Below are 57671 nucleotides of genomic sequence, written 5' to 3' on the forward strand. Positions count from 1 at the left end.
CGGGCAGGTAACGGCCTCCTGTACGCAGGCTCCAGGCTTCGGGGTCTATCCCCTGGCCATTAAAGCCGATGTAGAAAAGGTTATCTGCCTGAAAACGTACACGGGCATCGGCCACCTTTATCTTTTTAATCCACTGCTTTGGCAACGTATAGGTTAATGCCAGGTTACGCGCTTTGATGTACGAAGCACTCACTACGTTCTGGTCACCATAACGGTAATAAGCGCTGCGGAAGCTGGCTTTCCGCGGATCATATTCCCACGAAATACGTGGTACATTGGTGTACAATTCGTCCCCTGGCTGTTTCCATACCTTATCAGCCACACCACTGATAACATCAGCATTGTTAGGCAAATTTCCAATAACAGTAGCATCGCCGCGCATCACATTGCCCAGGTGGTAAACGAACATAAAGGAGAACTGAAAGTTGCGCCAGCTGATATTATTAATCAAAGCGCCGCTGAAAACCGGCACCAGCGAACCACTGTACTGCGCGATGTCAGGATTGGTCACAGCTGCGTTAACAGCCACCCCATCAAGGCCGTAAATCATCGGCTCCCCATAATTATTCAGACCTGCATAAGGGTAGCTGTACAGGCTTTTATAAGGTTTGCCCTGCAGGAAATTGGTACCTGCATCGCCGTCGGAGATAAGTGCGGAAGCAGTGCCCGGTTTCAGGTCTACCCGGGTGACTTTGTTTTTGTTGAAAGCGCCGTTGATGGTCACATCCCAGCCAAACTTACGTTGACGAATGATCTGTCCTTTCAGCATCAGTTCCACACCGTTGTTCTGCATAGCGCCATTGTTGAGTATGGCCGAAGCAAAGCCCAGCGCAGGATCGATCGTTACAGTAGTCAGCAGGTCGTCGCTTTTCTTTTGATACACATCGATAGCGCCGCTCAGACGGTCTTTCAGCATGGCAAAGTCAACGCCGAAGTTGGTGGTGGTAGTTCGCTCCCAGCGCAGATTAGGATTCGGCGGGGATTTAATGGAACCGGTCTGGTTGTTGGTCAGCGTATTAAGTCCGTAAGTCACGGTCATAAAAGGACCGGATTCCTTGGACACGTTACCGTTGATACCATAGGACGCACGCAGTTTCAGGAGATTGATCCAGGAGATATGCTCCATGAATTTTTCTTTGCTCATGATCCAGCTGCCGCCGGCAGACCACAACGGGCGGTACTGATAAGCCGGATTGGTGCCAAAGAGATTGGAGAGATCATACCGGATACTGCCGCTCACCATGTATTTATCATCGTAGGTATAGCTGGCATTTCCATAAAAGGAGAAATAACGGTTGATCACCTCTCCTTTTGTCAACAGGTCTTTATAACTGTACAATCGTCCCTGGTGCCTGTTAAGGCCTGTCATACCGGTCATCAGCTCGGTGACATTATTGACCGGTACATACTGTAATGTCAGCGGGTCATAGCCCCACATGGCCATGAAATCGCGGTTGTTTTTCACTTCCCGGGTTTCAGAACCGGCTATGGCCACAATTTCATGTCTGTCGAATGACTTGTTAAAGTTGACCTGGTTACGCAACGTATAGGCGCGCAGGTAGTTGTTGAAAGTACGGAAACCATTGCCCTGCGGGAATTTATTAGCCACATTACCTTTTGTATCGAGGTAGGTGAAGCTGTTCATTTTATCCCGCATATAGTAAGATTCGGCGTTCAGCAACTGTTCGGATTTGCCGTTGTTTTTTTCGTACTGGAACATGCCCTCATAGGTCAGCCAGGGACGGATGCGGGCGTTCAGCTTACCGTAAGCGCGTGTTTTGATATCGAGCTGGCGTACCTGGTTATAATTTTGTTCGTCCTGTAATATTCTATCGGGAGAATAGAGATTGTATTTTTTATAATCGGCTGCTTCGTCCGGCAGCAGGCTGTTACGCAGTGGCAACGGGTTACCGTTTGCGTCAAAGATGGGCTCAAACGGCAGCTGCCCGTTGATCATACTGGTGAGGGATATCGCATCCGAACCCGGACCTTTGGAATCGCCATAGTTGAGGAATATGCCCGCTTCGGCAGTCAGCCATTTGTTGACCGACAGTATATTACGGAGATTCAGGCCGAGTGATTTATTGTTGTCATTCCGTTGATAACCCTGGTCATTCCGGAAGGTGGCCGAAAAGTTGAAAGTATGGCCGGCAGTGGCTTTGGAAAGAGACAGGTTATATTGCTGATTGGCGGCAGGGCGTAATAACTTCAACAGTTGATTGTTATAGAGGTCCATACCGCGCAACTTGTCCATGCCGGCATCCGCCTGTTCACGGGTAATTTTTCCTTCCGCCAGTTGCAGCATGATATCTACTGCCGGGGTGATGGCGCCGGCATAGTTGCGCAGACGGTTGGCTTCCTGCAGGGGGTTTGCCTTATAGGCGGGGTCATTATCGAAGTAATTGTAGGTAAGGTCTATCAATTCGCTGGCACTGGCTTTACGCAAATAGGAAAGATCGTATTTAGGCTTTACTGCAAAATCACCGGAGAAGTGAAGGCGGGTGGTACCTGCTTTGGCTTTTTTAGTAGTCACCACGATAACACCATTGGCAGCACGGGCGCCATAGATAGAGGCTGCCGCCGCGTCTTTCAGCACTGTGATGTTTTCAATATCTTCCGGGTTGATGTTAGGAACAGATTCACGCAGCGCCCCGGTACTGATATCATAGTAGGTGTTTTCCACCGGGAACCCATCGATCACATACAGCGGTGCGCTGTTGGCCATAAAGGTACTGGTACCGCGGACGCTGATGCTGCCGTTATAACTCACCAGGCCGGGCAGGTTACCTTCCAGCACCTGCGACAGGCTGGAGATACGGCGTTTTTCGAGATCGGCAGCCTTCACTGTGGAAAATGCGCCGGTAGCCCTTTCTTTGGAAAGTGTCTGGTAGCCGGTCACCACTACTTCGTCCAGTGTTTTGCTCTCGAGATAGATGTTCATCGAGGCCGCCGGGCCCAGGGGCACCCGCTTGCGTTCCATGCCTGCGTAAGTAAAGATCAGGGCCTGGGCGTTCATAGGTACTGCGATGATGTAGTAGCCGCTGTTGTCCGTTACCGCCCACTTTCTGCCGCCTTCCAGCTGGATCGTTACACCGGGAAGGGGTGTTTCGGATTTATCTTTGACCAGACCGCTGATGGTGCGCAGATCTTCATCAGCAGCAATCGCTCCGGGGGCAAGGGTTTCCACCTTTTTCCCTTTTTGCTGCCGGGCCACGATGGTGTAATGGTTTTTATCTACATACAAAAACAACAACTCTGCCGGGTACAGAATTCGCTTCAATACTTCTTCCACCGGGCGGTCTTTCAGCGCTTCCACCACAACATTGGTAGTTCTGTTTTTCAGCAGGTCGCCTTCATACATGAAGGTGGTGCCGTAGATGGCTGTTACCCTGTCCAACGCATATTTTACCGGTATTGCCGCCGCTGTGCGGACAACCCGTCCTTCCTGTGCAAACGCACAGACGCTGGTGAGTAACAGTACGCATAGGTACAGGGAGCCCCGAAGGCTTTGTCTGGTACAAATCCTCATTGATCTTGGTTTTTTAATGTCTGTTTAATAGCCGCGCTGCCCACTATCTTTCAGGTACAGCGTATCATTGTTCTTTTCAATTTTTACATTCAGTATTGCAGACAATTCAAACAATACATTATTTACATTATCCAGGGATAATGTTCCCTCCAGGGTGCGGTTGGCAATGGATGTATCCTGCAGTATGATGGTAAAGCCATAGGTATCCTGCAGCGTATGAATGATATCCCTGACAGATGTCTGTTTCAGTAACATTTTGTGTTCACGCCATGCCAGTGCGGTTTTGGCGTCGGTGATATTTTTTGCCAGTTGTTGTTTCTGAGGGTAGTAAGTGGCTTTTTCATCCGGCTTTAATAACAATACCTGTCCGTTTTCCGGGGACGATACTTTTACTTTCCCTTGCCGGAGATATACTTCCGTGACTTCCCTTCGTTGTTTTACGTTGAAGACAGTGCCCAACACTTCCACGTTCACTTTGCCGGCATGTACCGTGAAATGCTGTGCCGCAGGCACTTCCGTATGTTTCACCTCAAAGAGGGCTTCCCCTTCCAGCCACACTTCCCGCTTTCCATCTTTCCAGTGATGATAGGTGAGCACGGAATGTGAGTTGAGGATCACCACGGAAGCATCCGGTAGTTTGACGCGGACCTGTTGCCCGTAGCCGCTTTCCACCCTGTGCATGCCGGAAGGCCGCATAAAGTACCAGGCGGCGAAGATCATCAGCGGCAGCAGTGCAGCTGCCGCCATCCAGCGTTTCCAGCGGGGTTTTGCAATGGGCACCACTGGTGTTTCCGTCGCCAGATGCATTTGTATCTGTGACCATACCTGTGCTTTATCTGCGGCTGCAGGCCTTATCCGCTCCAGGCTCAGGATAGCGGTCAGAGTTTTCCTGGCTTCTTCCATTGCTGCCAGGTTAGCAGGCGCGCTATCCCGGTAGGCCGTCCAGAAAGCCGTTGCTTCCGGCGTGCCATGCTTCACCCATTCCAGGAAGAAGGCATCTTCCAGAAAGTCTGCTTTGGTAAATAAATGGTAGTTCTGCTCCAATATCAGTTCTTCGTTAGCACCACAGTAATCATCACAGGAGAGTAAGTAACAACTAGCCCCGTGCATCTACAGAACACAAGGACGGCGCAAAACACCCCACTTTTTTTCAATTTTTTTATAATTTTTTTATTAAAACTTATAGAAGTGCTGATTTCATTGATATTATATCGATATATAATTTTCATATTTTTTTATGATTATATGAATAGGAAGCAACCGGGTACGGCTATACATTTTTTTGTACTTTTAGCCGATCAACCAGGAGATGGACCTTTTAACAGTATCTGACACTACACTCTGGACAGCCATACAACAAGGCGATGAACAGGCATTTGCACATTTGTATGACCGTTATTTTGAGCGGTTATATGAATATGGGATGCGCCTGCATCCTAATGATGATGTGGTGAAGGATGTGATACAGGAGCTGTTCATCAAACTATGGACGAACAAAGATAATCTCAGCACTTCCGTAGATGCCCGCCCCTACCTGCTTGTAGCGTTACGCGGCACATTATACAACCGGCTGCGTCCCCGGCGGAACGCAATAATGGTAGCCTTCAATCAGCAGGAGCACGACTTCCTGGCGCACTTCTCTACCGAGCATGCCTATATTAAAAAAGAACAGTTACAGGCACAACAACAGCAATTGTTACAAGCCCTTAACCAGCTCAATGCACGCCAGAAAGAGATATTGTATCTCCGCTACTTCGAGGAACTGGATTATGAACAGATTGCCGTGATCATGGGCATCTCTGTAAAAGGCGCGTACAAGCTGGTGGCCCGCGCACTTAAAAATATGCGTGAGCTGCTGGGCATATCCACCGCCATCCTGCTGGCGCAGCTCGCAGCCCTGAAAACAGCCATCCATCCCTAGCCACTTGACATAAAGCAGCGCGATTGATATTTTTACCGGCTAAACAGATATAGTATGAGAAACATATGGCTGACAGGCTTGTTATGCCTGCTCGTGGGCGCAGCGATGGCACAGGCACCGCTGCAGGTAATGACCTTCAACATCAGGCTGAACACCAACAGCGACAGCCTCAATGCGTGGCCTTACCGGAAAGAAAAAGTAGCATCGGAAATATTATTTCATCAGGCCAATACGCTGGGCGTACAGGAAGCGCTGTTTGACCAGATGGAAGACCTGCGCCGGCTGCTGCCCGGCTACAAATCCATTGGTGGCGGCCGTGAGGATGGGAAAAACAAAGGTGAATTCTCCGCCATTTTTTACGATACCAGCCGGTTGCAGCTACTGAAAACCGCCACGTTCTGGTTATCAGAAACACCGGAAGTCCCCGGCAGCAAAGGGTGGGACGCTGCCATTACCCGTATTGTAACATGGGGCCTGTTCAGGGACAAACAAACAAAAAAAGTATTCTATCATTTTAATACCCACTTTGACCACATGGGCAAAACAGCCCGCCGGGAAAGCGCACGTTTCCTGTTGAAGCAGGTACATACAATCGCCGGTACTACACCAGCCATTATTACTGGTGACTTCAACGCCACGCCCGATGACGAGCCGATACAGGTAGTCATGGACACCAGCAACCCGCTGCATTTCACCGACAGCAAAAGCATCAGCACCACGCCCCATTACGGCCCTACCGGCACGTTCAACGGATGGCATGCTGCTGAAGTGGACGATCAGCCTATTGATTATATTTTCCTGAAAGGGAAATTCAAGGTGCTGCAACACGCCTCCATATCCCAGACATGGGGCGGCCGCTTTGCTTCCGACCATTTTGCAGTACTGTCACGTTTAATCCTGCAATAAATACCAAACAAAGAAGGCAGGGAGGCTGCAAGCATTCACCTCCCTGCTTCTTTGCAAGTTTTTTACCGCATCAGTTACATTGACAATCAATCGTGGGTATGATCAACGCTCATGCTGTTTTCCAGCGCGTCCACCACTTTGTTGTGCAGATTACCATTGACGTCTACACTGATTTTAAGTTTTCCGTTGGCAAAAGAGCCAGTGAAGTCACCCACCTGCAGCTTGGTCAGGATCAGGTCCATAGAGATTTTGAGAGAGCCTTTCCAGTCGATGTTTTTGTCTGTTACCACCACATCTTTTCCGTGGGCCTGTAATTCAATCACGCCGGACAACAGGATTTCCATCGGGATTTTCTTTCCGTCCCAGGTCAGGAATCCTATTAATCTTACAGCAGGGTCCTTTTTGTCTCCTTCCACCCTGGCGTATACTTTCACCTGTTGATAAGTGCCCAGCGGAATTCTGATGGCGCCCAGCTGAGCAGGGATCTGCTTGAGATCAATCTGACGGTCTGTCTTTAATCTGAATTCCAGTTCATCTTTCCCGCGTTTGGCATCGAAGCGGATTTCCCGCAGGCGGGCAGTGGCGGTGTCCCACGTAATATCAAATCCACCGGAGCTCTTGGCCATAGAAGCGTCGCCGGTAATGGCAGACAAACGGCCCGCAGCATCGGGTGTTAAGGTGTACGTTGGGTTAACCGCAGCGATTTCGTAGTTGATAGAGGTAGAGTCCTTCACATCAGGCGTTGGCTGCTGATCAGGCCCCGACATGTCTTTTGAACATGATGCGAGCATCATGGTTGCAATGCCAAGCGCACCGCAGAATTGTAGGATTCCGGTTTTCATATTGATATGGTTTTAAATGACTACTTGGGGAAATATTGGCCATAAAAATAAACAAGAAATTCGAAAAAAAAACTGATTAAGTATTAATTAAACATAAAAATCCGGTTGAGCTCACTCAACCGGATAAATATATGATGGCCGTCCCTATTGGAAAGCAGGCATTATGCGTGTATGCGTTAACGTTCTACAGGCATATGCAAGAGGCCGTCTCTATCGTTCAACAGGCGCTATACGTGTAGGCGTTGACGTACCATTCACGATAGTCCCTGAACTAACAGCGATTGCTTTAATAATGTCTGTAATATTTTTAATATCAAGGGTTGATACTTCATCTTTCACAGTATGATAAAACTGGTCTTTATCAATCTGCGTGGTAGAGATCGTATGTGCAGGCACTCCTACCTTGGCCAGGTTGGCGTTGTCTGAACGATAGAACAGGTTCTGCTCCGGATAAGGATCGGGATAAAAACGGAATTCAGATCCTGCCAGGTTCTTTTGCAGAATAGTACCAAAATCTGATTTTTCAAATCCGGTAATAAACGCGCTGTTCTTACCAAATTTGGACTCCTTACCGATCATTTCAATATTAAACATCGCCACCACTTTGGCCGGGTCCATATGCCCGGAGAAATATGAAGAACCGTAACCTCCCATCTCCTCTGCGGTGAAAGCCACAAAAATCAGGGAACGCGCCGGATGTTTCTTCTTAAAGTAATTGGCGAGCATGATCACTGCGGTTGTACCGGACGCATCATCATCCGCTCCGTTGGCGATGCTGTCGCCTGCTTCAGCAGGCAGTATCCCCAGATGGTCATAGTGACCGGAATAGATCACATATTCATCCGGTTTGCTTTCACCTTTGATCATACCGGCCACGTTGGTGAACTCCTGCGCCCTTACGCTGCGGGTTTGTTCCACGGACCAGTTGTCCTGCGCTGTCAACGGTTCTTTCTCCAGCACCAGCACCATCTGCCATTTAGCGGTATCTGCAGGCACTGCCTGTTCACTGGCATACATCCTGCTGGAGATACTGCCCTCCAGATTGGCGATATAACCGCTCAGCGAAGGGGCCAGCCATACGATCATATTCTTTTGCAGCGATTTGCGTTTGCCCAGTGCGGCGCGCAATTCATCAGGGTTACCGGCACGCATCTCCGTGCAGGTAGCTGTATCCCGCTGAAGCTGTATATGCCGTGAAGGCCCTACTGCCACCACAGGCCAATCTTTGGCCGTACCGTTAACGGTCATCGCGGTGCTTGTGGTGTGAAGTCCGTAGTAGCTAAAGCGTTGCAGATAAGATTGCTCTCCGGGCAACGGCAGCAGGCCTGCTTTTTTAAATTCATCGCTGATAAATGCAGCGGCCTTGTCAGACCCGGGTGTTCCTGACTGGCGGCCCTGCATATCGTCAGCAGCCAGTGTGTTGATGATACGGGCAACTTCTTTTTGCGGTATCTGTTGACTGTAGCCGGTGGTGAGCATACACCCCGCAGCCAATGATAAGATCAGTTTTTTCATGAGCGGTTTTGTCTGTTGTATTTCGTTCTGGTTGTTGTTTGGACAGTTGGATAGCTGTTGCCTTACAAACCTGTAAGATAACATCATCTCGTTTAATTGCCTGCAATGCTACCATTTTTCCGGCGGGATGCATTAACACCTTTGTAGGATAGTGATATAATAGAGCATGATGATGCCAGGGACTTTTCAGGATACGCTGCCGCAGCAACGCCGTATCTGTTGACGGCAGGGTTGTGTCTATAGGCAATAAATGAGCGTTGACGATATGTGTACTGTACGTGGCTGTCTTCCGGTGCTGGTCCACTACTACAATTCCATCGATTTTTCCTAACCATTCATGATCTGTCACGTTCAGTATTACCGGCTGATTCAGCAAAGCCATCGTCTCCATGACATCTGAATCCCATGCCGTCCAGGTAGCAGGATTGGAACTTACAAAATGGTACCTGCCCCAGAGGTTTTCTGTACTGTCATCGGCATACAACAGCGTACAGGAAAGCAATGCATGGTGTTTATCAGCCGCTAATACGGTAATATCATAAATCCTGTCGGTGTAGTTATAGGCAGGCGGATGGAAACTGGTTGCGACGCGGTAGCGCCAGTGGTCATATTTATGAAAAGTATTTTGTCCATGCAGGGGCAGGCAACAAAACAACAACAGGCCTATACAGGCCACCAGAATGGTAAGAGGGGATTGTTGGCACATAGTATAAACGGGATTGGTTGAAAATGAGGGTAGCACAATGGGGCTCACCATCTTCAATATACAGTAATCGGGTTAATATAATTTGGTATTTTTGATGAGTATTATGTCCAATCCGAACTTAAGACCAGAAGAAAATAAGCTCAGTGCCGCTGAGAAAGAGTTTGAGAATAGTATCAGACCCCGGGAAATCGTTGATTTTTCGGGACAGGACCAGATCATCGAAAACCTGAAGATATTCATCAAAGCTGCCAAAATGCGCGGGGAAGCGCTGGACCATGTGCTGTTCCACGGTCCTCCGGGCCTGGGTAAAACCACGCTGTCACGCATTGTTGCCAATGAGCTGGGGGTTAATATCCGCGAAACTTCCGGGCCGGTAATTGAAAAGCCCGGCGACCTGGCCGGTTTGCTGACCAACCTGGAGGACAAAGACGTGCTGTTCATCGATGAGATACACCGGCTAAGCACCGTGGTGGAAGAATACCTGTATTCCGCCATGGAAGATTATCGTATAGACATTATGATAGATACCGGGCCTAATGCCCGCTCCATACAGCTCAACCTGCACCCTTTCACGTTGATTGGCGCCACTACCCGCTCGGGGCTGCTCACTGCTCCCCTGTTGTCCCGTTTTGGCATCAAGTCGAGGATGGAATACTACAATGCTGCTACGTTGCAGAAAATCATCTGGCGCGCGGCAGGGTTACTGGGCTCCAAAATCACATCTGATGCTGCCGCGGAGATTGCCCGTCGTTCCCGCGGCACGCCCCGTATTGCCAACGGACTGTTGCGCCGGGTGCGTGACTTTGCCATGGTGATCGGTAATGGCGTCATCGACCTGGAAATTGCGCAGCTCAGCCTCAAAGCCCTCAACGTAGATGAATACGGCCTTGATGAAATGGACAATCGCATTTTGCAGGTGATCATCGAAAACTTTAAAGGCGGTCCGGTAGGCATCACCACCATTGCCACCGCAGTGGGCGAAGAAGCCGGTACGTTGGAAGAGGTATACGAACCGTTCCTGATCCAGGAAGGTTTTATCAAACGTACTCCCCGTGGCCGTGAGGTAACGGAAAAGGCATATGTGCACCTGGGGAAAACGCCGTTCCGGGGAGGCAGCAACCTGCTCTTCTAACCCTAATTGTCTGAATGGTGGCCGATGTCCATGATTATATACGTCATTATATTTAAAAGAAATGCCCCCATTGCATGTCAATGGGGGCATTTCTTTATTGATTAAATTGTTATCGGTCAAATCATGGCCATCACGGGTTCTCTTTCACTACCAGCCTGAATCCGTTCCCGTGAATGTTCACGATTTCGATGTTCGGGTCGTCTTTCAGGTATTTGCGGAGTTTGGCGATATATACGTCCATACTGCGGCCGTTGAAGTAGGTGTCGCTGCCCCATATCTTTTTCAGCGCCAGTTCCCTGGGCAGCAGGTCGTTTTTATGCTCGCAGAGCATGTGCAGCAGCTCGTTCTCTTTAGGGGAGAGCGTGTGGCTGTCGCCGTTATGTGCGAGGGTACGTAAACGGGAGTTGAAGGCGTATGAGCCTACCTGGAATTCGTGCTGCTCTTCTTCTTTGCTGTTCAGTTCCTGGTTGCGTTTCAGGATAGCTTTGATTTTGAGCAGCAGCAGTTCGCTGTCGAAAGGTTTGGAGATATAATCATCGGCTCCCAGCTTATAACCCTGGATGATGTCTTCCTTCATGGTTTTGGCAGAGAGGAAAAACAGGGGGATATCGGGGTCTACGTCCCGGATTTCTTCCGCCAGTTTAAAGCCGTCCATATTGGGCATCATAATGTCCAGCAGGCAGATGTCGAATTTTTCGCGGCGGAAGGCAGCCAGTGCCAGGATACCGTCGCGGCATAATTCCACATCATAGTCATTCAGTTCGAGGTAGTTTTTAAGTACCATGCCCAGGTTGGTGTCATCTTCCGCCAGTAATATTTTCGGTTTACGTTCTTCCATAATCATAAAGGGTTGATTATAACAAATATAAAGTTTTTCTACGGCACGAAAGGTCGTTAAAATTTGGACGGTGGCGCCCCAAAGAATTGTTAAATCTATTCATTTTCAGGGCGGTAAATATTTTATCGTTGTTTTATCAACGAGGTGAAGGGATGCCGGAGGTTGCTGTAGTTGACCATGTCCACGATAATATTCCCTACGGAGATGGGGCTTTCCACCCGCAGTGGCACCTTATTGGCGTCGTCGCTTACCCATACCGTCATTTTCTCTCCACCTTCAAAGATGGTGCCTTTGATCAGCAGCGGTTTGAATTTGATAGCCCTGAATTTGCCGAAGCGGGTGTTGATTTCTTCCTTTCCGAGGTATCGGATATAGATATTATACACCTGGTCATCGAGGAACATGGCGAAGGGGATTTTATCTCCCTCCTGGTACCGGGAGAAGTCGATATTACGGGCGTAGTAGATGGAGCTGATCACATCCTGTACGCAGGGAGGCACGGTAAAGGTTCCGTTGGTGCTGACAGCCTGGTGAGCGGCCTGATTAAACACCACGTTGTTGTAGATTTTGTACCCGCCTTCGTTCACATTGCGGAGAAACTTCAGTGGCTGCATGGTAGCGGTATCCAGCCAGGTTTCGTATTTATCGCGCACTTTGAAGATCCAGTCATAGGCACGGAAGGTGCGGCCATCACCGGTAATGTGGTATACGTCGCGGTTGGCAAAACGTTCCAGGGCTACGGTAAAGACGGCCTCGCCGGCGCCTACGTACATTTTGCCGAGGTTATACATCACTTTGAGGGTGATACTTTCGCCAACATTGAAACTGGAGTTACGGATAGAACAGAAGTCATTTTGCGCGTGAGCGGGGGTTACACAGGCGAAGCATAAGAGAATTAGCAGAAGGTACCTCATTGCGGGAAGCTATTTGTCCTTAAATATTTTTACACCGAGGAGCAGCACACTTCCAATCACTGCCGGCAGACAAAGGTTGATTAACCAGATACCTCCCGTGGCTGCTATAATAACGGCTGTATTGGTACTGAGCAGTCCGAGGAAGTAAATACTGACTTTCCCACGGATTCCAAGTTCTGCGATAGCGATGGTAGGCACCATGGCCATTACAAGGTAGATGACGCTATTCAACAGGAAAGCCTGCCACCACAAAAACTCCAGTCCCAGCGCGTCCAACAAAATCAAATACTGTGCCGAGAAGACCACGTAGCGGGCGGCTGAAAGCAGCAACAGATAACGTAAATCCCCTGCAGAATAGCGCACAATAATTTGTACAAAGACCTTTGCTTTTCGCAGGAACCTGACTTTTTCGAATACAGCCAGAATAATCTGTAGCCGAAAATATAACAATATCGTCAGCACACAAATTACTACCAGTATACCAAACACAATTTTCTCCCAGAAGTTCGGGGGGAAATAGCTGTTTTCCTTTACCAGCGTAAAGTTATTGAGATAATAGAGCATGCCTATTAACCCAAAAATAACAGTCACAATGAGCTGGCTAAAGCTTCCTACAATAGTGGCGGCAATGGCTTTGAGCTTATTGTGGTTCTTCAGGTACAGGATGCGCCCACCGTATTCGCCTATACGATTAGGGGTGTTGATCGAGAACGATACCCCCGAAAGGATGGCGCTGAAAGCCCTCATAAAAGAGATAGGTTCCAGGGGGCGGACCAGCTTCTGCCACTTTTTGGCTTCCAGTCCCCAGTTAAAAAACATCAGCACCAGCACCAACAGCAATCCTATCCAGCCCTTCTCCTGCAGCGTTCTGCTCATATGCGCCAGCGACTGTTCCAGGTTCTCGCGATGGGCCAACTGATGATAGATAGAGTAACCCAGCCAGCCAAAAAGCACTGCTCCTAATAAGTAATTGAGAATTATTTTGGTACTTTTGTTCAGATATCAAGATTTTTGCAAAAATATACTGTGGTTGGCAAACAAGGCAAAAATAATTCTAGGCATTGACCCCGGCACCCTGGTTATGGGGTATGGACTGATCCACGTGGAAGGCAAAAAAGCCAGTCTGATAGAAATGGATGTCCTGAAATTATCCCGGATGAAGGACCATTACGAACGCTTACAACTGATTCACGCCCGCGTAAATGAATTGATCCGGCAGTTCCAACCAACCAGCTTCGCCATTGAAGCGCCTTTCTTTGGGAAGAACGTACAAAGTATGTTAAAGCTTGGAAGAGCACAGGGTGTGGCCATCGCCACTGCTATGCATGCCGGTTTACCGGTAACAGAGTACTCCCCCAAAAAAGTGAAACAGTCGGTCACCGGCAATGGCAACGCTGACAAGGAACAGGTGTGGCTGATGCTGCAACGCATTCTCAGTATCGGTGAACGGCCAGATTACTTCGATGCAACTGATGCCCTGGCCGTGGCAGTCTGCCACTTCTACCAGGAAAGCAGCCCGCTCGCCGCTGTAAGCAAGGCTAAAGGATGGGAACAGTTTTTGCAAAAACACCCTGAAAGGATTTCGAAATAGCCAAAAAGGTTATTTCATAAATTCGTAAAATGTAGTTACTTTGTTTGAAATTGTTCATCCTGAATAAACGGCTAACCCGGCAAAGGCCGGAAAATTAGCATCACTATGAAAAATGACCATCATTTGTTAAGCATGAATTGCGCAACAAGCTTTTTATTAATCAGCATCAGGCAAATATGAAAGCAAGAATCCTATTGGTGGAAGATGATGAATATATTGGTGCAGTTACAAAGAAGCGGTTGGAAGAAGCGGGCTACGATGTTGTGCACAGTATAGACGGCCAGGCCGCGTGGGAGCAGTTCCAGTTACGCACTTTCGATATTTGTTTGCTCGACGTGGTAATGCCTAAAAAAGACGGCCTCACGCTGGCGCAACAGATCCGCACAGTCAATGACCACATTCCTATTCTCTTCCTGACTTCCAAAAACGAAAAAGAAGACCGTATCGCCGGCCTCCGGACCGGGGCTGATGACTATATCAGCAAACCTTTCAGCATGCAGGAACTGATCCTGCGCATAGAAGTGTTCCTGAAAAGGACCAGAAGCCAGATAGCCAAAAGAAGCACCACGTTCGCTATCGGCAAACTGATGTTTGACTATGAAGACCTCCGCCTCTACAACGAAACCGGAGAAATCTCCATTTCCCTTACCCAGAAAGAAGCCGAATTGCTCAGATACCTGTGCGAAAACCCTAATAAAACACTGAAAAGGGAAGATATACTATCCCATGTGTGGGGTAAAGACGACTACTTCCTGGGCCGGAGCATGGATGTTTTTGTGACCAAACTAAGAAAACACTTCAAGTCTGATCCACATGTAAAACTGGAAACACTGCACGGTGTCGGATTCCGGTTCAATATCCCTGTGAAGTCATAAATACTACAGCTGCGCTACTATCTGTTCCTGGATTGCTTTAAACTCCTCCTCTGACAGTTTCAGCTTGCCGCGCGAAAAATTCATGTCTTGTACAGAATTAATCGGAATCAGATGCATGTGCGCATGAGGCACTTCCAGCCCCACCACACTCACACCCACCCGGTTACAAGGCACCACCCGCTCAATCGCCTGCGCAATAGGCTTGGCAAATACCAGCCACTCCCTCAACAAATCATCCGATACGTCGAAGAACTTGTCCGTTTCTACTTTGGGAATCACCAGCGTATGCCCCTTCATCAACGGAAAAATGTCCAAAAATGCATAAAAATGCTCATTCTCCGCAATTTTATAACTGGGTATCTCGCCTTTAATAATCTTAGTGAAGATTGTCATATTGTGTTATTTTATTATTTATCTGTTTGGTTATTTAATGAGCGGCCTTATTGCATCCTTAAAATAAGGAAATCTTACTTCCCTCAAATATCAAAATAATAAAATAACAAAATGAAAAAGGGGCTGCATCGCTGCAACCCCTTCCATATGGTGATTCAGCAGGACCCGGGGATCATACTGAAATACTGTCAATCTTGAATTTAATAACACCATTAGGCGCCTGCACCTCTGCAATGTCACCTACCTGCTTGCCCAGCAGCCCCTTGCCAATCGGGGAGGTAACAGAGATCTTGCCCGCCTTCAAATCAGCCTCTGTCTCAGAAACGAGTTGATAGGTAACCGTCTTCTTGTTGGCTGTATTGGTAATGGTAACCTTACATAAAATAGATACTTTGGATGTATCGATAGCATCTGCACTTACAATACGGGAAGTGGCGATAGCCGATTCCAGCGTTGCAATTTTAGCCTCGTGTATACCCTGCGCTTCTTTGGCGGCATCATATTCGGCATTTTCCTTCAAGTCCCCCTTTTCACGTGCCTCAGAAATAGCACGGGCAATCTCTGCACGGCCCTTCGTTTTAAGAAGTGTGAGCTCGTTCATCATTTGGTCCAGGGTCTCTTTCGTAACGTAGTTTATGCCAGACATAACCTGCTTGTTTTTTATGGTTATAAGAAAAAAAAATCAACGCCTCCATTTGCACAGAAGCGTTGTTTACGGGTGTTATTGCAAATATAATAAATTCCGGATAAAGAAAAAAAAGCACCCTACCGAATCAAATTGATTGAAAATCAACAATTTAATTCAGGACTCAGAAACTCAGGACGAGCTCCTACAGGATATTTAGCTTCTCCAGCACGATACGCGCCATTTTAATGCTCGCTTCGTGGGAATAACCGGCTATATGTGGCGTCACCACTACATTCCGGGCCTTCAGCAACCAGTTCAGCTGCTCTTTTTCCTCCGGTGTATAGGTGCTCAGTTTTTCATTTTCCAACACGTCAAGACAGGCACCGCCAATAATGCCCTGCTCCAGGGCAGCAATCAGATCGGTGTTGTTCACCAGCTTGCCCCTGGCAGTGTTCATAAACCAAACAGGCTTGTTGAACGACTGAAAAAAGGCCATATTGGCGATATGCAGCGTTTCCTCCGTCAGCGGCAAATGCAGGCTTACCACATCGGCATTGGTAAAGATATCGGTCAGGCTGGCTTCTTTCACATCGGCCGTACCAAAACCTTTCTTGTATTTATCATATGCCAGGATGTTCACATCAAAACCTTTGAGCTTGCGTGCGAAGCTACTGCCGGTATGGCCGTAACCGATAATGCCCACGGTCCTGCCATTCAGCTCATACCCACGGTTGCCGTCACGCTCCCAGATACCTTCGCGCAACTCTATATTACTACGCAGGATATTATTGATCAGGCAAAGCAACATCCCCACAGCCTGTTCGCCCACAGCGTCCATATTGCCTTCCGGGCTGCTCACGCAGTGAATGCCTTTGCTTTCTGCATAAGGCACGTCTATCAGCTCCATACCGGAGCCCAGCCGGCCTATCCATTGCAGCTGCCGGCCATGGTCAATTATTTGCTTATCTACCCGTATCCGGGTGGTCACAATCAAACCCACACAATCCTGAATGGCACTGTACACGCCATCGTAAGAGATAGAAGGCTCATAAACAACTTCAAAGCCCTTGTTTTGTAACTGGTCCGTTAAATATGGATGTACTTTAGCGGTAATTAATACTTTTCTGCTCATATCATCTTATGGGATAATGCTGCAAATTCAGCAACAGTCAATTCTTCAGCCCTTTTGGTAAAAATCGGGTCCTGCAAAGTTTCCTTGTCAAACAGGGGTTTCAACGGATTACGGAGCTGCTTCCGGCGCTGATTGAAGGCTGTTTTCACCAGCACAGTGAATTTCCGCTCAGAGGCAATATCTGCCGGCTGCTCCAGCCGCGTAAGCCGGATAACGGCTGATTTCACTTTCGGCGGCGGATTAAAACAGTTCTCATGCACTTCAAAGAGATACTCCACTTTATAAAAAGCCTGCAACAGCACGCTCAGAATGCCATACTCCTTGCTCTTATGCGCTGAAGCAATACGAACAGCCACTTCCTTCTGGAACATCCCCACGGCCACGTCCACATGCTCCCGCCATTCCAGCAAACGGAACATGATCTGTGTGGATATATTGTACGGGAAATTACCGATGATGCGGAACTGGCCTTCAAAAGGCAAGGCTGTTTCGAGAATGCTCTCGTTGATCAGCTTGCCCTGAATAGCAGGATAGGTCTTCTCCAGGTATTGTACTTTCTCTGTGTCCAGCTCCACGGCCTTAAAATGAATGCCTGGCAGCTGCAACAGGTACTTGGTGATGGCCCCGCCACCAGGCCCAACTTCCAGCACTTGCTGGCCTTCAATTACAGGTAGGGACTCCACAATCTTCCTGCACATGTTCTCATCTGTGAGGAAATGCTGTCCCAGCGATTTTTTTAATGTATACATGCGTGGCTGCAAAGATAAGCCTGTTTCTGCCAAAGGCGTAATATTTTCTCCCGCAAACTGGCTATATTTGCCTCTCATTGGAGGCAATATCAGTATGAGTACACAGACCAACAAACCGGTTATCGGCATCACCATAGGTGATATCAACAGCATTGGCGCAGAAATCATCATCAAAACCTTTCTCGACGCAAGGATGATGGAGTTCTGCACGCCGGTGATCTTCGCATCTAATAAAACCATCAACTTCTACCGCAAGCTGATGAACGAAAATAACTTCAACTACCAATCTATAAAGGATTTCACCCGTTTGAACCACAAGCAGGTAAACGTCTATAACTGTTGGGAAGAAGAGGTGCAGATCACACCGGGCGTACTCAACGAAGCCGGCGGCAAATACGCTGCCCGTGCGCTGGAAGTGGCCATCCAATGCCTGAAAGACAGTCATGTGCAGGGCCTGGTAACAGCCCCCATCCATAAAAACAATATACAAAGCCAGCAATTCAACTATACCGGTCATACGCCTTACCTGAAAGCAGCCTTCAATGCTAAAGACGTACTGATGTTCATGACCGCCGATAATATGCGCGTAGGCCTCCTCACCGAGCATGTGCCCATTGCGGAAGTCTCCAGATATGTCACTAAAGAAAATATCCTGGCCAAGCTGCAACTGATGAAAGAAAGCCTGATAAAAGACTTTGGCATAGACAAACCGCGTATTGCAGTGCTGGGGCTCAATCCCCACGCAGGAGACGAAGGCCTGATCGGCAAGGAAGAAATTGATCAGATCATCCCGGCTATCCGTCACGCAAAAGGGAATGGCCTCCTTTGTTTTGGCCCCTACAGCGCAGACGCGTTCTTCGCCCGGGAAATGTTCCAGCAGTTTGACGGCGTACTGGCCATGTACCACGATCAGGGCCTGATACCTTTTAAATCCCTCGCCAGCGGCGAAGGCATCAACTATACGGCAGGCCTCAATATTGTCCGTACTTCGCCGGACCACGGCACCGCCTTCGATATCGCCGGTAAAAACCTGGCCGATCCCAACTCTTTCAGACAAGCCATCTTCACTTGCCTTGATATCATCGAACAACGGGAACGTTACGCGGAAAATACCCGCAACCCGCTGAAGAAAACAGAACTGGCTTCTGAATAAAATACCAGCTACTTCGATTTGCCCACTTTCAGGTAAGCCTGAATGGCATGCACATAATTCTCAAATGCTTTCCTGCCCGCAGGCGTAATCTTACATAACGTCTGCGGATAGTTGTCCCTGAACTGCTTGATCACCTCTATATAAGAAGCATCCCGCAATTTATTGATCTGTACACTCAGATTACCGGCAGTTGCATTCGTCTTTTCCTTCAATAGCGTAAACTCCGCTTCTTTTTCACTCAACAAAACATTCATGATCGCCAACCGCAATTGTGAATGAAGTACCGGGTCCAGATCTTTAAAATCCATAGCATTTACACATTTAGATATTTTATTATTTTTTTATTTGATTTACTGATCTTAAAATCAAACCATTTTAAAATCAGTAAATCAAATAACGAAATCTCAAAATAACCCAATAACCAGACTACTGGGCTTTGGAGAGCAGCTCTTTCGCGTAAGGCTCGCCCCAGTGTGGCGCAATAGCGCTTTCCGGCTTAAAGGCCGCATACTTCTGCAGCGCTGTTTCAAGCATTACCTTAGCTTTTGATTTGCTGCCGCCAAACTGTTCCGGAGTGAACAGCAGCGACTGGCCCAACAACAGGTACACACGCGGGTTTTCGGCATTGTAAGTTTTAGCCAGCTCGATCTGCTGACCGGCTTCCATACCGTATTTCATGCCTCTGCTGGCCGGGTCCACCATCAGTCGGGCTGAAGCCACCAGGGAACGGATACAGGCCACTTCAGAGCTCTTCGGGTTTAATGTTTCGGCTTTGTCCAGGTTGGCGGCAGCTTTGTCTGCCACTTCATCAATCTTGCCTTTATCCTGACCTACAAAGCAGGACATCACCTGGCAGTAGGCGGCATAATAATACGGCAGCCACTGCGTTTTTTCTGCTTCCGCGATGCGTTCAAAAGTGTTGATTTTGGCTACGAGCGCATCAGGCGCAAAGCTGCTGCTGCTGTCCAGATCAGCCACTTGTTTGGACATAGCGTCCTGATATTGCGCGGATTGCGCTACGGCGACTGTTGCCAGCCCGCCAATCATAAAAAGGGAAAGGAGTAAACGTTTCATATGTGTGTGAATTATAAGTTATTGATAACGTCCTGTCTTCTGTCTATACCGAAGTTCATAAACATCCCCAGGAAAATAAACCGTGGTACGTTGGGAGTAATTTCTCCCCGGCGCAACCCATCACTGGAATAACGGTAACCGAACACCTGTTTATTGCCCGGCGCATTGCTCACGCTCAGCACAAAGATGGTAAACGCCTTGCGGATAGTGGTCAGATAACTGGCACTGACGCCCAGCGCATGGTAATCTATGGTTTTATCTGACATAAACTTATCAGCCGGCAGGTTTGGGTTGTAGTAAGGCCTGCCGGTGGCGAAGGTATAGGTAAGCCCGAGGTTAGTGCTCAGTTTTGGGAAAAAATGTTTGTATACCAGGCTGGCCGTATGCGTAGCGGCAAAGTCAGGCTGCACTTCTTTCGGATAATTCAGATAGTCACGTTTGGTATCGAGGTAGGAATACGAAATCCAGTAGTCCACGTTTTTGATGCTTTTCCGGTCCCGCCAGAACACCTCTATGCCTTTCGCATATCCCTTCCCGTTATTGCTGTAGTAGGGCACTGTCTTCACCAGATCAGCATATTGCTTATAGAAGAGCTCTGTCCGGAAAGTATAGTCAGACGCCACGCGCTGATAGCTGACGATGTAATGGGTGGCTTTCATATAGCCGAGACCGTGGTCAAAGCGGATATACTGCGGTTCGGGCTTCTGGTAATAATCGCCGTATGCCACAGAGAACTGGCTGTAGTTGTCCATTTTATACGCCAGTGACACCCGCGGGGCGATGTTCATCTTCGCCAGCACAGAGGTATATTCTGCCCTGCCGCCTACCCGGCCGACAAAGCTGGGCGTGAAATAGATGTCACTTTCCGCAAAGGCGGCCGTATAGTTGTCAGCGTAGTTGAAAGGCCGCTGGTTAAAGGAAAATTGTTCCGTGGCATATTGGTATTCTCCGCCAAAACGCACCGCGGAAAACTGGCCGATGTTACGGGTCAGCATCACGCGTGACTGGCTAAGCGATGACCGTACCCGGATATCGGCAGGCGTCTGGTTTTTACCGAGCGTGTCTGTGGCGATATTGTCGCGGTTATTACTGAAAGAAGCCCCAACATATATCCGCCAGTCTTTTCCCAGGCTTTCGCGGTACGTCATGTTCGTATAAATGTTACCGTTACGGACCTGATAGGATTCCATATCTCCCGGATATTCAATACTGGGAGAACTAAAGCCCATTTTGCTCCAGTTGCCGTATCCATAGAACTTTAGCAGCCCAGTGGAAGATGTTTTCCTGCGAAAATTCAGGGAAGTGCCGATAATTTCCGGACCAAGGTTGGGTGTCTGTTTGGGCTTCATCACCTGAAAGTAAGGAGCCAGGTTGGTATAATCGCCTTCCACGCCCCAGGAAGATTTTTTATCGCGGGAAAGGTTCTCCACACCTGCACTGGCACCGATCACCGAAAGGCCCACGCTGGAAGAAGAGCGCTGGGGCAGGTCAGTGGATTCCAGCACTAAGGCAGAAGAAAGCGCCTGGCCATATTGCGCGGAATAGCCGCCGCTGCTGAAAGTAGTGCCTTTAAAAAGAAAGGGGGAAAAACGGCCCCGTCCCGGTACGTCCGGCAGACTGGAAGAAAACGGGTTCCGTACCAGCATGCCGTCAATTAATGTCTGTGTTTCATAGCCGGTGCCGCCGCGTACAAACAGGCCTTCACGATCGTTGGTCTGTTGCGCTCCCGGCAGTGTTTTGATAGCGTTGACGATATCTGCACCAGCACCCGCCGTGGTCACGATGTCCAGCGGTTTCAGCACGGTGCCTTTTTTATCGTCGCTGGCTTCAAAGCTGCCGGCAGAAATAGTAACGACCCGCAGCGCATTGGCCGCATTTTTCAGAATAATGGACAGCTGTTCTCCGCTCTCTGTATTGATTTTTATTTCCAGAGGCTGATAGCCGCTTAAGGTAGCAGCCAATATACGTTCTCCCGCTTCTGTAGTGGTAAATGTAAAGCTGCCGTCAGCTTTGCTGGTAGTGCCATCGTAAGATCCTTTAATGTACACGTTCACGCCTGGCAACGGATGTTTCTTGTTGTCCGTTACTTTCCCGCTGATTTTATGCTGTGCCAGCAATACCGCAGGTAAAAAAAGTAAAACAGATAGATAGAGGTTGATCCTGAACATATTTTTGGAGTTAGGAGACCCGAAGGTAAACTAGTTTACATCTTAAACAAAATAATCTTAAAATAATTTTATAACATACTGATTATCAAAATAAAAAAACCTGCATAATCTCTCCTAAGAGGTACTTATGCAGGTAAATGTGGACAATATATTGGGGTCATATGACATACACGTCACAGGGAAGTATGCAGTGGTCTGCCATTGCTTACTTTTTTCTTTTCTTTTTAGGTGGATGACCATGTCCTTTTTTGTGCTTAACAGGACGGTATTGTGGTGTCTCTTTCACGGCAGGCGTGGGACAAATGGACTTGTTGACCGGTGTTGTTTCATTCATGTTTTTGGTGTCAAACTCCACGCTTTCCACATGATCAGGGTAATGCACACGGATAACGTATTCCGCGTCCGGCTCCAGTTTTGCTTCTATTTTGCCAGACGGAGGCATGATCATATAACACCATCCCATATCCCTCGTTTTGTTGTACAGGTAAACGCAGGTGGCGGTGCTGGCGCAGATGTCAACGGTGAAGGGTATACGCAACAGCGGTACCGGAAGCGGTTTCAGTTCCGGCAGCGCTGGCGGGGCATTAAAGCTGTAGATATCATCGCCTCCTTTACCGCCGGTCCTGTTGGATGAGATAAAGCCATCACGGTCCGTTTGCGGTACATAGTAAAAATCATCTGCACTGGAATTGAAAGGCGGCAACAGGTTGACCGGTGTTGTCCATGCAGCTTTGCCGCCACTGGCCGCAAATACGTCATAGCCGCCTAAACCGGCTTTACCCTTACTGGCGTAGTACAACATATTTTCGGCGCCGGTTACCGGGAACGCGTCGTCATCAGCGGTATTAAGCTGTGGTCCACAGTTCTGTGGTTTTCCCCAGGTGTTGTCGCCTTGTTTTTCGCAGTACCAGATATCGGTGCCGCCGCTGCCACCGGGCATATCGGAGGCAATGTACAGAACATTGCCGGCTTCATTGAGGGCGGCATGTCCTATCGAGTAGTCGTTGCTGTTATAGGGAAAGGCTACAGGCGGCTGCCATTTGTGCTGTTGCCGTACAAACATCAGCAGCCGCAGCTGCCGGGTGCCATACACTGGTCTTTCCTTTTTGTCGTAGGGCACGCGGCGCGCCGGATCAGTCACGGTAACATAAGCCGTATCGCCACCGGGCGTGAAACACACCGGGCCTACGTGATAAGGATAGTTGTTGATAAAGGAAGAGAAATCTTTTACATAGCCGATACCGGATTGCCCGTTTTCCGCTTCATACAGTTTGCCGTACCCTGCATTGTTGCGTCCATAGCGACGACGCGTGCCTTTGATATACCATACGTCCTTACGCACGCTGTCTGATACAAACACTACATGATTACCATGCCAGGTGGTGCCCCAGTCATTTTTCCCGGTGTTGACGCCTGTTTCATTTTTCAGGTGTACGCCTCCCGGAAGGTTCATCCACTTAACAGCGGAATCACAACCGGCAATACGGGTGGCCACCCTTTGCTGGTCAGGGTACTGGTTGTATTGTTGCCTGGCTTCATCGTAACGGCCGAGGCTTTTCAGCATATCGCCATAATGCAGGCGGTCTTCCGGAGTGGCAGTATTATCCTGCAACACCTGGGCGTACCAGTAAGCGGCTTTGTCATATTGATTATACAACCGGTAGGAAGTGGCCAGTCTTTCTTTTATCTCTGCTGCATGTTTGCGTCCTTCGCGGGTACGTAGCAGCCGCTCATACAGTCCTGCCGCCTGCGCATATTCCTCCCGGCGGAAACGGATGTCTGCGGTCTTGCTGATAGACGGCTGCTCCTGCGCTACGGCCTGCAGGGTGATGTAAAAAAGTACGCCTGTAGCAAAATAATTGATCAGTGTTTTTCTCATGCCTGCTATATTTAAAAGTACCTCGGGCTACGGGTACGGGATTCGTATTTTTTACTGTTGAACAGGAAGCCTACGGAGATTTCATGTGATCCCTGCTGATAACTGGCCATTTTACTCACAGTAATATCGTAGGCATAACCAATGCGCAATTGCGGCGTCGCATAAAATTCCACCAGTACACTGGCGGCATCCAGTTGTTCGAGGTCTTTGGACAGCGCCGGTTTGCTCCACAGTTTCACACCGGTACGATAGGAACCTCCCACCCACAAGCGGTCTGCTATCAACAGAAAAGCATTGAGGTCCACATTGGTAGGCCCTTTAAAATCTTCCTTCACCATCAGCGATGGCTTTAATTTCAGGCTTTCCGAGAGGTTGAGCAGATAACCGGCAGTGAGGTACAGATGTTGTGTTTTCTTCAACGTATTGTAATTGTATCCTCCCCAGTAATAGTTGATATTCGCGGAATAGAGGGAGAACAGGTCCATCACTGAAGCGCCGATATAAAACTTCGGCGTGTAATAATACACGCCAAAACGTGCATCGGGCACTATCTTGGAGGTTTTGCCCAGCGGGATGGCCTGGTCCAGATCGTCCACATATTTCAACGCGGTACCATCTACGCTGTATTGGGTGATGCCCCCACCAATACCTATACACAGGCGCCGGGTATCTTCCTCGTCCAGTGGAATGCGATAAGAGTAGAACCCGTAAGCAGACAGGTTTTCCTGTGGGCCCAGTTTGTCCAGCATCACCTGTGCGCCCACGCCCACCCTTTCATCTTTGGCGTTGGTAAGGCCATCAATGGAGATGCCTGCCGTGGTGGGCGCCCCGGGAAAGTCCACCCACTGATGGCGGTAAATCGCATTCAGATACCAATCCTGCTTGTATCCTGCATAGGCAGGGTTTACACTCAGGCCATTGAACACATACTGGCTGAACTGCACGTTTTGCTGTGCAGTGGCTGTCATTAGCCCGATGCAGCCGCATACAAGTAATAATAATCTCTTTGTCATATGTGTGGACCGGTTTTTAACATGATTACCTCATCAATTCTATCCATCCTTTGTAAGACCTTTCGCTTCCGTCTGCCGCTCTGAGCTTCAGTACGTAGTAATAAGTGCCTTCGCTCAATCCATGGCCATCCCATTCATTCTGATAGTTTTTGGATTGATATACCTGATTACCCCAACGGTTATAAATAAAGAGCGATGAATTAGGATAACGGGAGATACCGATGATAATAAAGCGATCGTTTTTGCCGTCGCCGTTAGGCGTGATCACATTGGGGATGAAGATATCATCACCTGATACCGTCACCGGCTGTGTAACAGCCGTGTTGTTAGACAAGTCCGGATCTTTTACTGCACTGGTGACGGTAGCTGCATTCACGACGGTGCCCTTGTTGTTGATACGTGCGGTCAGCTGCATCGTGGCAGTTTGCCCGGATGCCATTACCGGCACTTCCCACACTACGATCCTTGACACCGCATCATAATGGGTGACACCCGCACTTACATCAATTCCACCAATAAGATCAAGGTTACCGGTAAGCGTATCCCTCACCACGATAGTCTGTGCTGAATCCGGGCCGGCGTTGGTCAGTGTTATCCGGAATACGGCCTTACCACCTGTTTGCAACGGCTCATTGTTCAGCAGCACTTTTTTCAACTGGAGGTCAGCCAGTTTCAGGAGCAGCCGTTGTTCCACTTTTGTAACAATTGTCCCGCTTGTATTGTTGGCCGGATTGGTATCAATAGCACCATTCGGGGCAATAATTGTGGCGGTATTGCTCAGCGTGGCCGGTTGCGGCACTATGCCCCGGACGCCCAGCCTTACCTCTCCCCCGGCGGGGAATGTGCCGATGGTGGCCGTTATGGTACCGTTGCTGACATCTACCTTCACATTGGCGGCGCCGCCATTTACGGTAAGTACTGCCCCGCTGATATTATCAATGCCTGCAGGCAATACATCCGTAACCACTGCGCCGTCTCCTGCGGCCAAACCATTATTCCTGGCAGTAAGGATGTAGTTGATGGTATCGCCGGTGCTGGCCGTTGGCGGACCGGATTTGTCGATAGACAGGTCAAGATTTCGCTGCACCGTAGTGGTGGCAGATGCATTAAAGGTATTGCCTTCAGCGGTGGCGGTGGCGTTGTTGGTGAGCACACCGGCAAAGACCGGACTTATCTGTCCTTTTACGAGGATATGGAGCATATTGTCTCCGCCGGCAGGTACCATGGCGGTGACATTGATCGTATTACCGCTGCCGCTGCCACCGCTGATCACCCGGGCGGTACCGGTCACTGTGGTGGTCCAGCGTATGCCTGTAATAGTGGCAGGCACTATGTCCTGTACTGTTACCAGGCTGAGGTCACTGATACCCGGATCGGAAACAATGACGTCATATTGGATGCTGTCGCCCGCGGCGGCTGTTGCCGGAGCTACTTTTACCAGTCCAACGGCGGTAGTCTTGATGATGTTGGTTGTTACCGTATCACTGGGTACCTGACGGCCATCGGCGGTAGTCAGTAACGCACTATTGGCAATGCCGCCGGCGGCGGCACTAGCAGCCACCTTTCCATTGATGATCACCCGGATGCTGTTACCCGCTCCCGCATCGATGTTGCCGGCTACGTTTACATTATTGCCACTTCCACTGGTATTGGCGGTCACGGTGGCGTGCCCCTCAGCCGCTGCCTGCCAGGTGACATTTGTTACGCCGGCAGGGACAATGTCGGTAATACGGATGCCTTGCGCATTGGATGGTCCCAGGTTGGTCGCAGTAAGTACATAGGTGATCGTACCGCCGGCGCTCACTAGCTGCGGGCCTGTTTTGGTAATAGCCAGCATTGCCTGGTTGGTGACAACTGTTGTCACCGACGACGAATATACCTGACCGTTATCATCGGTAGTCAGGGCGGTATTGGTAATGGTACCGGTGAAATCCGGAGCAATCACACCATGGATGATCACCTGTATACTGTTGCCTGCTCCCGCTGGCACATTGCCTTTAAAGGAGAGCTGCTGTGAGGTACCGGATACCGGCGTGCCGGCAGCCAGCGAGGCAGCGCCCTGTGCAACAATATTCCAGGACACCTGTCCTATTTGCGGTGGAATAACGTCTGCAATGGTGGCATTCAACAAGTCGGACGGGCCGGTATTGCTGAGGTTTAGCGTGTATACGATCGCGCTGCCGGCGGCGGCTTTCGCCGGGCCTGACTTCGCAAATACCACCCCGGGATGCTGTACCAGCTGTGTTTGCACACTATCCTGCGCTACCACGCCGGTATTATTGGATACAGTGGCTGTATTCTTCACGATACCAGTCGCATTGGAAGCAATAGTGCCGGTAATGGTGACAAGTACGCTATGACCTGCGCCAGCCGGTATATCAGTTTTCACACTCACATTGTTGCCTGTGCCAACGCTGCTGCCGTATATCACCGCGTTACTGCCGGTGGCCGTCCATGTTACATTGCTTACTGTTGCCGGCACCACATCAGCGATGGTAATGCCTGTTGCATTGGAAGGCCCGTTATTGGTGACTTGTAAAGTATAAGTAATACTGCTGCCGGCGGCCAGCGTATCCGGACCGGACTTGCTGAGCTGCAGCGCTGTCTGCGAGGTGACGGTGGTAACCACCGGTGGCGTATTAACAGTATTACCGCCATATGTATAGCTGGCGGTATTGGTAATAGTACCTGCCAGTGCAGGGTCAGTATCCCCTTCTACGGTGATCACAACGCGGTTGGCAGCACCTGCCGGCACTCCGGCTGTCAGCGTCACATTGCCTGCGTGATTAGAGATATTACCGCCCTGTATCAATGCATTGCCAAATGCTGTAGCAGACCACACAGGGTTCAACAGCTGTGCCGGCAACAGGTCGCTCACCTGGATATTGGCGGCATCACTCGGACCGCCATTGCTAAGCACCAGGCTATAACTGATATGTCCGCCGGCAGCCACGGTAGCCGGGCCGGATTTTGTAAGCTGCACTGCGGCCTTGTTGTATACAATCGTCAGCACGCGGTTCGATGGCGTGATGACGTTGTTCAGTGTAGCCGTGGCCGTATTACCGATGGTGTCTGTATTGGCGAAGGAAGCCTGCAAGACGCCGCTAATGGTGATATGTACACTGTTACCGCTGCCCTGCGGAATATTAGCTGTCAGCGTTACATTACCGGTCTGGTTCTGCAGATTGCCTCCGTTGATGGTCGCTCCGCCATTGCTGTTGGCTGACCAGCTTACCTGTTGCAACTGAACCGGCAGCAGGTCAGCGATCTGGATATTGGCAGCATCGGACGGGCCGTCATTATACACATCAATGGTGTATGTCATCATACTACCGGCGGCGGCAGAATCGGGACCGGCCTTCACCACCCGCAGTTTGCTCAGCTGTGTTAATATTGTTTGCGCCGTATCGGTTACCGGTATGCCATTGGCCGGCGTGATGGCCGCAACGTTGGTAATGGCGCCGGCCGGGGCGGCAGCATCTGTCTGTGCATTGATCGTCACCATGACAGTACCGCCGGCAGGGATATCTGCTTTGAAGTTCACATTGCTGCTGCCGTTGGTGATGTTACCCCCCGTAATTGCAGCACCGTTGGCGGCTGTCGCTGTCCAGGTGGCATGCTGCAGCTGTTGCGGCAACACATCAGTGATAGTGGCGCCTACAGCGGTAGACGGGCCATTATTGGTCACCGCGATGCTATAGGAAATGTTGCTGCCGGCAGCTAATGTAGCCGGACCGGATTTGGTGATCACCAGTCCTGGCGTATTGGTAATACGGGTATCCACCGTATTGCTCAGCGTTGTTCCGGCAACAGCTCTGTTACTGATGGTGCCGTCAAATGAAGGATCTGTTGTTCCGTTGATGGTCACCGTAACAGCGCCGCCCGCCGGGATATCGGCTGTCAGGTCCACATTACCGGTGCCGGTGCCCGGATTGGTAATAGTGGCGTTGCTGGCGGTACCGCTCCAGTTGACGTTGGTCACCGCCGCAGGCATAGTATCCCGGATAATAACACCGGTAGCATTGGATGGCCCGTTATTACGGACGAGTAACGTATAGGCGATACTGTTACCTGCCACGGTATTGGCCGGGCCTGATTTTACAATAGAGATGCCGGTAGAAGCTGTCACCACAGTACTAACAGTGGCGATAGCCGGCAACGGATCGATTACCCCGGCCGGCGGCATGGCAGTGGCAGTGTTCACCAGGGTTCCGGTGAAGGCCGGATCTACAACGCCTTTCACCTGTATGGTGACTTCCCCGCTATAAGCAGGGATATCTGCATTTAAGGAGATATTGTTGCCTATGCCGCTGCTGCTGCTCACAACAGCACCATTTGTAGCAGTAGCAGTCCAGGTCACATTCCTTACAGCGGCAGGCACCACATCCTGTATGGAAGCGCCCATGGCATCAGCCGGACCATTATTTGTTACTGTGAGCGCATAATCAATTGTTTCGCCGGCGAACATGGCTGTTGGCCCGGACTTGCTGATGCGCAGGTCTACTGACCGGTTCACAGAAGTGACTACGGAACTGGTTTTGGTGCCCCCTGCTTCCACGATCACGGTATTAGTGATGGTCGCCGCTGCGGTGGTTTTCACGGTACCATTCACGGTGATGGTGATCATACCGGAGCTGCTGCCGCCTATTGCACCGGTCAGGGTGATGTTATTACCCGTGCCGCTGGCCTGTGATACGCTGGCATTGCCGCTAACAGTGGCGGTCCAGCTGTTGACAGTAATGTCAGCGGGCACCGCATCAGCAATGGTGATGCCTGTTGCATCGGAAAGCCCGGTATTCGTCAACACAATGGTGTAGGAGATCGGATCATTTACATTCACCGATGCGGGGCCGGATTTAGACAGCAATACACCGATATCGGTCGTGATGACGGTAGACACGCTACTGCTGTTATTGGCCGGAATAGTTTCCGTCACATCGGCTGGAGGCGTTACGGTAGCGGTATTGCTGATGGTGCCGGTAGCAGAAGGATCTACGGTGCCATTGATGGTCACAGTAATGCCGTTGCCGTTGCCTGCAGCAATATCACCGGTGAGGGTGACGGTATTGCCGGTAATCACCGGCGCCACAGCAGCTGCATTGCCCGTGGTGACCGCTGTAGCATTGTTGATGATAATGCTGGATGGTATTGCATCAACAATCACCGCATGATCTACGTCAGAAACGCCACGGTTGGTGATTTGCAGCTGATAGGTAATATCCTGGCCAGCATTGATGTTGGCCGGGCCGGATTTCACCATTACAAGATCGGCCTGACGGCTGACCGCTGTAATGGCGGTAGCATTCACCGGCTGAGGATTGTCCACATCTGCCGGAGGCGTTACCGTTACAGTATTGCTGATATTGGTACCGTTAACGGTAGATGGATCTATTTTTCCTTTCACCGTGATAGTAATGCTGCTGGTATCAGCGGCCATATCTGCGGTGAAGTCTACATTGCCGGTACCGCTGCCAGTAGACACAATGGTGTTCGGGCCTGAGGACACTGCTGTCCATACCGGTTGGAGAATACCAGGCGGGATAGCGTCGTGGATAGTGACACCCTTCAGGTTGGAAGGACCGGCATTCCTCACGGTAACGATATAAGTAATGTTGGAACCCGCTACAGCACTGCCCGGGGCACTCTTCACCACACGCAGGCTGCCACTGCGGCCCACGCTGGTATTAACTGTAGAGGATACCGGCGGCTGACCACTGATAACTGCGGTAGCAGTATTGGAAAGCGTAGTGCCGGTAAAGTCAGGGTTCAGTATGCCCGTTACCGTTATATCGATACCATTGCCGGCGCCGACCGGAATACTGCCTGTCAGTGCAACATTACCGGAACCACTGGCAGCGCTGACCGTAGCCGCACCGGTGGCAGCAGCCGTCCATGCCGGCTGCTGAATAGCCGGATCTATCACATCATTGATGGATATATTCACTGCATCGGAAGGACCGTTATTGGCCAGATGGACAGTGTATTTTATCTGGTCGCCGGCAAACGCTTTGCCGGGCCCGTTCTTCACGATATCCAGGTTAGACTGGCTATAGATAGTGGTGACTGCTGTATCACGGGCCGGTACCGGTTGGTCCGGAGAAGACACATTCGCTATGTTAACCAGCGCCGGTCCGGTATAGTTGGCATCTACAATGCCCTGTACCACCACCAATGCGCTGCTCACCGGTGCGCCGGAGGGCATATCAGCAGTAACGGCAATCTGGTTGCCCGTACCGGTTTGGCCGGCAGTAATCACTGTGTTGCCCAATCCGATCACAGCCCAGCTTACGTTATGAATGGCAGCAGGCACCGTATCCCGGAACTGTACACCCGTGGCGTTGGATGGCCCATAGTTTCTGAAGCCCATCAGATACGTGATATATGCCCCTGCAGCAATCCTGTCAGGGCCGGCTTTCACCACGGCCAACGACACTTGCTTCACCACATGTGTGGTAGTCGTATTGGACGTTACAGGCGGTTGCCCTGCGGCAGCGGCCTGCGCCACATTGGAAATATCACCTGTAAACGCCGGGTCTACTGTACCATGGATAGTGATAATGATCATATTACCAGCGCCTGCCGGCAGTGTACCGGTAACGGGTATATTATTGCTGCCTGCACCGTTGGCGGTTTGCAGGGTGGCGGTGCCCCTTGCCTGTGCCGACCAGCTGATGTTCTGTACAAATGCCGGCACAGCATCGGTGATGGTTACACTGGCAGCATCTGATGGCCCCGGGTTGGTAACCGTCAGTGTAAAGGTGATATCACCACCTGCTGCCACAGTATCCGGCGCTGCCTTCATAATTTGCAGCGACGGTTTGTTCTGCACATTTGTGACCACGGTATCGCTCCAGACGGTATCTTTTGCCTGCATGGCCACATAGCCGTTGTTACGCAGTATACCAGTATATCCCGGCGCTACGGTGCCGGTAACGTCAACGAATATATGATTGCCCGTACCGGCAGGCAGATTACCGGTCACCAGAATATTATTGCCACTACCGCTATTGCCGGTCAGTACCACGCCGTTTGCAGCCACAGATGTACTCCAGGCAACATTGCTGATCTGCGGGGGCACTACGTCCTGGATCTTCAGGTTACGGGCGTCAGACAGGCCATAATTGGTAGCTACCAGGCGGTAGGTGATCTGTTCACCGGCATTGATCTGCGCCGGACCTGTTTTAATAAGTGATATCTGGGGATTATTGAGTACCATGGTAGATACCTCGCTCTCCACAGATGGCTGACCTGTTACTCCTGCTGTGGCCACATTGCTCAATGTACCGGCAGCAGCAGGATTCACGGTACCCTGTATGGTCATTGTTACTTTACCGGTACCGGCCGGAATACTGGCTGTGACCTGCAATTGGTTGCCGCTACCGGTAGCACCGTTACTGATGGTAGCACCGCCAGATACTACGGACTGCCACTGTACATGTTGTATGGTGGTGTCAATCATGTCTGTAATGCTCACGTTCTGTGCGTCGGAAGGACCGGCATTGGTAACTGTGACCACATAGGTGATCTGGCCTCCGGCCGATATGCTGGCCGGACCGGACTTGCTAATCTGCAATTGTGGTTTATTGATTACCACCGTGTTAACGGTATCAGACATTACCGGCGGTTGTCCGCCAGCTGTTCCGTTGGCAAAGTTTGTCAGCACACCGCTAAAGGACGGCGAAACTGTACCTGTGACAGTGATCAAAATCGTATGATCGTTACCGGTAGGAATATTACCGGTCACCTGAATATTGTTGCCTGTACCGGTAGCACCGGTGGTAACGGCGGCACTTCCGGCAGCTGTGGCCGTCCAGCTCACATTGATAAGGTCTGCGGGTACTGCGTCTGTAATAATCGCTCCCTGAGCATCAGACAATCCATGATTGCCGACAGTCACGGTATAGGTTAACTGCTGCCCTGCGGCCACTGTATCAGGAGCGCTTTTGCTCAGGCTTAGTGCCGGTACATTGCGTACGGTTGTCACCACTACTTCTGAAACAGCGGTATGTCCGCCACCGGCATCTACGGTGGCCCGGTTCGTGAATTGACCGCTAAAGGCAGGATCTATCTTACCTGCTATCAGCATCAACACGTAGTTACTGTCTCCCACAGGGACATCAGCCACCACATGGGCAATATGGTTGGTCACGTCTTTGGAGTCCACCCTGGCATTACCGAAGCTGGTAGTGGTAATGGAAGGGTTCTGCACCGCTGCTGCGATGGTATCCGCAAAAGCCACGTTGTAGGCATCAGAAGGACCGGTATTGGTCAGCTTCAGCACATACAACAGGGTTCCGCCGGCTGTAGCGGTGGCTGGCCCTTGTTTCGTGATGACCAGCCCTGGCTGTTGTCCGATGGTAGTCACTACCTCATTGGAGTTCGCCGGCTGTTTACCAGGCACTGTCACAGTGGCGGTGTTCACGATACTACCGGTAGCGCTGCTCATCACAGTGCCGGTGATAGTAATGGTTATTTCATTATTACCGCCGGCAGGAATATTCGCATTCACACTTACATTATTACCCGCGCCGGAAGCGCCGCTGTTGACAACGGCCGAACCGGAAGCGGTGGCAGTCCAGCTGACATTACGAATGGAGTTAGGTCCAACGAGGTCGGTAATAGTAGCGTTCACGGCATCAGACGGACCGGTATTGCCTACCGTCACCGTATACACGATGGCGGTACCTGCATTAACGGTAGCAGGTCCGGATTTCTTTACCTGTAAACCTGGTTGTACCAGCACAACTGTTTTATTGGTGGCAGTAGCGGAATCAACTCCTGTCAACGTTGCTGTGGCGGTATTTACCAGCGTATCGGTAGCGGCGGCGTTCACAACGCCGCTTACCTGCACCTGTACGATGTTGGCCGCACCGGCAGGGAGGTTTACTGTGGTCCGTACCGCATTACCACTGCCGGACACTGGTGCGCCGGAAGCCACAGAAGCCACACCCAGCGCAGTTACGTTCCACGTAACGTTCTGAATATTGGCAGGGACTAAATCCTGTAGTATAATACCGTTGGCGTCAGACGGACCGGCATTGGTCAGCCTGATCAGATAACTGATGCTATTTCCGGCTACTACGGTCCCGGATGCCGGTCCTGCCTTGGAAAGGGTAAGGCCGGTCTTCTTGTTGAGAACAGTATTAACAGTATTGGAGGATACCGGTGTTTTGCCGGACGGTGTAACGGTGGCGGTATTGGTAAAGCTGCCGGTAGCGGCAGGGTTGATCAGTCCTTTGATAGTCACCAGGACACTGTTGTTATTACCTGCCGGAATACTGGCAGTGAAATTCACATTACCGGTACCGGTCGTCTGGCTGGCAGCGGCGCTACCTTGTACGGCAACTGTCCAGGAAGCGTTCTGTATGGCAGCAGGTAATATGTCTGCCACGGCAGCATTCCGCAGGTCTGAAGGACCCGCGTTGGTAATTTGCAGCTGATAGGTAATACTGTCACCGGCTACCGCTTGCGCAGGGCCGGACTTAGACACGGTAATGCTGTACTGCGGATCAGGGTCATCTGTGTCAGTAGAAGTGTTACGCGCAGGGCTAATGTTTGTGTAACCGGCCGGAATAGTGGCTGTGGCCGTATTCACCAATGAGCCGGTAAAATTAGCCGGAATGTTTAACGTCAACGTATATACGATAGTTGAACCTGCCGGGAGATTTAACTGCTGGTCAATAGCCCCGTTACCGGAAATCGCAGGCTGCGCTCCGTCAGGAGAAACGGCTGTCCATGAGGCGACGGTAATGCCTGCGGGCAGCGGGTCCCGGAAGGTAGCGCCCATCAGATCGGAAGGGCCTTTGTTCACCACCGTGATCTTATACTGCGTTGTTGCACCCGGGACATATAATGGTGTATTGTCTGTCTTATCTACAGTCACCTCCACACTCCTGCCCACAGGCGTTACAACAGATGCGCTGTCAACGCCGGGGTCCACATCTCCGGCGGGCGGCGTGAGGTACACGACATTACGCAGGCTGCTGCCACTGAATTGCGATGCTACCTTTCCGGTAACAGTCAGGACAACAGATTTTCCGGGAGGCAGCGTCAGTCCTGACCACTGCTGACTAACGGGATCATATGTTCCTTCAGCAGCGGAAAAAACTACGCCCAGGAAACCTGCCGGCAGCGAATCCGCCACCTTAATAATTTCATTAGGCTGAATAGTGGACGGGCCGTTATTGGTAATGGTAATAGTATAGGTCAACGGTTGCCCGGCCACCACAGTGGACGGCGTAGCCGTTTTAGCCACCACCAGGTCTGTCACGGCAGCTGTTACCTGTATGGTCACCGTAGCGGTAGCGCAGGCGCCCTGGTTGTCACATACCTGGTACACATAGGAATCTGTACCGGTAAATCCGGGATCAGGCGTATAGGTAAACGTACCGTCGGCACGTTGCACGACCTGGCCGTGCGCCGGCAGCGTAACCGGTGTAGCCGTTACCGTTAGCGGCTGGTTTTCCGGGTCACTGTCGTTTGTCAGTACGTTACCGCTTACTGCCACATCGCGTGGCGTTGTGTATTGATCATTCACTGCCACCGGTGGATTGTTGGGCACGGTGCCTGTCACGGTAGAAGTATTGTTGCTCTGGTCAGGGTCTGGCATGCCTGCCGGAGAGGCCACCACGCCGGTATTAGCCATCACGTCTCCTCCTTTGGCGGTTGACGCTACCGTGCCTCTGACAGTAATCACTACTTTGTTACCTGTGGCAAAAGGTATGTTAGCCGTAGTGGTGATGGTAGGCCCGCTGCCAGAGGTAGTACTTAAAGAAACGCCTGCACCGGTCGTAACAGCCGTCCATGACGGGTTACTCATCAATGCCGGTAGCACGTCCTGTATAGAGGCGCCGGTAATGTCAGAGGGACCGAGGTTTTCTACCGTTAACGTATATACGAGCGGGCTGCCGGTTTTATAGGTATTGCCCGCATCAGATTTGGTGATTTTCAGATCGGCCTGGCGCCGGTAGGTTAGCACCACCGTATCCACGGAAGCGGGACAGTTGCCGTTGGTGATCGTCCAGGTAAGCGTGGCGCTGGTATTGGGTTGCAGCGTGACGTTGGTATTTGGGTTGCTGTTGCTTGTGACGGTAGCGGTACCACTGATCACGGCCCAACTGCCCGTACCATTTACAGGTGTATTGGCGCTCATGGTAAAGAGGCCGTTGTTGTATTTGGTCTGGTCCGGACCAGCATTGGCAGCAGTCGGTGCTGCATTTACCGTGATTTGTACAGTATCGGCCGTAGTAGCGCAGGCGCCGCTACGGATGGTCCACACCAGCTGGTAAATGCCTGGCACCATGTTCTGCAATGCCGTATTATTCTGGTTAGGGCTGACAACGGTCACCGCATTAGGCCCCGCGATCTGTGTCCAGGTACCCGTTCCCGGTGCAGCAGTATTACCTGCCAGCGTAGTGCCGGTGACGTTACACAGCTGCTGGTCAGGGCCTGCATTAGCTACCGGTCCCGGCGCACTGATATTCACGATCACTGTATCGGCCAGCGCCGGACAGGAACCGTTGCGGGTAGTCCATGCGAAAGCATAACTACCGGTTACCAGGCCGCTGACACCCGTATTATTTTTGGTAGTATCGGCAAAGATGGCGGTATTGGGCCCGCTGAGCTGGCGCCAACCGCCGGTGCCTACCACCGGCGCAGTAGCCGCCATCGTAGTGGCGGTGACGCTGCAAAGGTTTTGGTCCGGCCCTGCCAGCGGAAGACTGGCTGATGCGTCTATCCTGAGCAGCATAGTGTCCGCAGAAGCCGCGCAACTACCGTTGTTTATCGCCCATTCAAAAGTGTAGGTGCCGGTCACCAGGTTGTTCACGCCGGTAGTGGCCAGGTTGGGATTGGCGATGGTAGCTGTATTTGGACCGGTCAGTTGTCGCCAGGTGCCGGTACCGGTAACCGGATTGTTACCGCTTAGCGTGGCAGACGTTACGCTGCACAATGCCTGATCAGTACCGGCATTGGAAGTCGTAGGTTTATTACGGACAAAAGTGGTATCACGCAGAATATTGTTACACCCTCCCCCCGATGGCGCAGCATCGCACTCATGGTTAGAGTTGGTAGGCACCGCCACCGCAGGATCAGAAGCATCCACGTCGAGGTCAGTAGCTGAGCGCAGCAGGCTGGCTTCGAAGATGGCCAGGTCAGCAGGCGCCTGTGTGGTAACGACAACGGAAAAAACATACGTAGCCGCGGCGCCACTGCTGAGGGTAACAGAATCGGTATACCCGATATTGGGAATGGAGCTGCCAATGCCGAAAGAACCGCCACCTGCGGTGATCGTGCGGCTTACCAAGGAAATATTGTTGATGGCGGTGGGTACGCTGAAACTGAATTTGCCATTCACCGCTGAGTCAGGCCCGTTGTTGCGAATGTTGATCTGGATATTGTACGGCGTATTCAGACATCCCTGTTTGTTGGGCGGAGATACAGACGACACTACCTGCAGGTCTATATTACGCCGGGTATCCACTACATCGGTAGCAATATTATTGGCGGTATTAGCTTCAAATGCATTTGCCACCGTGGCTGTATTGGTAATGCTGTCAGGCGCGCCTACAGACACTTTCACCGGAATGGTAATAGGCGGATAGGAAGCGCCGGCCGCCAGTACGTCCTGACGTGTAGCCGTCATCGTAGCTCCGGCCATGTTAATGCTCCAGCCGGTGCCTGTGGGCGTTCCGGTAACAGTAAGCCCTGTGGGAATAACATCTGTCACCGTCACCTGGCTGACGTCCGGCTTGGCATCGGCGCCGTTATTGGAAATGGTCAGTACATAATTACCGTTTAGCCCTTTACGTAAGTTGCCGTTATGAGTTTTGGCAATAGCCAGGTCGGGCGCTATGATATTGGTGGAAACGCTGGAGGTATCGTTCGACGCGTCGGGGTCTGTGATGCCTGTAGCAGACGGGGTCACCCATACCTTATTGGTCAGTACTTTTCCCGGTGGCATGGAAGCCACGGTGCCCGTGACCGTAAAAGTGCTGGTGCTGCTGGCCTGCATGTTCAGCGTAGCATTGGAGAAACTGGTGTTCGTATAGCCGGTGGCGGTATTACCAGCAAAGCCGTCATTGGAAAAAGCAACGTTGGAAATATTGAATCCGTTGGCCGGAGAAAACACGTCCTGTAGCGGCAGCCCGCTGAGCGCAGAAGTTGTTTCGTTGTAAACAGTGACCTTATAGGTGAGTGCGTCCCCTACTTTGGCAATGGGCTTATCTACCAGTTTCTGTATACGGATGTTACCGGGCGTGGTGATGATCAGGTTTCTTACCTCATGGCGGTTATAGGCGCCGCCGGTAGAAGCGGCGAAGCCCAGTTTCATACGGGCCGGTGGCGGGGAAGTGAGGGTGATGGGGCCAAACAGCGTTTGCAGTGTGCCTCCCTGCACGTTAGTGGATTTTACCGTGAGGGTGTATTGTCCGGTACCGGTGGGCAGTATCGTCACTTGCACGCGGCGGTAAAACTGTGTGGGCGTGGGACGTGTGCTGGTGACCACATCATAGTCCAGGGAAGTGCCAACTGAACTGCTGCCAAGGTAGGAGTAATTGGGTGCCGGTCCACGGGCCGAGATATAATCACGGTAAAGTGTGCCGCAGTTGGTGGATACGCCGCCTGATTTTCCTTCGCTGCAGTTAGCGAAATTACCATATTCATCGATGCCTACGCCTACGTAACCACCTGCCAGGCCGGTATTGCCGGTAGAGGTGGACTGTGCATATCCCAGGCTTCCACCTCTGGAGCCGAGGCTGAACGTGGAAGCAGTAATGTTATCGTTGAACAGAAATACAGAAAAGCCGTCGCCGCCACCCAGACTGGGGTTACTACGTCTCCAGGCCACATATTCAAAGTCCATCAGTACGCCGAGTGTAGACGGGAACCCGGCATTGACGAAGGCATAACCTACCTGGTTGCCCACATCTTCTGTGAGCCGCAGCCATCCCTGGCCTACGGGGTCGTCTACGCCGGAAGTCAGTTTGGCGGCGCCACCGAGGGTAACGTTGCCGGTAGAACTGCTTTTAAAATTTTCGGTGATGGTAAATTGCGCGCGGGCCGTCAGGGATAATAACAGGCAGGCACATACGAAGCGCCAGGCATCCGGGCGGATACGGACCATTCTTTTTACCACGCACAGGAACAAACGTAGACATACATCCATAGACAATACATTTAGACGGAGTATCTCTGGCCGGGACGGGACACAAACAGTCATGACTTCTCACATGCAACCAGTAACACTAGTAGAAATAGAAAATCGGAAATGATAAATCGTCTAAAGGGTGGTAAAGGTCATGAACGGGGTAAAAACAGCAATTCGATCTTGGTCAGTTTAATTGCGATTGTGACCAAATATAAAAAGGCCGGTTCAATTAATAAAAAAAATCTACGTTAAAAAAATCCGTAACAGGCTGAAAATAAATAATATGTAAATATTATTTATATCATATTTTTTAAATAATCGTATTGGATAACGTATAAAACAAGAAGCCTCTGCCATATAATGGGCAGAGGCTTCTTTATAAAAAGGATTAAGTGCTTGATTAGATGAACCGTGGTTTCAGTTCATTAGCCAGGGTGATCATTTTTTTGATACCATCTTCAGGCAGGTTGCCTTTTTTGAACTCATTCAGTACGTCAGCAAGACGGACCTGCATTTCGTTCAGGAAGGCTTCTTCAAACGCACGTACCTGTTTAACAGGAACATCGCGCAGCAGGCCGTTGGTACCCAGGTAGATCATCGCTACTTGTTTTTCAACTGGCAGCGGGCTGAACTGAGCTTGTTTCAGGATTTCCACGTTACGGGCACCTTTGTCGATAACTGCTTTGGTAGCAGCATCCAGGTCACCACCGAATTTGGAGAAGGCCTCCATTTCGCGGTATTGTGCCTGGTCGAGTTTCAGGGTACCGGATACTTTCTTCATGGATTTGATCTGTGCGTTACCACCCACACGGCTTACAGAGATACCTACGTTGATCGCAGGGCGTACACCGGCGTTGAACAGGTTACCTTCCAGGAAGATCTGGCCATCGGTGATGGAGATTACGTTGGTAGGGATATACGCAGATACGTCAGATGCCTGTGTTTCGATGATCGGCAATGCAGTGAGGGAACCACCACCTTTTACCAGGTGTTTGATAGACTCAGGCAGGTCGTTCATGTTTTTAGCGATCTCATCATTGTTGATGATTTTCGCTGCACGTTCCAGCAGACGGCTGTGCAGGTAGAATACGTCACCAGGATAAGCCTCACGGCCTGGAGGACGTTTCAGCAGCAGGGACACCTCACGGTAAGCAACGGCCTGTTTGGACAGGTCATCGTACACGATCAGGGCAGGACGGCCGCTGTCACGGAAGAACTCACCGATAGCAGCACCGGCGAACGGAGCGTAGAACTGCAGCGGAGCAGGCTCAGATGCAGAAGCAGCAACGATCACAGTGTAAGCCATGGCACCGGCTTCCTGTAAAGTTTTCATTACACCCGCAACAGTAGATGCTTTCTGACCTACGGCTACGTATATACAGAACACAGGTTTACCTGCGTCATAGAATTCTTTCTGGTTGATGATGGTGTCGATACAGATAGCTGTTTTACCAGTCTGACGGTCACCGATCACCAGCTCACGCTGGCCACGGCCGATAGGAATCATCGCGTCGATCGCTTTGATACCAGTCTGCAGCGGTTCTTTTACCGGCTCACGGAACAATACGCCTGGAGCTTTACGTTCCAGTGGCATTTCGTACAGCTGACCGGAGATAGGGCCTTTACCATCGATAGGTTCGCCCAGTGTATTTACCACACGGCCTACCAGACCTTCGCCCACGTTGATGGAAGCGATTTTACCGGTACGACGCACTTTATCACCTTCTTTGATATCCTGAGACTCACCCATCAATACCACACCTACGTTATCTTCTTCCAGGTTCAATGCAATTGCTTTTACGCCATTGCCAAATTCAACCAGTTCACCATAACGCACATTTCCCAAACCGTAAATGCGGGCGATACCGTCACCCACCGACAATACTGTACCTACCTCTTCGAGATCGGCAGAAGCATTGAAGTTGCTTAACTGCTGGCGTAATATCGCCGAAATTTCATCAGGTTTAATATCAACCATAATTATGCTTTTAAAAAAAGTCGTTAAAAAAGTTAGTATAACGACAACAGCTTTGCGTGTACGCAGCGGCTGCTGTTTTCATTTAGCGTATCGCGGATACGTAAATATTCTGACTGAATTGTTTTTTAATATCGTGCAGGTCGCGTGCTACGGAAGCATCGAACAGCTTGTCGTTGCCTTCGAGTACAAAACCACCGATCAAGTCTGCGTCCACGGCAGTTTCCAGCTGTACCTGCTGCGGTATCTCACTGGCCACTTTCTGACGGATCGTGTCCAGGGTAGCGCTGTCCAGCTCCACCGCTGTCGTGATCTTCACTACACTGATATTTTTAATGATGTTGTACTGGCGGGTGTATTCCACTGCAATTTCAGGCAGGAAAGATTCACGCGCCTTGGTGATCAGCAGGTTGACAAAAGCCAGCGTGGTAGCGCTTACACGGCCATCCAGGATGGCGGCCATGATTTTTTGCTTTTTATCGGCCTTGATGATCGGGCTTCTCAGCAAACTCACCACATCGCGGTTAGACTTCACCAGTTGCTGCAGGAACAGCATGTCGTTCTGCACCGCTTCCAGCTGGCCCTTCTCCTGAACCAGGTCAATCAATGATTTCGCATACCTTGATGCTAAACGGGGATTCTGCATATATGCTTATAACTTTAAGCCGTCAGCCTCCGGCAATCACCGGAGGCCAACAGTTAATATCTTAATTCAGTTTAATTTCTCCGGCCAGTTGTTTCACATAAGATTCCTGTGCTGATTTATCAGACAGTTCTCTTCTCAGCACTTTCTCAGCCACTTCAACCACGAGGCTGCCCACCTGGTTTTTCACATCCGTTAACGCAGCCATTTTCTGGTTTTCGATAGCAGTGTAGGCTTCAGAGATGATTTTTTTAGCTTCCGCCTGTGCCTGCGCTTTCGCTTCACTGATGATCGCGTCTTTCGCCTCTTTTGCTTCTTTCAGAATTTTGCTTCTTTCAGCTTTAGCTTCAGCCAGTACATGCTCATGCTCAGCTTTCATCTGCGCCATTTCTTCTTTTACTCTTTCAGCAGAAGCAATGGAGTCTGCGATAGAGCCTTCCCTTTCTTTCAAAGTAGCGAGGATCGGAGTCCAGGCAAATTTTTTCAGGATCAGGAATACGATGATGAAAATGACGAATGAAATTGCAAACAAACCTAACGCAGGGAGCAACAGATCCATGTTATTTGAATTTTATTATTTTGATATTTAGATATTTAGACATTTACTGATTTCAGCAATCGAGAGATCAATAAATCTCCAAATAATAAAATGCCGAAATGAAAGATTACTGCATCCATTGCCCTGTGCGCCGGATGCAGTAAAAAGTTTGGCTTACAGAACTACCGCCAGCAGACCAGCGATTACACCGAAGAGGGCAACACCCTCAACCAGCGCAGCAGCCAGGATCATGTTCGCACGGATGTCGTTAGCAGCTTCTGGTTGACGAGCGATAGACTCCAGAGCGCTTTTACCAATGTTGCCCACACCGATACCAGCAGCGATAGCAGCGATACCAGCACCAACAGCACCACCAGCTTTAGCTAAACCAGATGCAGCAGCAGCCTGCAATAAAACAGTCAAAAGTGCCATAATGAATATGTATTTGTATTTAAGAAATTACTATTGATTAATGGTGGTCATCATGTCCACCTTCCATGGCCTGGCCAATAAATACAGCTGTCAGGTTGGCAAAAATGAACGCCTGAATAAATGCTACCAGCAGCTCCAGCATCATCATTACAATGTTGAAGACAATGGTCAGCGGCAGGAAGCCGTAACCGGCGGCTTTATTCAGAGAACCAAATATGAACACCAGGGAAATAATACTCAGGATGATAATGTGACCTGCCAGAATGTTGGCGAACAACCTGATCATCAGGGAAACAGGCTTGGTAAACACACCGATCAACTCTACCGGAGCCAGGATAACCTTTACGCCAAAAGGCACCGGAGGGTTAAAGATGTGGCCCCAGAAATGTTTGTTGGTGGCCAGCATAGTGGCTATAAAGCTGATGATGGCCAGTGCGGCAGTCACCGCGATATTACCGGTCACGTTGGCAGAACCAGGCAACAGGCCCAACAGGTTGTTGATCAGGATAAAGAAGAATATGGTCAGTATGAACGGTACATACTTTTCACCTTTTTTACCAGGGATGTTTGGTTTCACCACCTCGTCACGCATGAAGATGATCACCGGCTCTACCAGGCTCTGGAAACCTTTAGGCGCTTTTTTGGAACCACGTACACGGTAAGCCTTAGCTACGTTCAGCATCAATACGATCAGCAGAATGGCTGCGATCAGCATGGAAGTAACGTTCTTTGTCATGGAGAAATCATAGATCGTTTCACTGGTAGGCATATCGTTCGCATCCACTGCGATAACCCTGCCTTCTATGAATTTCGCCGGGTCCAGGCCTTTCTCGTGCAGATAGTGCGCATTTACAATACGGTAACCTTCGTAGGCCTCATGACCATGGTGGAAATGAGAAGCGGAAAATACAGAAAGACCACGCGCAGGGTTATAAATGATAACCGGCAGCGGCACACTGTAATGTGACTCGCCAATGCTGAAAAAATGCCAGTCATAGGCATCCTTAACGTGACCGAGAATTACTTCCTTAGCATCAAATTTTTTGGGTTCTGCCGCTTCTTCACCATGAGCAGGCTGTTCTGTTGCATGCCCCTCTGTTGCATGTTCAGAACCTTCTGCAGGCGCTGCATAGGAAAAATTACCAAAACCGTGAAGGCCTAAAACCATCACAAGTGCTACCACTCTGTGTTTGAACTTATTGAAAGAAATCACCGTTTTCTGAAATTTTGCGCAAAGATAAACGTTTTTATGTCAAAAATTCAGCGACTATGGAAAAAATGATGTGGATAATGTAAATATATTGATACCCAACACGTTAAATCACTGTTGCCACATGCCGCCTCTCAAGAAATGAACATAAAAAATGGCAGATCTTTTAGCGATCTGCCATATATATTTTTTCATCATTTATGCAACATACTTGCAACTGCGTCAAGGCCGCAGCAGATGATATTCTTATACCTTATTGGCGTTGAACTGCATACTGTGCAGCTTGTAATAAAAACCCTCCAGTTTCAGCAACTCCTCATGGGTGCCCATCTCCTTGATCTCTCCCTTGTCCAGCACGATAATTTTATCAGCCTTACTGATGGTAGACAGCCGGTGCGCAATGATCACCGCGGTACGGTCTGCTATCAGCTTGTCAATAGCCTGCTGGATCATCATCTCAGATTCAGTATCTACGGAAGAGGTAGCTTCATCCAGGATCAGAATAGCCGGGTTGTACAACAACGCCCGCACAAAGGAAATCAGCTGACGCTGCCCTAAAGACAAGGTACTGCCGCGCTCCATCACCTGGTAGTCATACCCGCCGGGCAACTGCATAATGAAGTCATGTATCCCGATCAGCCGGGAAGCCTCTTCCACCTGCTCCCGGGTAATGGCCTTGTTATGCAGGGTAATGTTATCGTAAATAGAGCCGGAAAAGAGGAACACGTCCTGCAACACTACCCCTATCCTGCTACGCAGCGCCTCCAGCGAATAAGCCGGCAGCTCAATATCATCGATCTTAATACTGCCTTTCTGAATTTCGTACAAACGGTTCAGGATGCTGATAATGGTGGTCTTGCCGGAACCGGTATGCCCCACGATCGCCACCGTATCGCCCGGATTAGCATGAAAGGTAACATCCTTCAACACATAACGGTCATCTACATAAGCAAAAGACACGTGGTCAAACGTGATAGCGCCTTTCATCTGCTCTCCCTTCTCATGCCCCCTGTCCGGAATGTAATCCTGGTTGTCCAGGATCTTGAACACCCGCTCACTGGCCACCATACCCATTTGAAGGGTATTGAACTTGTCGGCCAGCATACGCAACGGACGGAACAGCATGTTGAGGTACATAATAAAAGCGATCATCACCCCCTGGGTCACTTCATAATTCAACACCTTGTTGGACCCCCACCATACCATCAGTCCCAGCGAGATGGCCAGGATGATTTCCACCACCGGGAAAAACACGGAATACGCAAAAATGGCGTCTATATTCGCCTTGCGGTGCTCCTTGTTGATCTGTTTGAACCGGGCCTGCTCCCGCTTTTCCGAAGTAAAGGCCTGTACTACCACCATACCGGTCAGATGCTCCTGCACAAAGGCATTGAGCGCCGATACGGCGTTGCGCACCCGGTAGAATGATTTATTCACGCTTTCCTTAAAAACATAGGTGGCAAAAATCAATATCGGGAAGGGCGACAGGCTGACCAGCGTCAATCGCCAGTCTTCGATGAACATCACCACCAATATCGCCAGGATGGTCAGCAGATCAGAGACGATGGAAATAATCCCTTCTGAAAACACATCATTGATCGCTTCAATGTCATTTACGGTACGGGTGGTCAGCGTCCCGATCGGCGTTTTATCGAAAAACGCCAGGTTCAGGTGGACGATCTTCTTGTATACCGCTACCCGCAAGTCTTTTACCACAGACTGTCCCAGCCAGTTGGTCAGATAGGAAAAATAAAACCGTACCACCGTTTCTACCGCCAGCAAAGCGATTTGAACAATAGTGACGGTCACCAGCATCTGCAGTAACTGGTTAGCGATATATTTATCAACAGTAACCTGGATCAGATAGGGCCTTAACGGGGAAATCACGGCGAAGATCACCGTCATCACCATAGACAGGTACAATGCCCGTTTGTAAGGCGCCGCAAATGTGAAGATGCGTCGTAGTAAACTGAAATCAAATACTTTCTTTACGGCCAGATTTTCCAATGGAATTACGTTTAAGCTAAACTATATAACAAACCTAGCACAATATCGTAAAAGCGCAAACTGCATAAAAAAACAGGGAGCGCAAAAAATGCTGCGCTCCCTGTTTATATTACGTTCTTCAGGTTTTTATTTCTTCTCGTCTTTCATGATCTGGCGGTAAGCCTTGATGAAGATGGCGCCCAGGTTTTTGTGTGGTGGCACATAATCACTGAACAGTTCGCGGTTGCGGGCGTCCGGTGCAAATTTTTTGGCCAGCTGCGCCCACATCACTACCCAGTCCACATTTTTACCGGCACGTACCACATCTTCCAGGCTGTGGATGATAGGCTCGTTCACAAAACGGGTACCTACCTGTTTGGAAGAAATGATATGTGCTTCGGGAGATTTCTCCAGTACGGTGGCCAGGTTGTGATATCCGCCGCAGGAACCCAGCACCACGATCTTGGCAGAGCTCTGCAGGTTGTCCAGCGTGGTGTTGATATGATAGCTGTGGCCACGGTGGATAAACACTGTCGGATGGATATCGTTCTCATCAAGGTATTCAGACAGCCGCTGGATGGCTTCCTTATCCCCCGGTTCATCTATTGGCAGATTGGCGTAGATGGTGGTAGGCTTGCCTTTCAGCGAAGTAATGGTTACCCAGTATTTGTTTTTCACCGCTCTCCATTCGGAAGACGGGAAGTTGGTCATAAAGCTGGCGTAAGATTCCTGTCCATCTTTGTCGCCATAGAAAAACACCTGCTGGTACACACGGCCGCTATCATTCTGAAGGGTATTGAAACCCACATAGTTGATTGGTGGCAATGACAGTTCAGCCGCGATGTCTGTGGCTTTGGAAGAATCGTTTTCCCCTTTGGCGGACTCTGTTTCAAACAGGCTGGTGAGCAGCTGGTAGATAACAGTGCCTCTTCTGTCGTTATGTTTCTTTACATAAGCCAGGTTCTTTTTCACTTCTGCACGGAGGAAATTGAGCAGTTTCTCATCACGGATGCTGCCAAAGGAGTTGGCCACGTCCACGGCATCTTCCAGGTCTTCGGTTTTCTCCAGGTTCTGCACATATTTCTGCATCAGGTAATTGGAGTTTTCCGGCGCCATGGATTTAAGGAAGTTGTCCAGGGTGTTGAAACCCGCAGCCATCGCGATAAATTTCTTGAAGCGGTCAAAGTTGACCATCATCAATAAACTATCGCCGCGTGGCGGTTTCATACGTACCATCATCTGGTCGTACAAGCCTGCGTTGTTATGATTGGTATAGCTGGAAGTGTACAGTTCTTCCTGGCCGTTGATGATCAGGTAATACAGTTCTTCCGGCGTAAAGTCTTTTACGATGCGGAAGCGTACATTGGCCGGCTCTTCGTGCAGATCGTTTACTTCGCGGATATACAGCAGTGATTTGGCCTGCATGTTTTCCATCATGGCTTTCATACCAAAAGGGTTGCGGCCTTCGGCTTTCATTTTCTGCAGCGCGACCATGGATTTCACCATCTGTTTGTAGTACTGGTAGTCGTTGTCAACGATCTTCTCCAGTTTTTCCACAGAGATGGAACCGTCCATCAGCTGATCAATGAAAGGCAGGATTTTGGTGCTCTGGGGAGATTGGCCGATGCGGACAATCAACTGCACCACGGGGTCCTGGTTTCTTTTGATCACATTGGCCATGGGCGTATAGGAAGTAGCGTAGGTAAGCACCTGGTTGGGGTATTTACGGGCTACTGCGGCAATAATGGAGTCTGTTCCCGGGAAATCCAGATAGGCCTGTAATTTGGGCATGACGGTTTCCAGGTTATTGAACGCGTATTTGGAGAAGACTTCTCCTCTTGCGTCCTTATAACCCTGGTTATCGTGGAAGATTTCGATAATACGTTCAGAACCACCGAAAGAAAGGTTTTTGACATAAGGTGAAATGCTCTTCCCTTTAATGTCCGCCCGCATCATATCGCGGTAAGCGGTGATCATTGCCGGCGCTTCTTCCGGTTCAATGAGGCCGCGGGCCCTTTTCTGGTTGTAGTCTTTCAGCACGGTATACAAACCGGTGAGGTATTTTACCTTGAGACGATGGTCCAGCGAGGAATCTCGTTCTATCTCCATCTGCATGTCGTCCACCTGTTTCATGATGGCGTTGGTGACCTGGAGATTGATGGTCTGGTCTTCAGACACTTTCACGAAATCGTCTGCTTTGCCGTCAAACTTGGAGGCTGCAGCCTGTTCTTTGTCAATATTGTCATGGAGCCCCTGCCTGTTAATCGGTATCTGTATGTGACCGTTTTGCGCATGCACCCAGCTGCTTTGAGAAGCAACGAGCATTAACAGAAGTAGAATTTTTCTCATTGTAGATGTACTTTTCACTTCGACCAGATAGCAAATTTACAACCAAATTATGAGAGCATCACGCTTTTCGTCTCTAATAAATAAGAATCAAAACGATACGGATATCAAAATAGCAGCATATCATACCTGAACAAATTTCTGTGTAACTTGCTGTTTGTCAATGTGAATAAGAGTGGTATTGAATTAACAATTTCATAATGTTAATTTTCCATTAATCACGGTCCCGGCTTTATAATTTTGTGCCGTCTTTTAAAAAGCAAATTTTTATGGTAGACCAAGCGGTTGCAGGAAAAATACTGGTTGTAGACGATGAGTTGGACATACTGGAGATTATCAGCTACAATCTCAAAACGGCGGGTTACGAAACCGTAACAGCCAAAGACGGCAGCGAGGCTATTCAGAAAGCGAAAATATTCCGGCCGGACCTCATTATGCTGGACATCATGATGCCCAACAAAAACGGCATCGACACCTGTCGGGAACTCAGAAAAATCCCTGATTTCAAGGACACCATGGTGCTGTTCCTCACAGCCCTGAACGATGAAAAATCTGAAATTGACGGTTTAAACATGGGCGCCGATGATTATATCGCCAAGCCGATCAAACCTAAATTACTGGTAAGCCGTATCAATGCACTGTTCCGCCGCCTGCACAAAGCAGAAGAAACAACCGTGCAACTGGGCGACCTCATTATAGACCGGGAGAAATTCACTGTTACGTATAAAGGCCAGGAGATCATTCTCGCTAAAAAGGAATTTGAACTGTTGCAACTGCTCGCCTCCAAACCAGGCCGTGTATTCCTTCGCAACGAAATCCTGAACCAGGTATGGGGCACGGAAGTAATCGTAGGTGACCGCACCATCGATGTACATATCCGTAAAATCCGGCAGAAAATAGGCATCGACCTGATCACCACTGTGAAAGGAGTAGGCTATAAATTTGAAATGTAAACAAAGGAAAACCTCCTTCCCCCCTGTTATCACTGACGGAAACCACATTTTCTGCACCAGAACTATTGTTACCTGTTGATGCCTTCCATTGACGGCGAATGGCTTTTTTATGGCGAGAAAGAAATTTAAAGTAATTTCCCATTATTATACTAATTACTCACTTTGGAGTATGTTTAAAGCTAAAAACCTGTCCCCGCAGAAACTGGCGGGATTTACCGCCCTTATCCTGTCGGCCATCATAGCGCTCGGCAGCCTGCTGGTGGATGGTAACTGGCAAGTAATGCTGGGAGCCTTTGTCCTCACCTTCCTGGTGTCTTACTATCTCTATCTGTATACCCTGCAGAATTTCATCTACCGGAAAATCAAACTGATTTATAAGTTTATCTATCAGACAAAAGCTTCTAAAAGAGAAGAATTCTTTCAGAAAAATATCCTTCCGCTGAAAACTATCGAGGAAGTAAGTGAAGACGTGGAAAAATGGGCCAGCCAGAAAAAAGAAGAACTGGACAACCTGCGCCGCAACGAGGCATTCCGCAAAGAGTTCCTGCTCAATCTCTCCCATGAACTGAAAACACCCATCTTCGCAGTACAAGGTTATATTCACACCCTGCTGGACGGCGCACTGGAAGATCCCACGGTGAATAAAATGTTCCTGAAAAACGCCACAAAAAATATTGACCGGCTATGCCGCCTCATCGATGACCTCGATGAAATCTCCAAACTGGAAAGCGGCGAAATGACCATCAACGCCGAGACATTTGTGATCCAGGACCTGGTGAAGGACGTATTCGACACGCTCTCACTGAAAGCCAACACCAAAGGCATCAAATTCAATATCAAAAAAGGTTGTGAAGCGCCCATCCCGGTAGTGGCCGACAAAGAGAAGATCCGCCAGGTGCTGATCAACCTGGTCGACAACTCCATCAAATACGGCAAGCCCGATGGCCATACAGTGGCCAGCATCTACAATATGGACGGCAAACGTGTGCTGGTGGAAATCTCAGACGATGGTATCGGCATGGCGGAAGAACACCTGCCACGCGTGTTTGAACGTTTCTACCGTACTGACCGCGCCCGCAGCCGCGATATCGGTGGCACCGGTCTGGGCCTTGCTATCGTGAAGCACATCGTAGAAGCACACGACCAGTCCATCACAGTACGCAGCAAACCGGAAATCGGCAGTACTTTCGGCTTCACCATGGAAGCCGGCAAAGAATCTATGTTGTAAAAAATACTAAAACCGGTACTGCATCCGGCAGGTAAGCACATTGTCTTTAATGTCTGTAGTATAACCAGACAGGCTGGTACTTTCATTCTCCACCCAGTCATAATACACCATGAACTTCAGGTGTTCGTTGGCGTAATACAGGTATCCGAGTCCCCAGGTATTATAACGGATATCCGCTGCCGTGAGGTTGGAACCAGGGGCGCCAATCTCTTTCCCGCTCACTTCCCTGTTAGGGTCATACCAATCGTATTTTACAACCGCCTGGTGTTTTTCACTGCCCAGGTTCTGGATAAAATACAGGTAGGCGCCGTCGAAATTCCGGATGTACAATGGCAGTTTACGTCCCTGCGCATCCACCGGGATAACGCCCGGTGTCTCGGTAGTGGCGGCCGTAGCCGTCTGAGAGCCGCGAATATATTCTGCCCGGAACTGGGTATATCCTCTCTTAGGTCCGTTAGGGATTCTCAGTTGCACATCGGCGCCATAGTAGTGACGGGGCGCAATCCGGCCTACATTCAGCACATTGGAATCGAGCACAAATGTCTTTTGTCCATTTACAGTACCCATCCGGTAAATGGAAGGGGTAAACTGCTGCATGCCGCCATACAAAACAGACACGCCGCCTGACAGTATCCAATTGTTGCCTTTGAAGCGGTAAGGCTTCCAGGCAATACGGGCGATGAGGTCTTTATGACTGTCGAAGTCTGAGGTGGCTGTAAGTCCCTGCCCGTTGAACAGGCCAACGTCCACTTTCAGGTACCGCAGGGGATGATCTTTACGACGGGGCTCAAAGGAGACCATCGCGCCAAGGTCGCGCTCTGTTTTCATCAGTATCTGCGACATCCGCCCACGCTCCGGTGTTTCACGGTCGGCCGATGACAGGTTCACCTCATATCCGAAAGGCCGCGCAAACATACCGCCCACCAATGAAAAGAGGTTGAACTTCGTGTCAAATACCCTTCCGTAGAAATCGCGGATAAATACGCCACGTTCGCTCCCGTCAAACTGGAATGCGAACTGCACCACCGGCATATCGTCATGGTTGTAACGCTCATAGTCCACCCGGATACGGCCACGGCGCAGGGAAAACCGGTTGTTGACAGCATCGGGGAAATCGCCTCCGGCGTAACTGCTGATACCTTTGGACTGTGCCAGCTGGAACTGAGGCTGGATATATCCGCTAAAGCGCAGTGCATCGTACTTATGGTACATGGAGATCATACCTTTTCCCAGTTCCGTGGTGGTATCAATCATATCCATGAGAAACTGTGCCTTTACGGACGTAAAGGACGTCAACAGTACTGCCATCAGCAGCAAAGATCTGAACAGTCGCATCTGCGCAAAAAATTTGCGCAAAAGTAGGATTTTCAGGGAGATATTTGCAGCGAAGCTATCTGAAGGGGCCTGCCGCATCGCTCCTGCCCGGTTAATCCCTCGTTAATCCGCCCTGATTCCGTTCGAAAACCGGGGCCAAAATCCTAAATTGATGAAGGATTATGTTTCTTATGAAAACGACTACCCGGGAACACTGGGAATGGAAAGTTCAACTAGCCATCGCCTACGCCCACAACAATTCCCTCATAGACATCAGTTTAAAAGCGGTAGCAGACATGCTGTCCGTATCCAAAGACATTTTTTCGCATAAATTCTCGTCGGTCAAGGGCGAGCCATATGCCAGATATGTGAAACGCACCCGCCTGGAGGCCGGTGTAGGCTATCTTCGCCATAGTAACTTTTCCATCTCCGATATCAGCGAATTGTGCCGGTACACCGGCGAATCGTTTGCGAAAGCTATCCGCGGCTGGTTTAACACCAGCCCATCAGAGCTGCGCAACCAAGATTTTATGCCGGCGGAACGGCATACCCTGGAACAGACCAGGATCGCAACTGCCTCCCGGCAAGACTATCCGGAATATTTCAATATGGATAACACGGTCGACTGCAAGTTGCCCGGTTGTACCCTTTACTACAATATCCTGCCCAGTGGCAATGACCCTGTAAAAGGCATGGTGGCCTCCATGGCCCGCTATTCCCGGCAGCTCCGCGACCTGACCACCGAACTGGCCATGGAAGACGCCCGCATCATTACCGGTACGCTGGACGTCGTCCCCGTTACCACCTACGACCGTATGATGATGTACGTAGGTCTCCTGTTGCCCAATACGTCTGCCAACATGATGGCGCACTACCAGCTGGTTACCCGGTACCAGGAGGCTTACCGCCTGGCAAGCAGGCAAATTGATGAAGGACATTATAAAAAACTGAAAGTCCCGCTCAGTTTTGCTGATGCAGGACTTCCCATGTATAAATTCATTAACACCAATTGCCGGCTGGGGCATTTTTACATGCGGACCAACCACTTCTTTATTTCACTGCCAGAACCGGCTGTATCGGAGATTTACATCCCCTGGCAGAAGAGCATTTAGTCATTAAAACTGGAAATAGATCGGAATCATTGGCTGTGTGCTTTTTACCTGCACCAGCAGCCAGATGAAGATAACCATCACGGCTACACTAGCTACCAGCGGCATACGGCCCAACACTCCGGCCATCCTCATTTCCGCCTTCGCAGGCATAAAGTGCAGCACAAAACCCAGCAGCATTACCCAGAATACGGCGGTATAACCTGTGTACAGTTCCATCAGGATACCCGGCTGGAAGTCATACACAATCTGATGTATGAGCGACCAGGCATCATGAAATGTGGAGGCCTTAAAGAATATCCAGCAGAAACAGACGAAGTGGAAGGTCAGCAGGATACCGCCTACTTTCAGCAGGCTGGCCTTCAGGCCAGTTATTTCGGTTTTTCGCTTTTTCTGGCTGTCAATACGCACTTTGTCTATGGCCAGCGCCGCGCCATGCATGCCTCCCCAGAAAATGAAGTTCCAGCTGGCACCATGCCAGAAACCACCGATCAGCATGGTCAATGCCAGGTTGATATACTGACGCACCTTGCCTTTGCGGTTACCGCCCAATGGAATATACAGGTAGTCGCGCAGCCAGCTGGACAGGGAAATGTGCCAGCGGCGCCAGAATTCTGTGATGGAAGCGCTCTGGTAAGGAGAATCGAAGTTAGGCGGGATCTTGAAGCCTGTCCACCGTGCAATACCAATCGCCATATCCGAATATCCGGAGAAATCGCAGTAGATCACTAACGCGTACCCATATACGCCCAGGAGACATTCCAGCCCGGTGTGTTTGCTGGGATCGTCAAAAATATACTGAACAAAGTTCTGATAGATAAAGTCAGAGATCACAATCTTCTTAAACAAACCACCCACGATGAGGGCCATGCCCTTACCGATGTCTTCGCCGTTCAACCGGTATGGCTGATGGATTTGCGGGATAAAATCAGCTGCGCGCACGATAGGGCCCATCATCAACTTAGGGAAGAAGGACAGGAAGAACAGGTAATCCATGAAACGGTTTACCGGCTTGATTTCTCCCCGGTACACATCAATCGTATAGCTGAGGTTCTCAAAGGTATAAAACGAAATACCGATCGGCAGCAGCAGGTGCAACGGCGTGATATGGCCGTTGGTAACGTCATTGATGATGCCGATAAAGAAGTCGGTGTATTTGAAATAGAACAGCAGGCCGATGTTCAGGATGATACTAAATATCAACAGCGACTTTTTGACCTGTTGACTGGTAGTATGATAAATCCATCGCGACAGGTTAAAGTCCACGATGGCCGATAGTACCACCAGGCCTACATAAAAACCGCAGGCTTTGTAGAAGAAATAAAGGGAGAAGATAGTGTATACCCATACCCTGCCTTGCTGACTGCGGCTTACAGCGAGGTAGCACAACAGGAAGACAGCAAAAAAATAGAAGAAGAAGGCACTGTTAAACAGCACCGGGTCTGATGGGTTGTACAGCAGCTGTGCAAGCAGCTTATTAACGTCGATCATCCGAGTTGACTGGGTTTTTCTTTTTTACCTGTAAATATTGATTGTAGGACTGTTGCAGTGCTTCATACAGCAACTGTCCCTGTAACTGGTATCCTTTTGTACTGAAGTGAATGTGGTCCGGTGCCCATCCGCCTGCAAAGCGGCCGGCTTCCGCCTTGTTGACCGCGTTGAAATTCCAGCAGGCGATACCGTGCTGCCTGGCATATCCCGTAATCTGTTGCGTTGCCATGGCAATGTAAGGATTGGGATAATACGAGGTGGTATAGTAGGTACGGTATTTTTTCTTGCTGATTTTTTTCCGGACTGCTTTTTTCACTGCCCTCATACAGTCGGGCGGGGTGGTCAGCAGGATGCTGGCAGCGGGGGCCTGTTCACGTATCAGTTGTACTGTTTTGTCTATCTCTTCGCGGAAGGCCAGCGGGTCAAAGCGGCCGTAGGCTTCGTTGGTTCCCAGGGAGATGATGACCAGCCGGGGGTGGAATACCGCCAGTTGCGCCAGCAGTACGCTGTTAAGGTCATTATACTGCTGATACATAGCGCCATTGATGCCTACACTATGATACAGCACGCCATTACGGCCATTTTGTAACACGGCTCCATAGAAACGGAAAGGCAGGTTGCCCGGATTATCCCAGCGCACCTGGAAGGTCTGGGAAGTCTGGAGAAAGTCGAGGGTCGCCATTTTGATGGTCGGCGTACCTGGAAACGGTGTGCCCGTTACCGTTATCTGTGCCGCATCGGGGCTGGAGATGGTATTGTTGTCAGTAGCAGCGTCATAGAACAGGGTTACTTTCCGGAAGTTGTTGTCCATCATGCCGTCCTGTTTACCGGCAAACGAAAGTGCCGGGGCCTGTACCAGCGTTTGCATGGCGATAGCGCCGGGGCCGAGCACTGGCGGCTTGTAGCGGTCTATCACCCTTTCCATGGTCCAGCGGACGGTGCTGTTCCAGCGGTAATCTTCCGGGCCGTTGGTGCCAGCTACGTTGTAGGGGAAAACATATCCTCTGCCGGCGTAGCCAAACTGCTGTTGCAATAAAGAGGCGGTGGCAAGCGGGAAATAGCCGGCCTGCACATGGGAGTCTCCGAGATGAAGTATGGACACCACATTACTGTCTGCATGATACAGCGATTCAAATGCGCGGTGCAGGGCTGTGTCCTGCTGGATCACGTTAACCTGTGGTTGCGCATAGGTGGCAAATGTGGTGAGCAGCAGTACCAGTACTGCTGCAATACTTTTTCTATGGTTGTTCTCCCTGCCTGTAATCATTCATAATAGCTTTATACAGCAGCGCCCCCACTTTGGCCGCTCCCTGTCGGTTAAGGTGTGTATAATCTTTATTGGCCAATACGGTATCTCCTTCCACCCATTTCACCATGGAACCGGAGCCGCCCATGTTAGCGTAGAGGTTCCAGTATGCAGTACCGTAGGTGGCAGCCAGATCGTGCTGTACTTTCAGTAAGGCTTCCACGCCTGGCGCGGTGATGTAGCGGTCTCCTTTTCTATAGGATTTATCCGCTGTGCCTACAATCAGGAAGGATGTTCCTGGCAAGTCTCTGCGGAGAGAGTCCACCACTTTTTTCATCGGCCTTTCGTACCAGCTGTAGTCTGTCAGTTCGGGGCGAAACAGTACGTTGGCGCCATAATGGAGCACTACGAGATCGTAAGGGCGTTCCTGTTGCATGCGCCGTACCATATCGGCAGACAGGTGGCCCAGTTCCACGCCGCTGATACCTCGGAAGGAGAAGTTGTCCACATAAATGCCGTTGTCTGTTTCAAAACAAACGCCATAGAAAGGAGCAGCTCCGCCGCCGCCATATTTGATGGTGATGCCACCGGCGCCGGTGTCCTGGCGGAAATCGAGCTTGTTCACCTGTGCGTTGCCGGACAGGGAATAAGGCTTGTCATTGATGTTTACGGTTGTTGTTTCGGCCGGGCCATACAGCAGGGACACCTCGTCAAATTTGTCGAGGCGCGGCTTTTTGACCGGTGTATATTTTATCCAGCTGTCGCCTCCCGGGAAGAAGGTGTGGCCGGACAGGCCGAGCACCACATTGGACGGTGGTGAATTTTTGTAGTGATAGTCTTTCCAGTCACGCGAGAAGGTATGCGTGATGGTAGTGCGGTAGCTGGCCACCACGGAGGTGATGGGCACAAACCCTACGCCGGCGCCGCCGAAGAAGGTTTGCAGGCTGTCGCGCAGATCGGAGGTAATAAGATCGCCTTCGATCATGGAATCGCCGAAATAGGCGATACGTACTTTTTTGCGTTTGCCGGATTTCAGTTCCCTGAGTGCTGTCATAAAGCGGTCCAGCCCTGCATTACTGTCGCCTGTTTCTGTGGCGGCGTAATTCAGGATGCCTTTATATGACATAAAATCATAGACTGCGTCCGGGTTAACGACGGCGCCTGTGGTGGGTGTTTTCCCGGCGGCCGCTGCCGTAGAGTCGGCACGAGAACGCTTACTGCCGTCTTTCACAGCAGTAAGCGTTCCTTTATCTTTGTCCGTTCCGGTTGTCCGCAGTTCAGACAACATGTCCAGGCGACGGAATTGAAAATCTTTAAATGAAAAACTAAAGTTGAGCTGGGAGAGTATCACCAGGCACACCAATGATCCTACGATAATAAAAAACGGGTAGGCAGACTTGTTTTCGCCAGACATATTTTCGAGTCAATTAGCACACTCACTGGTCGTCGGTTGCTGGCGGCATGCCTACGGTTAACCAGGAAGAGCTCCGTGCCACGCTGTCCATTCCTTCGTCCAGTTTATATAGTTTGTAACGGTTAATAATGGCAGTTACTCTTTTGATCCATTCATGGCCAGCAGAGGAATAGCCGCTGTGATTCATATGTTTGAGCCACACTGCGAATTCGGGGTTACCTTTCAGTTGGCTGAACCATTTTTTTCTGGCAAGCACTTCCACGAAATGTTCGTAGGAGGCTACGGCAGAAGCATATTGCTTATACCGGGATTTTGTGCCGGGGGCAGTTTTTGACAGATTGTTTTTTCCGACAATGCCAAAGTGGTTGTTGAGCAATTTGGCATTTCTGCTGGTACCTGTGCCGGATTCCAGCATGGCTACCCCAAGGATGACACTGGCTGGAACGCCGGTTTCCTGCATGAGTTCTACAGATACCGGTTTGAACTTCTTCAGATAATTACTCGTGGACTGTTGAGCATACCCAACATTGCTGAGCATCAGCAATAAAAGCACCGCACATACCCATACTGACCGTTTGATGTAGGTTGTTACCTTTCTCATAGGAGTATTCTTTGTAACAGGTGAAAGATTGTTGTTTGTTTTCAGCATCATTACTTACCTCACATATCTACGATGATCACA

At 50.0% G+C, this 57671-nt stretch carries 39 protein-coding genes (1 of these 39 only partly in view); 9 read left to right on the plus strand and 30 right to left on the minus strand.

Annotated elements, in window-relative coordinates; genetic code table 11:
* On the minus strand, positions 1-3529 hold the 5' portion of the coding sequence (locus ACTJJS_RS12470) for a SusC/RagA family TonB-linked outer membrane protein (RefSeq protein WP_440663914.1). The gene continues 41 nt to the left of window position 1, outside the view; only the first 3529 of its 3570 coding nucleotides appear in the window; its start codon is at positions 3527-3529; the stop codon falls past the left edge of the window.
* Positions 3530-3553: 24 nt separating this feature from the next.
* Positions 3554-4573, minus strand: a complete 1020-nt coding sequence (locus ACTJJS_RS12475; protein WP_440663915.1) for a FecR family protein — start codon at positions 4571-4573, stop codon at positions 3554-3556.
* 265 nt (positions 4574-4838) lie between these two features.
* On the opposite strand from ACTJJS_RS12475, the gene ACTJJS_RS12480 reads away from it, so the two are divergent.
* Complete coding sequence (locus ACTJJS_RS12480) at positions 4839-5450, plus strand: RNA polymerase sigma factor (protein WP_440663916.1); 612 nt, start codon at positions 4839-4841, stop codon at positions 5448-5450.
* A gap of 54 nt (positions 5451-5504) precedes the next feature.
* A complete protein-coding gene (locus ACTJJS_RS12485; protein ID WP_440663917.1) occupies positions 5505-6356 on the plus strand; it encodes an endonuclease/exonuclease/phosphatase family protein in 852 nt (283 codons plus the stop codon).
* Positions 6357-6442: 86 nt separating this feature from the next.
* Here the strand turns inward: ACTJJS_RS12485 and ACTJJS_RS12490 are convergent, their stop codons facing one another.
* From ACTJJS_RS12490 to ACTJJS_RS12500, 3 genes are all read right to left on the minus strand, one after another.
* Positions 6443-7198, minus strand: coding sequence for a hypothetical protein (locus tag ACTJJS_RS12490; protein WP_440663918.1), 756 nt, complete (start codon positions 7196-7198; stop codon positions 6443-6445).
* A gap of 210 nt (positions 7199-7408) precedes the next feature.
* A complete protein-coding gene (locus ACTJJS_RS12495) occupies positions 7409-8713 on the minus strand; it encodes a M28 family peptidase (RefSeq protein WP_440663919.1) in 1305 nt (434 codons plus the stop codon).
* The gene (locus ACTJJS_RS12500) at positions 8604-9419 is read right to left on the minus strand and encodes a hypothetical protein (RefSeq protein ID WP_440663920.1); all 816 of its coding nucleotides are present in this window, start codon (positions 9417-9419) and stop codon (positions 8604-8606) included. The genes ACTJJS_RS12495 and ACTJJS_RS12500 overlap by 110 nt, the downstream gene beginning before the upstream one ends.
* A 103-nt stretch (positions 9420-9522) precedes the next feature.
* Between ACTJJS_RS12500 and ruvB the strand changes: the two genes are divergently transcribed.
* Positions 9523-10551, plus strand: coding sequence for a Holliday junction branch migration DNA helicase RuvB (gene ruvB / locus ACTJJS_RS12505; RefSeq protein ID WP_440663921.1), 1029 nt, complete (start codon positions 9523-9525; stop codon positions 10549-10551).
* A 130-nt stretch (positions 10552-10681) separates the two neighbouring features.
* Here ruvB and ACTJJS_RS12510 read toward each other — a convergent pair whose 3' ends face one another.
* From ACTJJS_RS12510 to ACTJJS_RS12520, 3 genes are all read right to left on the minus strand, one after another.
* The gene (locus ACTJJS_RS12510) at positions 10682-11389 is read right to left on the minus strand and encodes a response regulator transcription factor (RefSeq protein WP_168871327.1); all 708 of its coding nucleotides are present in this window, start codon (positions 11387-11389) and stop codon (positions 10682-10684) included.
* 122 nt (positions 11390-11511) lie between these two features.
* Complete coding sequence (locus ACTJJS_RS12515; protein WP_168871326.1) at positions 11512-12303, minus strand: DUF3108 domain-containing protein; 792 nt, start codon at positions 12301-12303, stop codon at positions 11512-11514.
* Between the two features lie 9 nt (positions 12304-12312).
* The gene (locus ACTJJS_RS12520; RefSeq protein WP_262888789.1) at positions 12313-13302 is read right to left on the minus strand and encodes a flippase-like domain-containing protein; all 990 of its coding nucleotides are present in this window, start codon (positions 13300-13302) and stop codon (positions 12313-12315) included.
* Between the two features lie 31 nt (positions 13303-13333).
* On the opposite strand from ACTJJS_RS12520, the gene ruvC reads away from it, so the two are divergent.
* Together ruvC and ACTJJS_RS12530 are read left to right on the plus strand one after the other, a co-directional pair.
* Entirely contained in the window at positions 13334-13894 is a 561-nt protein-coding gene (ruvC, locus tag ACTJJS_RS12525) for a crossover junction endodeoxyribonuclease RuvC (RefSeq protein WP_168871324.1), read from the plus strand.
* A 176-nt stretch (positions 13895-14070) separates the two neighbouring features.
* Positions 14071-14769, plus strand: a complete 699-nt coding sequence (locus ACTJJS_RS12530; RefSeq protein WP_078670371.1) for a response regulator transcription factor — start codon at positions 14071-14073, stop codon at positions 14767-14769.
* A gap of 3 nt (positions 14770-14772) precedes the next feature.
* Here ACTJJS_RS12530 and ACTJJS_RS12535 read toward each other — a convergent pair whose 3' ends face one another.
* From ACTJJS_RS12535 to rsmA, 4 genes are all read right to left on the minus strand, one after another.
* Positions 14773-15162 (minus strand): HIT family protein, encoded by a 390-nt coding sequence (locus ACTJJS_RS12535; RefSeq protein WP_168871323.1) that lies wholly within the window; start codon positions 15160-15162, stop codon positions 14773-14775.
* Between the two features lie 172 nt (positions 15163-15334).
* The gene (gene greA / locus ACTJJS_RS12540) at positions 15335-15808 is read right to left on the minus strand and encodes a transcription elongation factor GreA (protein ID WP_440663923.1); all 474 of its coding nucleotides are present in this window, start codon (positions 15806-15808) and stop codon (positions 15335-15337) included.
* Positions 15809-15992: 184 nt separating this feature from the next.
* Positions 15993-16922: an NAD(P)-dependent oxidoreductase gene (locus tag ACTJJS_RS12545; RefSeq protein WP_343744805.1), complete on the minus strand. Its 930-nt coding sequence runs from the start codon at positions 16920-16922 to the stop codon at positions 15993-15995.
* Positions 16919-17749 carry a 16S rRNA (adenine(1518)-N(6)/adenine(1519)-N(6))-dimethyltransferase RsmA gene (gene rsmA, locus ACTJJS_RS12550; RefSeq protein ID WP_247654886.1) on the minus strand — a complete coding sequence of 277 codons (831 nt, stop codon included), beginning with the start codon at positions 17747-17749 and terminating at the stop codon, positions 16919-16921. The genes ACTJJS_RS12545 and rsmA overlap by 4 nt, the downstream gene beginning before the upstream one ends.
* On the opposite strand from rsmA, the gene pdxA reads away from it, so the two are divergent.
* Entirely contained in the window at positions 17739-18824 is a 1086-nt protein-coding gene (pdxA, locus tag ACTJJS_RS12555) for a 4-hydroxythreonine-4-phosphate dehydrogenase PdxA (protein ID WP_440663924.1), read from the plus strand. The two genes, rsmA and pdxA, sit on opposite strands and share 11 nt — an antisense overlap.
* Before the next feature lie 8 nt (positions 18825-18832).
* Here pdxA and ACTJJS_RS12560 read toward each other — a convergent pair whose 3' ends face one another.
* The 13 genes from ACTJJS_RS12560 to ACTJJS_RS12620 form a co-directional block, all read right to left on the minus strand.
* Positions 18833-19132, minus strand: a complete 300-nt coding sequence (locus tag ACTJJS_RS12560) for a winged helix-turn-helix domain-containing protein (protein WP_168871320.1) — start codon at positions 19130-19132, stop codon at positions 18833-18835.
* 118 nt (positions 19133-19250) lie between these two features.
* Positions 19251-19898: a hypothetical protein gene (locus ACTJJS_RS12565; RefSeq protein WP_168871319.1), complete on the minus strand. Its 648-nt coding sequence runs from the start codon at positions 19896-19898 to the stop codon at positions 19251-19253.
* Between the two features lie 11 nt (positions 19899-19909).
* Positions 19910-22066 (minus strand): TonB-dependent receptor, encoded by a 2157-nt coding sequence (locus tag ACTJJS_RS12570; RefSeq protein ID WP_440663925.1) that lies wholly within the window; start codon positions 22064-22066, stop codon positions 19910-19912.
* 205 nt (positions 22067-22271) lie between these two features.
* Positions 22272-23945 (minus strand): tetratricopeptide repeat protein, encoded by a 1674-nt coding sequence (locus ACTJJS_RS12575; protein ID WP_440663926.1) that lies wholly within the window; start codon positions 23943-23945, stop codon positions 22272-22274.
* 11 nt (positions 23946-23956) lie between these two features.
* Entirely contained in the window at positions 23957-24958 is a 1002-nt protein-coding gene (locus ACTJJS_RS12580) for a PorP/SprF family type IX secretion system membrane protein (RefSeq protein ID WP_168871316.1), read from the minus strand.
* A 25-nt stretch (positions 24959-24983) separates the two neighbouring features.
* A complete protein-coding gene (locus tag ACTJJS_RS12585) occupies positions 24984-39122 on the minus strand; it encodes a gliding motility-associated C-terminal domain-containing protein (protein WP_440663928.1) in 14139 nt (4712 codons plus the stop codon).
* Between the two features lie 382 nt (positions 39123-39504).
* A complete protein-coding gene (atpA, locus tag ACTJJS_RS12590; protein ID WP_168871314.1) occupies positions 39505-41082 on the minus strand; it encodes a F0F1 ATP synthase subunit alpha in 1578 nt (525 codons plus the stop codon).
* A gap of 82 nt (positions 41083-41164) precedes the next feature.
* Positions 41165-41725: an ATP synthase F1 subunit delta gene (gene atpH / locus ACTJJS_RS12595; protein WP_440663929.1), complete on the minus strand. Its 561-nt coding sequence runs from the start codon at positions 41723-41725 to the stop codon at positions 41165-41167.
* A gap of 61 nt (positions 41726-41786) precedes the next feature.
* A complete protein-coding gene (gene atpF, locus ACTJJS_RS12600; protein WP_168871312.1) occupies positions 41787-42281 on the minus strand; it encodes a F0F1 ATP synthase subunit B in 495 nt (164 codons plus the stop codon).
* 153 nt (positions 42282-42434) lie between these two features.
* Positions 42435-42692, minus strand: a complete 258-nt coding sequence (gene atpE, locus ACTJJS_RS12605; RefSeq protein WP_078670146.1) for an ATP synthase F0 subunit C — start codon at positions 42690-42692, stop codon at positions 42435-42437.
* Positions 42693-42729: 37 nt separating this feature from the next.
* Positions 42730-43905 carry a F0F1 ATP synthase subunit A gene (gene atpB, locus ACTJJS_RS12610; RefSeq protein WP_440663930.1) on the minus strand — a complete coding sequence of 392 codons (1176 nt, stop codon included), beginning with the start codon at positions 43903-43905 and terminating at the stop codon, positions 42730-42732.
* A gap of 243 nt (positions 43906-44148) precedes the next feature.
* The gene (locus ACTJJS_RS12615) at positions 44149-45909 is read right to left on the minus strand and encodes an ABC transporter ATP-binding protein (protein ID WP_168871310.1); all 1761 of its coding nucleotides are present in this window, start codon (positions 45907-45909) and stop codon (positions 44149-44151) included.
* Between the two features lie 126 nt (positions 45910-46035).
* Positions 46036-48237: a hypothetical protein gene (locus tag ACTJJS_RS12620; protein WP_168871309.1), complete on the minus strand. Its 2202-nt coding sequence runs from the start codon at positions 48235-48237 to the stop codon at positions 46036-46038.
* 266 nt (positions 48238-48503) lie between these two features.
* On the opposite strand from ACTJJS_RS12620, the gene ACTJJS_RS12625 reads away from it, so the two are divergent.
* Together ACTJJS_RS12625 and ACTJJS_RS12630 are read left to right on the plus strand one after the other, a co-directional pair.
* Positions 48504-49187 (plus strand): response regulator transcription factor, encoded by a 684-nt coding sequence (locus ACTJJS_RS12625; protein ID WP_168807594.1) that lies wholly within the window; start codon positions 48504-48506, stop codon positions 49185-49187.
* A gap of 169 nt (positions 49188-49356) precedes the next feature.
* Positions 49357-50415: a sensor histidine kinase gene (locus tag ACTJJS_RS12630; protein ID WP_168871308.1), complete on the plus strand. Its 1059-nt coding sequence runs from the start codon at positions 49357-49359 to the stop codon at positions 50413-50415.
* Positions 50416-50421: 6 nt separating this feature from the next.
* Here the strand turns inward: ACTJJS_RS12630 and ACTJJS_RS12635 are convergent, their stop codons facing one another.
* The gene (locus ACTJJS_RS12635; protein ID WP_440663931.1) at positions 50422-51750 is read right to left on the minus strand and encodes a porin; all 1329 of its coding nucleotides are present in this window, start codon (positions 51748-51750) and stop codon (positions 50422-50424) included.
* A gap of 170 nt (positions 51751-51920) precedes the next feature.
* Between ACTJJS_RS12635 and ACTJJS_RS12640 the strand changes: the two genes are divergently transcribed.
* Entirely contained in the window at positions 51921-52841 is a 921-nt protein-coding gene (locus ACTJJS_RS12640) for a helix-turn-helix transcriptional regulator (RefSeq protein WP_440663932.1), read from the plus strand.
* A gap of 3 nt (positions 52842-52844) precedes the next feature.
* Here the strand turns inward: ACTJJS_RS12640 and ACTJJS_RS12645 are convergent, their stop codons facing one another.
* From ACTJJS_RS12645 to ACTJJS_RS12660, 4 genes are read right to left on the minus strand one after another with little or no spacing between them, the layout of a single operon-like run.
* The gene (locus tag ACTJJS_RS12645) at positions 52845-54329 is read right to left on the minus strand and encodes an MBOAT family O-acyltransferase (RefSeq protein WP_440663933.1); all 1485 of its coding nucleotides are present in this window, start codon (positions 54327-54329) and stop codon (positions 52845-52847) included.
* Positions 54316-55596, minus strand: a complete 1281-nt coding sequence (locus ACTJJS_RS12650) for a GDSL-type esterase/lipase family protein (RefSeq protein ID WP_440663934.1) — start codon at positions 55594-55596, stop codon at positions 54316-54318. The genes ACTJJS_RS12645 and ACTJJS_RS12650 overlap by 14 nt, the downstream gene beginning before the upstream one ends.
* Complete coding sequence (locus ACTJJS_RS12655) at positions 55568-56989, minus strand: GDSL-type esterase/lipase family protein (RefSeq protein WP_440663935.1); 1422 nt, start codon at positions 56987-56989, stop codon at positions 55568-55570. Before ACTJJS_RS12655 ends, ACTJJS_RS12650 begins: the two co-directional genes overlap by 29 nt.
* A 22-nt stretch (positions 56990-57011) precedes the next feature.
* Positions 57012-57590: a glucosaminidase domain-containing protein gene (locus tag ACTJJS_RS12660; protein WP_168871303.1), complete on the minus strand. Its 579-nt coding sequence runs from the start codon at positions 57588-57590 to the stop codon at positions 57012-57014.
* Between the last annotated feature and the right edge of the window lie 81 nt (positions 57591-57671).

Origin of the sequence: Chitinophaga sp. 22308, assembly GCF_052045305.1 — a bacterium.
Lineage (GTDB): Bacteria > Bacteroidota > Bacteroidia > Chitinophagales > Chitinophagaceae > Chitinophaga > Chitinophaga varians_A.

What these genes read in the sequence shown, in the direction of transcription:
- ACTJJS_RS12480 (WP_440663916.1), top strand. Translation starts at nt 4,839, where the DNA reads ATGGACCTTTTAACAGTATCTGACACTACACTCTGGACAGCCATACAA.
- ACTJJS_RS12485 (WP_440663917.1), top strand. Translation starts at nt 5,505, where the DNA reads ATGAGAAACATATGGCTGACAGGCTTGTTATGCCTGCTCGTGGGCGCA.
- ACTJJS_RS12490 (WP_440663918.1), bottom strand. Translation starts at nt 7,198, where the DNA reads ATGAAAACCGGAATCCTACAATTCTGCGGTGCGCTTGGCATTGCAACC.
- ACTJJS_RS12495 (WP_440663919.1), bottom strand. Translation starts at nt 8,713, where the DNA reads ATGAAAAAACTGATCTTATCATTGGCTGCGGGGTGTATGCTCACCACC.
- ACTJJS_RS12500 (WP_440663920.1), bottom strand. Translation starts at nt 9,419, where the DNA reads ATGTGCCAACAATCCCCTCTTACCATTCTGGTGGCCTGTATAGGCCTG.
- ruvB (WP_440663921.1), top strand. Translation starts at nt 9,523, where the DNA reads ATGTCCAATCCGAACTTAAGACCAGAAGAAAATAAGCTCAGTGCCGCT.
- ACTJJS_RS12510 (WP_168871327.1), bottom strand. Translation starts at nt 11,389, where the DNA reads ATGGAAGAACGTAAACCGAAAATATTACTGGCGGAAGATGACACCAAC.
- ACTJJS_RS12515 (WP_168871326.1), bottom strand. Translation starts at nt 12,303, where the DNA reads ATGAGGTACCTTCTGCTAATTCTCTTATGCTTCGCCTGTGTAACCCCC.
- ACTJJS_RS12530 (WP_078670371.1), top strand. Translation starts at nt 14,071, where the DNA reads ATGAAAGCAAGAATCCTATTGGTGGAAGATGATGAATATATTGGTGCA.
- ACTJJS_RS12535 (WP_168871323.1), bottom strand. Translation starts at nt 15,162, where the DNA reads ATGACAATCTTCACTAAGATTATTAAAGGCGAGATACCCAGTTATAAA.
- greA (WP_440663923.1), bottom strand. Translation starts at nt 15,808, where the DNA reads ATGTCTGGCATAAACTACGTTACGAAAGAGACCCTGGACCAAATGATG.
- ACTJJS_RS12545 (WP_343744805.1), bottom strand. Translation starts at nt 16,922, where the DNA reads ATGAGCAGAAAAGTATTAATTACCGCTAAAGTACATCCATATTTAACG.
- rsmA (WP_247654886.1), bottom strand. Translation starts at nt 17,749, where the DNA reads ATGAGAGGCAAATATAGCCAGTTTGCGGGAGAAAATATTACGCCTTTG.
- ACTJJS_RS12560 (WP_168871320.1), bottom strand. Translation starts at nt 19,132, where the DNA reads ATGGATTTTAAAGATCTGGACCCGGTACTTCATTCACAATTGCGGTTG.
- ACTJJS_RS12565 (WP_168871319.1), bottom strand. Translation starts at nt 19,898, where the DNA reads ATGAAACGTTTACTCCTTTCCCTTTTTATGATTGGCGGGCTGGCAACA.
- ACTJJS_RS12570 (WP_440663925.1), bottom strand. Translation starts at nt 22,066, where the DNA reads ATGTTCAGGATCAACCTCTATCTATCTGTTTTACTTTTTTTACCTGCG.
- ACTJJS_RS12575 (WP_440663926.1), bottom strand. Translation starts at nt 23,945, where the DNA reads ATGAGAAAAACACTGATCAATTATTTTGCTACAGGCGTACTTTTTTAC.
- ACTJJS_RS12580 (WP_168871316.1), bottom strand. Translation starts at nt 24,958, where the DNA reads ATGACAAAGAGATTATTATTACTTGTATGCGGCTGCATCGGGCTAATG.
- ACTJJS_RS12585 (WP_440663928.1), bottom strand. Translation starts at nt 39,122, where the DNA reads ATGGATGTATGTCTACGTTTGTTCCTGTGCGTGGTAAAAAGAATGGTC.
- atpA (WP_168871314.1), bottom strand. Translation starts at nt 41,082, where the DNA reads ATGGTTGATATTAAACCTGATGAAATTTCGGCGATATTACGCCAGCAG.
- atpH (WP_440663929.1), bottom strand. Translation starts at nt 41,725, where the DNA reads ATGCAGAATCCCCGTTTAGCATCAAGGTATGCGAAATCATTGATTGAC.
- atpF (WP_168871312.1), bottom strand. Translation starts at nt 42,281, where the DNA reads ATGGATCTGTTGCTCCCTGCGTTAGGTTTGTTTGCAATTTCATTCGTC.
- atpE (WP_078670146.1), bottom strand. Translation starts at nt 42,692, where the DNA reads ATGGCACTTTTGACTGTTTTATTGCAGGCTGCTGCTGCATCTGGTTTA.
- ACTJJS_RS12620 (WP_168871309.1), bottom strand. Translation starts at nt 48,237, where the DNA reads ATGAGAAAAATTCTACTTCTGTTAATGCTCGTTGCTTCTCAAAGCAGC.
- ACTJJS_RS12625 (WP_168807594.1), top strand. Translation starts at nt 48,504, where the DNA reads ATGGTAGACCAAGCGGTTGCAGGAAAAATACTGGTTGTAGACGATGAG.
- ACTJJS_RS12630 (WP_168871308.1), top strand. Translation starts at nt 49,357, where the DNA reads ATGTTTAAAGCTAAAAACCTGTCCCCGCAGAAACTGGCGGGATTTACC.
- ACTJJS_RS12635 (WP_440663931.1), bottom strand. Translation starts at nt 51,750, where the DNA reads ATGCGACTGTTCAGATCTTTGCTGCTGATGGCAGTACTGTTGACGTCC.
- ACTJJS_RS12640 (WP_440663932.1), top strand. Translation starts at nt 51,921, where the DNA reads ATGAAAACGACTACCCGGGAACACTGGGAATGGAAAGTTCAACTAGCC.
- ACTJJS_RS12645 (WP_440663933.1), bottom strand. Translation starts at nt 54,329, where the DNA reads ATGATCGACGTTAATAAGCTGCTTGCACAGCTGCTGTACAACCCATCA.
- ACTJJS_RS12650 (WP_440663934.1), bottom strand. Translation starts at nt 55,596, where the DNA reads ATGATTACAGGCAGGGAGAACAACCATAGAAAAAGTATTGCAGCAGTA.
- ACTJJS_RS12655 (WP_440663935.1), bottom strand. Translation starts at nt 56,989, where the DNA reads ATGTCTGGCGAAAACAAGTCTGCCTACCCGTTTTTTATTATCGTAGGA.
- ACTJJS_RS12660 (WP_168871303.1), bottom strand. Translation starts at nt 57,590, where the DNA reads ATGAGAAAGGTAACAACCTACATCAAACGGTCAGTATGGGTATGTGCG.